The organism is Mycolicibacterium aurum (genome assembly GCF_900637195.1).
Classification (GTDB): Bacteria; Actinomycetota; Actinomycetes; order Mycobacteriales; family Mycobacteriaceae; genus Mycobacterium; species Mycobacterium aurum.
The window spans coordinates 171,509-229,179 of sequence record NZ_LR134356.1 but is presented as its reverse complement, the minus strand read 5'-3'; the positions used below and the strand labels follow the sequence as shown (position 1 = coordinate 229,179).

At 68.9% G+C, this 57,671-nt stretch carries 52 protein-coding genes and 2 pseudogenes (2 of these 54 running past the window's edge); 22 read left to right on the top strand and 32 right to left on the bottom strand.

The features are described 5' to 3' along the window. Nucleotides 1-213, top strand: the final stretch of a protein-coding gene (locus EL337_RS01150; protein WP_048632597.1) for an alpha/beta hydrolase. The gene continues 696 nt to the left of window position 1, outside the view; only the last 213 of its 909 coding nucleotides appear in the window; the start codon falls outside the window, past its left edge; the stop codon is at nt 211-213. Between the two features lies 1 nt (nt 214). On the opposite strand, the gene EL337_RS01145 is transcribed toward EL337_RS01150, so the two are convergent. From EL337_RS01145 to EL337_RS01130, 4 genes are all read right to left on the bottom strand, one after another. Beyond that, nucleotides 215-1,492, bottom strand: a complete 1,278-nt coding sequence (locus EL337_RS01145; RefSeq protein ID WP_048632598.1) for an amidohydrolase family protein — start codon at nt 1,490-1,492, stop codon at nt 215-217. Next, nucleotides 1,486-2,601: a CoA transferase gene (locus EL337_RS01140; protein WP_048632599.1), complete on the bottom strand. Its 1,116-nt coding sequence runs from the start codon at nt 2,599-2,601 to the stop codon at nt 1,486-1,488. Before EL337_RS01140 ends, EL337_RS01145 begins: the two co-directional genes overlap by 7 nt. A gap of 24 nt (nt 2,602-2,625) precedes the next feature. Beyond that, the gene (locus tag EL337_RS01135; protein ID WP_232786804.1) at nt 2,626-3,555 is read right to left on the bottom strand and encodes a hotdog family protein; all 930 of its coding nucleotides are present in this window, start codon (nt 3,553-3,555) and stop codon (nt 2,626-2,628) included. Nucleotides 3,556-3,670: 115 nt separating this feature from the next. After that, entirely contained in the window at nt 3,671-4,525 is an 855-nt protein-coding gene (locus EL337_RS01130) for a helix-turn-helix domain-containing protein (RefSeq protein ID WP_083443078.1), read from the bottom strand. Between the two features lie 86 nt (nt 4,526-4,611). Between EL337_RS01130 and EL337_RS01125 the strand changes: the two genes are divergently transcribed. Continuing rightward, a complete protein-coding gene (locus tag EL337_RS01125; RefSeq protein WP_109860119.1) occupies nt 4,612-5,340 on the top strand; it encodes an SDR family oxidoreductase in 729 nt (242 codons plus the stop codon). 14 nt (nt 5,341-5,354) lie between these two features. On the opposite strand, the gene EL337_RS01120 is transcribed toward EL337_RS01125, so the two are convergent. The 5 genes from EL337_RS01120 to EL337_RS01100 all read right to left on the bottom strand — a co-directional run bounded on the left by EL337_RS01120 (nt 5,355) and on the right by EL337_RS01100 (nt 12,168). Continuing rightward, nucleotides 5,355-6,260 (bottom strand): enoyl-CoA hydratase/isomerase family protein, encoded by a 906-nt coding sequence (locus EL337_RS01120; RefSeq protein WP_232786798.1) that lies wholly within the window; start codon nt 6,258-6,260, stop codon nt 5,355-5,357. Continuing rightward, nucleotides 6,257-7,777, bottom strand: coding sequence for a fatty-acid--CoA ligase FadD4 (fadD4, locus tag EL337_RS01115; protein WP_048632602.1), 1,521 nt, complete (start codon nt 7,775-7,777; stop codon nt 6,257-6,259). Before fadD4 ends, EL337_RS01120 begins: the two co-directional genes overlap by 4 nt. Nucleotides 7,778-7,921: 144 nt before the next feature. Then, nucleotides 7,922-9,751, bottom strand: coding sequence for a phosphoenolpyruvate carboxykinase (GTP) (locus EL337_RS01110; protein WP_048632645.1), 1,830 nt, complete (start codon nt 9,749-9,751; stop codon nt 7,922-7,924). A gap of 219 nt (nt 9,752-9,970) precedes the next feature. Continuing rightward, complete coding sequence (locus EL337_RS01105) at nt 9,971-11,197, bottom strand: hypothetical protein (RefSeq protein WP_232786799.1); 1,227 nt, start codon at nt 11,195-11,197, stop codon at nt 9,971-9,973. Beyond that, a complete protein-coding gene (locus EL337_RS01100) occupies nt 11,194-12,168 on the bottom strand; it encodes a hypothetical protein (protein WP_048632603.1) in 975 nt (324 codons plus the stop codon). Before EL337_RS01100 ends, EL337_RS01105 begins: the two co-directional genes overlap by 4 nt. A 184-nt stretch (nt 12,169-12,352) precedes the next feature. Between EL337_RS01100 and trmB the strand changes: the two genes are divergently transcribed. The 4 genes from trmB to EL337_RS01080 all read left to right on the top strand — a co-directional run bounded on the left by trmB (nt 12,353) and on the right by EL337_RS01080 (nt 18,411). After that, complete coding sequence (trmB, locus tag EL337_RS01095; protein WP_048632647.1) at nt 12,353-13,186, top strand: tRNA (guanosine(46)-N7)-methyltransferase TrmB; 834 nt, start codon at nt 12,353-12,355, stop codon at nt 13,184-13,186. Next, a complete protein-coding gene (locus EL337_RS01090; protein WP_048632604.1) occupies nt 13,183-13,881 on the top strand; it encodes an NYN domain-containing protein in 699 nt (232 codons plus the stop codon). Before trmB ends, EL337_RS01090 begins: the two co-directional genes overlap by 4 nt. Before the next feature lie 77 nt (nt 13,882-13,958). Further along, nucleotides 13,959-16,964 (top strand): trehalose monomycolate exporter MmpL3, encoded by a 3,006-nt coding sequence (locus tag EL337_RS01085; protein WP_126316470.1) that lies wholly within the window; start codon nt 13,959-13,961, stop codon nt 16,962-16,964. Nucleotides 16,965-17,061: 97 nt separating this feature from the next. Beyond that, entirely contained in the window at nt 17,062-18,411 is a 1,350-nt protein-coding gene (locus EL337_RS01080) for an NAD-dependent succinate-semialdehyde dehydrogenase (protein ID WP_048635469.1), read from the top strand. A gap of 3 nt (nt 18,412-18,414) precedes the next feature. On the opposite strand, the gene EL337_RS01075 is transcribed toward EL337_RS01080, so the two are convergent. Further along, a complete protein-coding gene (locus tag EL337_RS01075; RefSeq protein ID WP_048635470.1) occupies nt 18,415-19,569 on the bottom strand; it encodes an AI-2E family transporter in 1,155 nt (384 codons plus the stop codon). A 77-nt stretch (nt 19,570-19,646) separates the two neighbouring features. Between EL337_RS01075 and EL337_RS01070 the strand changes: the two genes are divergently transcribed. From EL337_RS01070 to EL337_RS01060, 3 genes and pseudogenes are all read left to right on the top strand, one after another. After that, entirely contained in the window at nt 19,647-20,831 is a 1,185-nt protein-coding gene (locus tag EL337_RS01070; protein WP_048635471.1) for a lysylphosphatidylglycerol synthase transmembrane domain-containing protein, read from the top strand. 18 nt (nt 20,832-20,849) lie between these two features. After that, a pseudogene (locus EL337_RS01065) lies at nt 20,850-22,093 on the top strand (M23 family metallopeptidase). Continuing rightward, nucleotides 22,080-22,472, top strand: coding sequence for a DUF3054 domain-containing protein (locus tag EL337_RS01060; protein WP_048635472.1), 393 nt, complete (start codon nt 22,080-22,082; stop codon nt 22,470-22,472). Before EL337_RS01065 ends, EL337_RS01060 begins: the two are co-directional and overlap by 14 nt. Here EL337_RS01060 and EL337_RS01055 read toward each other — a convergent pair. The 4 genes from EL337_RS01055 to EL337_RS01040 form a co-directional block, all read right to left on the bottom strand. Further along, nucleotides 22,467-23,807, bottom strand: a complete 1,341-nt coding sequence (locus EL337_RS01055; RefSeq protein WP_197724239.1) for a HAMP domain-containing sensor histidine kinase — start codon at nt 23,805-23,807, stop codon at nt 22,467-22,469. The genes EL337_RS01060 and EL337_RS01055 overlap by 6 nt on opposite strands. A 5-nt stretch (nt 23,808-23,812) precedes the next feature. Next, nucleotides 23,813-24,559: a response regulator transcription factor gene (locus EL337_RS01050; protein WP_048635474.1), complete on the bottom strand. Its 747-nt coding sequence runs from the start codon at nt 24,557-24,559 to the stop codon at nt 23,813-23,815. Between the two features lie 8 nt (nt 24,560-24,567). Beyond that, on the bottom strand, nt 24,568-24,969 hold the full coding sequence (locus EL337_RS01045) for a heme-binding protein (protein WP_048635475.1): 402 nt from the start codon (nt 24,967-24,969) through the stop codon (nt 24,568-24,570). A gap of 151 nt (nt 24,970-25,120) precedes the next feature. After that, nucleotides 25,121-25,666: a hemophore gene (locus tag EL337_RS01040; RefSeq protein WP_083443305.1), complete on the bottom strand. Its 546-nt coding sequence runs from the start codon at nt 25,664-25,666 to the stop codon at nt 25,121-25,123. A gap of 270 nt (nt 25,667-25,936) precedes the next feature. Between EL337_RS01040 and EL337_RS01035 the strand changes: the two genes are divergently transcribed. After that, the gene (locus EL337_RS01035) at nt 25,937-28,861 is read left to right on the top strand and encodes an MMPL family transporter (protein WP_048635476.1); all 2,925 of its coding nucleotides are present in this window, start codon (nt 25,937-25,939) and stop codon (nt 28,859-28,861) included. After that, nucleotides 28,858-29,400 (top strand): transcriptional regulator, encoded by a 543-nt coding sequence (locus EL337_RS01030; RefSeq protein WP_083443306.1) that lies wholly within the window; start codon nt 28,858-28,860, stop codon nt 29,398-29,400. The genes EL337_RS01035 and EL337_RS01030 overlap by 4 nt, the downstream gene beginning before the upstream one ends. Before the next feature lie 85 nt (nt 29,401-29,485). On the opposite strand, the gene EL337_RS01025 is transcribed toward EL337_RS01030, so the two are convergent. After that, entirely contained in the window at nt 29,486-30,175 is a 690-nt protein-coding gene (locus EL337_RS01025) for a hypothetical protein (protein WP_048635477.1), read from the bottom strand. Beyond that, nucleotides 30,172-30,747, bottom strand: coding sequence for an Rv1363c family protein (locus EL337_RS01020; RefSeq protein ID WP_048635478.1), 576 nt, complete (start codon nt 30,745-30,747; stop codon nt 30,172-30,174). The genes EL337_RS01025 and EL337_RS01020 overlap by 4 nt, the downstream gene beginning before the upstream one ends. Nucleotides 30,748-30,787: 40 nt before the next feature. On the opposite strand from EL337_RS01020, the gene EL337_RS01015 reads away from it, so the two are divergent. Beyond that, on the top strand, nt 30,788-32,773 hold the full coding sequence (locus EL337_RS01015) for a M13 family metallopeptidase (protein WP_048635479.1): 1,986 nt from the start codon (nt 30,788-30,790) through the stop codon (nt 32,771-32,773). A gap of 16 nt (nt 32,774-32,789) precedes the next feature. Here the strand turns inward: EL337_RS01015 and EL337_RS01010 are convergent, their stop codons facing one another. The 8 genes and pseudogenes from EL337_RS01010 to EL337_RS00975 form a co-directional block, all read right to left on the bottom strand. Continuing rightward, complete coding sequence (locus EL337_RS01010; protein WP_048635480.1) at nt 32,790-33,641, bottom strand: Vgb family protein; 852 nt, start codon at nt 33,639-33,641, stop codon at nt 32,790-32,792. Nucleotides 33,642-33,666: 25 nt separating this feature from the next. Next, a pseudogene (locus EL337_RS01005) lies at nt 33,667-34,078 on the bottom strand (thiol-disulfide oxidoreductase DCC family protein). A 71-nt stretch (nt 34,079-34,149) separates the two neighbouring features. Continuing rightward, nucleotides 34,150-34,566, bottom strand: a complete 417-nt coding sequence (locus EL337_RS01000) for a hypothetical protein (protein WP_048635481.1) — start codon at nt 34,564-34,566, stop codon at nt 34,150-34,152. Beyond that, entirely contained in the window at nt 34,563-35,774 is a 1,212-nt protein-coding gene (locus tag EL337_RS00995; RefSeq protein WP_048635482.1) for a DUF58 domain-containing protein, read from the bottom strand. Before EL337_RS00995 ends, EL337_RS01000 begins: the two co-directional genes overlap by 4 nt. Nucleotides 35,775-35,780: 6 nt before the next feature. Then, nucleotides 35,781-36,743, bottom strand: coding sequence for an AAA family ATPase (locus tag EL337_RS00990; RefSeq protein WP_048635483.1), 963 nt, complete (start codon nt 36,741-36,743; stop codon nt 35,781-35,783). Continuing rightward, the gene (locus EL337_RS00985) at nt 36,740-37,222 is read right to left on the bottom strand and encodes a hypothetical protein (protein WP_048635484.1); all 483 of its coding nucleotides are present in this window, start codon (nt 37,220-37,222) and stop codon (nt 36,740-36,742) included. Before EL337_RS00985 ends, EL337_RS00990 begins: the two co-directional genes overlap by 4 nt. Beyond that, nucleotides 37,219-38,169 carry a DUF4129 domain-containing protein gene (locus EL337_RS00980; protein WP_048635485.1) on the bottom strand — a complete coding sequence of 317 codons (951 nt, stop codon included), beginning with the start codon at nt 38,167-38,169 and terminating at the stop codon, nt 37,219-37,221. The genes EL337_RS00985 and EL337_RS00980 overlap by 4 nt, the downstream gene beginning before the upstream one ends. Nucleotides 38,170-38,260: 91 nt before the next feature. After that, nucleotides 38,261-39,274 (bottom strand): L,D-transpeptidase, encoded by a 1,014-nt coding sequence (locus tag EL337_RS00975; protein WP_048635486.1) that lies wholly within the window; start codon nt 39,272-39,274, stop codon nt 38,261-38,263. 213 nt (nt 39,275-39,487) lie between these two features. Here EL337_RS00975 and EL337_RS00970 point away from each other — a divergent pair, with 213 nt between their 5' ends. Then, entirely contained in the window at nt 39,488-39,787 is a 300-nt protein-coding gene (locus EL337_RS00970; protein WP_048635487.1) for a thiamine-binding protein, read from the top strand. A gap of 9 nt (nt 39,788-39,796) precedes the next feature. Here the strand turns inward: EL337_RS00970 and EL337_RS00965 are convergent, their stop codons facing one another. Both EL337_RS00965 and EL337_RS00960 read right to left on the bottom strand, forming a co-directional pair. Next, nucleotides 39,797-41,248: a HAMP domain-containing sensor histidine kinase gene (locus tag EL337_RS00965; protein WP_048635488.1), complete on the bottom strand. Its 1,452-nt coding sequence runs from the start codon at nt 41,246-41,248 to the stop codon at nt 39,797-39,799. Continuing rightward, on the bottom strand, nt 41,245-41,940 hold the full coding sequence (locus tag EL337_RS00960) for a response regulator transcription factor (RefSeq protein ID WP_048635489.1): 696 nt from the start codon (nt 41,938-41,940) through the stop codon (nt 41,245-41,247). The genes EL337_RS00965 and EL337_RS00960 overlap by 4 nt, the downstream gene beginning before the upstream one ends. A 129-nt stretch (nt 41,941-42,069) precedes the next feature. On the opposite strand from EL337_RS00960, the gene EL337_RS28880 reads away from it, so the two are divergent. Beyond that, nucleotides 42,070-42,726, top strand: coding sequence for a hypothetical protein (locus EL337_RS28880; RefSeq protein ID WP_197724164.1), 657 nt, complete (start codon nt 42,070-42,072; stop codon nt 42,724-42,726). Between the two features lie 22 nt (nt 42,727-42,748). Here the strand turns inward: EL337_RS28880 and ricR are convergent, their stop codons facing one another. Then, entirely contained in the window at nt 42,749-43,066 is a 318-nt protein-coding gene (ricR, locus tag EL337_RS00950) for a copper-sensing transcriptional repressor RicR (protein WP_048635556.1), read from the bottom strand. Then, nucleotides 43,063-43,686 carry a DUF305 domain-containing protein gene (locus EL337_RS00945; RefSeq protein WP_048635555.1) on the bottom strand — a complete coding sequence of 208 codons (624 nt, stop codon included), beginning with the start codon at nt 43,684-43,686 and terminating at the stop codon, nt 43,063-43,065. The genes ricR and EL337_RS00945 overlap by 4 nt, the downstream gene beginning before the upstream one ends. Nucleotides 43,687-43,763: 77 nt before the next feature. Between EL337_RS00945 and ilvD the strand changes: the two genes are divergently transcribed. Beyond that, entirely contained in the window at nt 43,764-45,464 is a 1,701-nt protein-coding gene (gene ilvD, locus EL337_RS00940; RefSeq protein WP_048635554.1) for a dihydroxy-acid dehydratase, read from the top strand. Nucleotides 45,465-45,469: 5 nt separating this feature from the next. Here ilvD and EL337_RS00935 read toward each other — a convergent pair whose 3' ends face one another. Then, on the bottom strand, nt 45,470-46,762 hold the full coding sequence (locus tag EL337_RS00935) for an HNH endonuclease signature motif containing protein (protein ID WP_126316468.1): 1,293 nt from the start codon (nt 46,760-46,762) through the stop codon (nt 45,470-45,472). Between the two features lie 248 nt (nt 46,763-47,010). Between EL337_RS00935 and EL337_RS00930 the strand changes: the two genes are divergently transcribed. The 4 genes from EL337_RS00930 (at nt 47,011) to EL337_RS00915 (ending at nt 51,695) form a co-directional block, all read left to right on the top strand. Further along, nucleotides 47,011-47,703: a chymotrypsin family serine protease gene (locus EL337_RS00930; RefSeq protein ID WP_048635540.1), complete on the top strand. Its 693-nt coding sequence runs from the start codon at nt 47,011-47,013 to the stop codon at nt 47,701-47,703. Between the two features lie 35 nt (nt 47,704-47,738). Then, on the top strand, nt 47,739-48,146 hold the full coding sequence (locus tag EL337_RS00925; protein ID WP_048635541.1) for a PPOX class F420-dependent oxidoreductase: 408 nt from the start codon (nt 47,739-47,741) through the stop codon (nt 48,144-48,146). A gap of 214 nt (nt 48,147-48,360) precedes the next feature. Beyond that, nucleotides 48,361-48,807 carry an MmpS family transport accessory protein gene (locus tag EL337_RS00920; RefSeq protein ID WP_109860290.1) on the top strand — a complete coding sequence of 149 codons (447 nt, stop codon included), beginning with the start codon at nt 48,361-48,363 and terminating at the stop codon, nt 48,805-48,807. After that, the gene (locus tag EL337_RS00915) at nt 48,804-51,695 is read left to right on the top strand and encodes an MMPL/RND family transporter (protein WP_048635543.1); all 2,892 of its coding nucleotides are present in this window, start codon (nt 48,804-48,806) and stop codon (nt 51,693-51,695) included. The genes EL337_RS00920 and EL337_RS00915 overlap by 4 nt, the downstream gene beginning before the upstream one ends. Nucleotides 51,696-51,725: 30 nt before the next feature. Here EL337_RS00915 and EL337_RS00910 read toward each other — a convergent pair whose 3' ends face one another. After that, entirely contained in the window at nt 51,726-52,199 is a 474-nt protein-coding gene (locus EL337_RS00910) for a hypothetical protein (protein ID WP_048635544.1), read from the bottom strand. Between the two features lie 436 nt (nt 52,200-52,635). Between EL337_RS00910 and EL337_RS28655 the strand changes: the two genes are divergently transcribed. Together EL337_RS28655 and EL337_RS00895 are read left to right on the top strand one after the other, a co-directional pair. Continuing rightward, the gene (locus tag EL337_RS28655) at nt 52,636-54,210 is read left to right on the top strand and encodes a hypothetical protein (RefSeq protein WP_170216903.1); all 1,575 of its coding nucleotides are present in this window, start codon (nt 52,636-52,638) and stop codon (nt 54,208-54,210) included. Between the two features lie 99 nt (nt 54,211-54,309). Then, complete coding sequence (locus EL337_RS00895) at nt 54,310-55,170, top strand: oxygenase MpaB family protein (protein WP_048634941.1); 861 nt, start codon at nt 54,310-54,312, stop codon at nt 55,168-55,170. Nucleotides 55,171-55,250: 80 nt separating this feature from the next. Here the strand turns inward: EL337_RS00895 and EL337_RS00890 are convergent, their stop codons facing one another. After that, on the bottom strand, nt 55,251-55,487 hold the full coding sequence (locus EL337_RS00890; RefSeq protein ID WP_048634858.1) for a hypothetical protein: 237 nt from the start codon (nt 55,485-55,487) through the stop codon (nt 55,251-55,253). 196 nt (nt 55,488-55,683) lie between these two features. Here EL337_RS00890 and EL337_RS00885 point away from each other — a divergent pair, with 196 nt between their 5' ends. Beyond that, a complete protein-coding gene (locus EL337_RS00885; protein ID WP_232786905.1) occupies nt 55,684-56,865 on the top strand; it encodes a YbfB/YjiJ family MFS transporter in 1,182 nt (393 codons plus the stop codon). On the opposite strand, the gene EL337_RS00880 is transcribed toward EL337_RS00885, so the two are convergent. Then, a protein-coding gene (locus EL337_RS00880; RefSeq protein ID WP_048634859.1) for a LysR family transcriptional regulator crosses the window boundary here: on the bottom strand, nt 56,807-57,671 show its 3' portion. Its footprint extends 59 nt past the window's final position; only the last 865 of its 924 coding nucleotides appear in the window; the start codon falls outside the window, past its right edge — the gene reads right to left on this strand; the stop codon is at nt 56,807-56,809. The genes EL337_RS00885 and EL337_RS00880 overlap by 59 nt on opposite strands.

Genomic DNA, 57,671 nt, shown 5'->3' with positions numbered 1-57,671 from the left:
TGGATCGGCGTCGGGACGCTCGACCTCTTCCACGACGAGGACCTCGCCTACGCCGCGCGACTACGCGACGCAGGGGTGCCGTGCGAGGTCATGGTGGTCGAGGGCGCGTTCCACGGGTTCGACGGGATCGCACCCAAAGCCGAGGTGTCGCAATCCTTCTTCACCAGCCAGTGCTCGCTGCTGCGGACGGCGTTCACCACGGCTGCGGCCTAGCTCAGCGCCTCTGGTAGACCACCTCGCCGGCGATGACGGTCGCGGCGACGTGGTCGGCGTCGAGTTCGGCCAGGACCTCGGCCGGCGGCGACGACAACACGCAGAGATCACCGCGTGCGCCGGGTCCGACGTGCTGGACACCTCCAGGACGATCACCCGTGAACAGCGCCAATGCTGTTGCCGCGGCGATCCGTTCGGCGGGTCCGAGTACCGCCCCCGATGCCGTGCGGCGATACACCGCGGCGCGCATCGCGGCCCAGGGATCGGCGTCGCCGAAGGGTGCGTCCGTGGAGAGAGCGACGCGCACTCCGGACTGCAGTAGCGAGGCCACGCGCCAGAGCTCGTGATGTTCGGTGTCCGGAACATCGGTGAGGTACTGGTCACCGCGCTCGGCGACGAAGTTCGGCTGGGTCACCACCGGCAGCGCGCTCTCGGCGAGCACGGCCAGGGTGGCGTCGGGGACCACGGCGGCGTGTTCGATGCGATCGAGGGGGTGGCGCCCGGCGCTGCGAAATGCCGCCAGCGCCACCACGAGTTGCGCGGCGGTGACGCAGTGCAGTGCCACCGGCATCCCCACCGAATGCGTGTGGCCAACCCAGCGAGTCAACGCACCGAGGTCCAGCACGTCGTCGTGCAGGATTCTCTTGCCCGGCGCCAGGCAGCGCACCGTCTGGCGCAGCCTGCGCTGCAGCTCGGTGATGTCGCCCGCCCCGAGATCCGGTGTGGCGTCGGTGACCGCGGTGACTCCGTATCGGCACAGCAGCGCACTGAGTTCGTCGAGGTCGGGCTCGCGTTGCGGCAGCGCCCAACTGGCGTCCGCGCTGCGCAGCACGCCGTCTGGATGCTCCGGCAGGCCGATGCGCACCAAGGCGGCCGAGTTCAGCGTCCACTGCACCCCGCTGCGGTGCTGCACGCGGACCGGCACCGGAGGGGCGACCTCGTCGAGCAGGTGGCGGTCCAGCGGTCCGGCCGCGGCCTCGTGGTAACCCACGGCGCGGATCCACCCGTCGTCGTCGGGGGGTGCACCGGCCAGAAGCCGCGTCAGGTCGGCCCGGTCATGCACGTCATCAGGGCCGACGCGGACCGAGTGCAGCGCCGCCGCGGCAGCCCGCAGATGAATGTGATGGTCGTGCAGTCCGGGGATCACGGTGCCGCCGCCTGCGTCGTATTCCGTCTCTCCCGGGAAATGTCTCAGGCCGTCGGCCATCTCGACGATGCGCCGGCCGACCCGGATGTCGGTCCTGGTGCCGTCGAGAAGGACCGCGCGTCGGATCAGCATGAGCCGACCAGCCGCCGGGCCACCAGATCGTCGACCAGGTCCGTCCCGGAACCAAGCGCTGGAGCGTGCGCTGTCACCACAGGTATTGCTGTGCAGTCTTTTTCGTCGCCCGGGGGCAGATGTGTGTACCCGGCTGCCACCGCGGCCATCGACATCTCGATCAGTTCACCGCCCCCGTCGGCGTGTGATTCCAGGACAACGCCGGTGGCGTGGATCCCCGTCAACGGATCGGCGATGGCGTCACCGCAGAACTCGGGCGCTGCCGCCGTGCCGCCGACCAGCCCACCCGAGACGGCTGCGTCGTCGCCGAAGGCCACCCAGTGCGCCCGCTCTCCGGCGGTGCCGTGTCCGGTGATGCGCACCCAGATCCGGCCGGGCCGCGCCGGGACGTCCCCCGGTCCGAGTCCGCGTCGCGTCAGCGCGGCGGGACGCGACGACTCGATCACCACGTCTGCGGCGGCGAGAAGCCGTCGCAGCCCGTCGGGGCGAGCGAAATCGGCTCGGTAGGACAGCTTCCCGGCGTTCATCCAGTCGAAGAACTCGGCTGGGCCGCCCCGGGTGCCGTCCGGGCGGGCAGCGCTCTCCACCTTGACCACCGTCGCTCCGGCGCGGGAGAGGAGGTGTCCGCACAGCGGCCCCGCCCACATCGACGACAGGTCAGCGACCAGGAGTTCGGACACCGGGGCCGGTGTCGCCCGCGCGCCGAGTGCCCGGATGACCGGACCCGCGGGGGCAGTCTCACCGAGGACGCCCACCGGCAGCCCAAGCAGGCGCGCCCGTTCGGTGAAGGACTGCACACCTGCGTCACGGACACGTTGTTCGACCGCCGCCCAGTAGTCCTCCGGCACGTGGTCGCTTTCGAGAAGGGCCGCCACCGCGTCGACATCGTCGGCCCGCGACAGCGTCACCGCACACCAGCCACCGCCTCCCGCGATCAACCGCGTCGCGCCCCCCGCCGACACCCGGCCGCCCGCCTGGAACCCCACCAGTGCGGCGCGGCCGCCCAGCAGTTCCTCGGCGGACACGGCGACTCCCGACAGGGCGGTCACCGTCTGAGTCGCCGACCGTGCGCGCTCGAGTACGGCGGCGGGGATACGGACGGGTGTCATCAGATCGTTGGGTGACTTGGGGATTCAGAACAGCAGGCCGGTGAAGCGCCAGTCCAGGACCATGCGGTCGTCGTCCTCGTACTCCGAATCTGCGGCCTTGAAGACCGTCGACCGCAGCCCCACCACGCCGCCGCGGCCGTTCGGCATCGGGTCGGCGCTCTCGATGACGAGGTCGCTGTAGAGGGTGTCGTTCTCGTGCACGGGCCCGGTGTGGTCACACGACTGCCAGCCCAGCACCGTCACCAGATTGGGCAGCAGGCGGGTGGTCTGTGCAAGGGCAAGCCCGATGGTGTGCCCGCCGTAGACCAGACGCTTGCCGGCGATCCGCGAGTCATGATGGGTGACAGCAACATTGAGCGACAATCTGGCCAGCTCAGGAGCACTGGTCACCACATCGGCTGTGCTGCGCAGAGAGGCGCCTGCCAGCGCGGCGTCGAAGTGCGGTCCCGGCACCCGGGCGCGGAACGCGTCGGCGTCCCAGTCCGCGGTGGGGTCGGCGACCGCCTGGATGTCGGCACCGATCCCGGACAGGTCGTCGTCGTGACCCGTCTGCACGTGCTCGGCGCTCAGCGGCAGCATTGCGCACCGGTAGAAGTCCAGCACCAGCTTGCCCAGACCGTCGATGGTGGTCATGCGCAAGGCGGCCAGCCCGGTCGGTGCGCGGCCGGGCTTCGCGGAATTCTGTTTGAGGCCAACGACCTCGGTGCGGGTGAACAGGGTGTCGCCGATGGCCGGGTAGCGGTGGAACGTCAGCCCCCGGTAGAACAGGTTTGCCTTCACCCGCTGCGTCACCAGCGTGGACTGGCCGATGGCGACATCGCAGACCAGCGCGGGATGCGCGAGTGGCGTGGTCGCCCCGGTCACGGTCTGGCACAACTCGCCGTCCAGCGGCAGACGCAACCGGTCACCGATGATCGCCTGGTGCGCTGCGGCGACACCGTGCGTGAGGGTCATCGACGGAGCCGAGTCGAAGACCTGCCCGACGACGAGGTCGTCGAAATACGGTCCACCCGGTCTTCGGCTGCTCGACGTCACAGCTTGGGATGCTCGCAGTGCGCTCGCGACTGTGTCAATGCAGGCGCGTCGACCGGGACGCGACGGAATTCTCGTGCTGACGGCCGGTCGCCGCGATGCTGCCCAGCAGTTGCAGCGCATCGGCACTCGGTGTGCCCGGATCGGCGTCGTAGACGATGAGCTCCTGTCCGGGGGCCGACCGCACATCGAAAGTCTGCATGTTCAGCGTGACGGTGCCGACCTCGGGATGCCGGAACGTCTTGCGGGCCAGACATTTCCGTCGCGCTTCCTGACGCTCCCACAGTGTCCGGAACTCGGCGACGGCGAGCAATTCGGCGAGCACGGCCTTCGCGCGCGGATCGTCGGGGGCGGAACCGTACGCCATGCGGAAACCCGCGACGGAATCGGCGGCGACGGCGTGCCAGTCGGCGTAGAAGTCGCGGGCCCGCGGGTCGGTGAACACCAGCAGCATCAGGTTGCCGACCGCGCCGAGCTCTCCGAAGAGCGCGTTCGCCATCGGGTTGGCCGCCAGGATGTCGTAGGCCCGGTTGTAGACCAGCGCCGGGTTGTCCGGCCACGAGTCCATCAGCCGATGCAGACCCGGGTCGACGCGGTCGGACGACGGCCGGACCGGGGCACGGGGGGCAAGGCCGGCCAGCCGGAACAGGTGGATACGACCGTCGTTGTCCAGTCGCAGCGCACCGGCGAGCGACTCGACCACCTGCACCGAGGGCGACCGTTCGCGGCCCTGTTCGAGGCGTCCGTAATAGTCGACGCTGACACCCGCGAGCAGCGCCACCTCTTCCCGGCGCAGCCCCGGCACGCGGCGGACACCGGTGCTGGTCAGGCCCACGTCGGCCGGGCGCAGAGCGGCGCGGCGACTCCGCAGGTACGCACCAAACTCGGCCACGCCTTCCAGATTAAGCCGATCGCACTCTCCAGACAGGGTGTAACGCACCCTGGTTGCAGGCGGGACTGCTGCCGATGCTGGTGGACATGAGCGAATCGAAGATCGTCCTCGTCACGGGAGCCAGCAGCGGGATCGGCGAAGCAGTGGCCGAGCACCTCGCGAACGAGGGACACCATGTGGTCGCCGGGGCGCGACGTGAAGACCGGCTCCAGGAGCTGGCCCGCAGGGTTGAACGCAACGGCGGCAGTATCGAGGTGGCCCGCCTCGACGTGACCGACCGGGCGGATACGGCGGCGTTCGTCGACCGCGCGGTGTCCACGCACGGCAGGGTCGACGTCATCGTGAACAACGCCGGCGTCATGCCGTTGTCGAGACTCGACGCCCTGCTGGTCAAGGAGTGGGACCGGATGATCGACGTGAACGTCCGCGGCCTGCTCAACGGGATCGCCGCCACGCTGCCGCACTTCCAGCGCCAGGGCAGCGGGCACTTCATCACGGTCGCCTCGATCGGCGCCCACGAGGTGGTGCCGACCGGGGCGGTGTACTGCGCCACCAAGTACGCAGCGTGGGCCATCACCGAGGGTCTGCGCATGGAGGTCGACCCGTCCATCCGCGTCACGACGGTGTCACCCGGCGTGGTGACATCCGAGCTCGCCGACACGATCTCCGACCCGACCGCGGCCGCGGCCATGCAGGACTACCGGGCGGCCGCGATCCCGCCGCAGGCGATCGCACGCGGCATCGCGTATGCGATCGCGGAGCCGGCGGACGTCGACGTCAACGAGTTGATCATCCGGCCGGCGCGCCAGCGCTAGGGGTTTCGCCGACGTCACCCGATCTCGTCGACCAGGCCCCACTGCAACGCCGTCGCGGCGTCGACGGAACGCCCCGAGAGCACCAGGTACGCGGCGCGCCAGCGCCCGATGCGACGGGTGATGCTGACGGTTCCGCCGGCCCCGGGGATCAGTCCGAGGGCGAGCTCGGGGAGGCCCAGCACCGCGTCGGGATGGCACCGCACCCACCCGCAGAACGCCGCCATCTCCAGCCCGCTGCCCTGCACCTGGCCGTGCACCTCGGCGCGGCAGGCGGCTCCCAGCCGGGCGGTGATCTCGTCGAGCACCAGCGCCGGGCTGTGCCGGGTCCTGGCCAGGTGGGCCCCGGCCGGGTCGGTGAAGGTGCCGAACTCCGCCAGGTCGCCGCCGCTGCAGAACGACGGGCCGTTGCCGGCCAGCACCACCTCGCTGACCGAGGGATCCAGCCGCGCGACCTCCAGCGCCTCCAGCAGTGCCGCCCTGGCGTCGGTCGAGAACGCGTTGTGCCTCTGCGGACGGTTGAATCGGATCGTCAACGTGTCGTTGTTGCGCTCTGCCACTACGGGATCGGGGAACTCTGGCACCTGCGCCGGGCCGCGGTCGGCCAGCCAGCGCGCGAACTCCGCACCGGATTGCAGCGTCGAATAGGCCAGCGATTCGGTGATGACGCCCGCGAACGTCGAGCCCGCCGGGTCGAGGGCCCGCAACACGTCACCGCAGACGGCCGTTGCCTGCGGCCATCTCAGGCACCGCTCGGTCAGGTCGGCGAGTGCGTCCGGCACCGACGCGACGGTGATCGCGCGGCGGTCGCCGGTGACGTCCTCGGTCAGCGTGAACGTCGCGTCGTCGGCGGGGGCACCGAGCGCGACACGCACGCCTGCGGCAAGGTCGAGCGCAGTACCGTCCGAGAACACGCCGTTCACGAGTACTTGTGTATCAGCTCCTGCTTGTACAGCTTGCCGGTATCGGTGCGCGGAAGCTGCGCCTCGAACGAGATCGACCGCGGGCACTTGTAGTGCGCCAGGCGATCCCGCAGCCACGCGATCAGATCATCGGCGAACTCGGGGGTGGCGTCAGCGGGATCGACGGTCTGCACAACGCCTTTCACGCGCTGACCCATCTCGTCGTCAGGGATACCGAACACCGCTGCGTCCATCACCTTGGGATGGGTGACCAGAAGGTTCTCGGCCTCCTGCGGATAGATGTTCACGCCGCCGGAGATGATCATGTGGTGCCTGCGATCGGTCAGGTACAGATAGCCCTCTTCGTCGACGTACCCGATGTCGCCCACCGTCTTCCAGCCGTGCGTGTGTCGCGACTTGGCGGTCTTGTCCGGATCGTTGAGGTACTCGAAGTCGAATCCGCCCTCGAAGTAGATCTCGCCGGCCTCCCCCGGGGGCAGCTCGGTGCCGTCCTCGCCGACGATGTGCAGCGCTCCCGCCAGCGGGCGTCCCACCGAGCCCGGATGGGCGAGCCATTCATCCGCGGTGATCAGCGTCGACCCGTGTGCCTCGGACGAGGCGTAGTACTCGTCGACGATCGGCCCCCACCAGTCGATCATCTGCTTCTTGATGTCCACCGGGCACGGCGCCGCGGCATGCATCACCCGTTCCAGGCTCGACACGTCGTAGGACAGGCGGACGTCCTCGGGGAGCTTCAGCATGCGGGTGAACATCACCGGCACGAACTGGCCGTGCGTGATCCGGTACTTGGCGATGGCGTCCAGCGCGCCCTCGGGGTCGAACTTCTCCATCACCACGGTGGTGATGCCGCCGGCCTGCGTCTGCATCGACCACACCGACGGAGCCGTGTGATACAGCGGGGCGGGGCTCAGGTAGATGGCGTCGGGGTGCATCCAGAACGACACCAGCGCAGCCATCAACCCGGGCACCTCGGACGGCGGCAGATGCGTCAGCTCGCGTTTGATGCCCTTGGGCCGACCGGTGGTCCCCGACGAGTACTGCAGAAGGTCGCCCTCGATCTCGTCGCCGATCGGCGTATCAGGCTGGTCTGCAACACATTCGGGGTAGCTCTGCCAGCCGTCGAGTTGGCCGTCGGCAATGAGGAGGACGGGGGGAAGGCCCCTGGGCAGCTCGGCGCCGAGCCCGGCCAGTGTGCCCGCCAGCTTGCCCGAGCCGACGATGGCCTTGGCAGCGCTGTTGTCGACGATGTAGGCGGCCTCCGCGGCCGTCAGGTGCGTGTTGATGGGCACGTAGTACAGGCCGGCCCGGCGGGCGGCCCACATCACCGCGTGCATGTGCTCGGTGTTCTCCATCAGGATCGCGACGGCGTCGCCCTCGACCAGGCCGGCGTCCCGGAACAGGTGCGCCAGCCGGTTGGCCCGCGCCTCCAGCTCACCGAACGTCACGACCGTCCCGGACGGATACATGATGATGGCGGGCTTGTCGGGCGTGGCAACAGCGGTGTCGCGGATCTGCATGGGCTGACTCTACAAAACCTGAGTTGACAGGTGTCAAGTGGTGTCTGCGCAGCGCCCGTCAGCAGCGACGAGCGTGCGTAGAACGCACAACGCGAGCGGCGTGTCGGTGTGCAGACACGCTCGCTCGCGGTGTGACGGGACCGGCTAGTTCTCTTCGGCCAGGCGGGTCTTCAGCGCGTCGAACTCGTCCTTGATGCCGGTGGGCAGCTTCTCGCCCACGAAGGAGAACCACTCCTCGATCAGCGGAAGCTCCTTGCGCCACTCCTCGGCGTTGACGGCCAGCGCCTCGTCGACGTCGGCGGCCTTGACGTCCAGCCCGTCGAGGTCGAGATCGGCGGCCGTCGGCACGATGCCGATCGGAGTGCTCTTGCCGTCGGCCTTGTGCTCGATGCGCTCGATGGCCCACTTCAGCACGCGGCTGTTCTCGCCGAATCCCGGCCACAGGAACCGGCCGTCGTCACCGCGGCGGAACCAGTTGACGAAGAACACCTTCGGCAGCTGCGACTCGTCGGCCTGCTTGCCGATGTCGATCCAGTGCTGGAAGTAGTCACCGACGTTGTAGCCGAGGAACGGCAGCATGGCCATCGGGTCGCGCCGCACGGTGCCGACCTTGCCCTCGGCGGCGGCGGTGGTCTCCGAACCCAGCGTGGCGCCGATGAACACGCCGTGCAGCCAGTCGCGGGCCTCGGTGATCAGCGGGACGGTGGTCTTGCGGCGGCCGCCGAACAGGATCGCCGAGATCGGCACACCCTGCGGGTCGTCCCACTCCGGCGCCAGCGTGGGGCACTGCGAGATCGGCGTGCAGTAGCGCGAGTTCGGGTGGGCCGCTTTGGTTTCCGTCTCGCGGAGCACCCAGTCGTTGCCCTTCCAGTCGATCAGGTGATCGGGCTCGCCCTCCAGGCCCTCCCACCACACGTCACCATCGTCGGTCTTGGCGACGTTGGTGAACACGGTGTTGCCGCCGGCGATGGTCTTCATCGCATTCGGGTTGGAGTCCCAGTTGGTGCCGGGCGCGACGCCGAAGAAACCGAATTCGGGGTTGGTCGCGTACAGCCGGCCGTCCTTGCCGAACCGCATCCACGCGATGTCGTCGCCGACGGTCTCGGCACGCCAACCGGGGATGGTGGGCTGCAGCATCGCGAGGTTGGTCTTGCCGCAGGCCGACGGGAACGCCGCGGCGATGTAGTACGCCTTGTTCTCCGGCGAGATCAGCTTGAGGATCAGCATGTGCTCGGCGAGCCAGCCCTCGTCGTGGGCCATCGCCGACGCGATGCGCAGTGAGTAGCACTTCTTGCCCAGCAGGGCGTTGCCGCCGTAACCCGATCCGTAGCTCCAGATCTCGCGGGTCTCGGGGAAGTGGGTGATGTACTTCGTGTCGTTGCACGGCCACGGCACGTCGGCCTGGCCGGGCTCCAGCGGCGCCCCGATGGAGTGCAGCGCCTTGACGAAGAAGCCGTCCTCACCGATCTTCTCCAGTGCCGCCGCGCCCATCCGGGTCATGGTGCGCATCGAGACGACGACGTACTCGGAGTCGGTGAGCTCCACACCGAGCTTCGGGTCCTCGGCATCCAGCGGGCCCATGCAGAACGGCACCACCCACAGGGTGCGGCCGCGCATCGAGCCGCGGTACAGGTCGGTCATGATGCCGCGCATCTCGGCCGGATCCATCCAGTTGTTGGTCGGACCGGCGTCGACCTCGCGCTGGGAACAGATGTAGGTGCGGGACTCGACACGGGCGACGTCGGACGGATCCGAGAGCGCCAGATAGGAGTTCGGCTGCTTCTCGTCGTTCAGCTTCTGGAACGTGCCCACCTCGACGAGATGCTGCGCCAGCCGCTCGTACTCCTCTTCCGAGCCGTCGGCCCACGCCACCCGGTCGGGCTGGGTCAGCTCGGCAACCTCACGGACCCACGCGAGCAGCCCTTCGTGCTTCGTCGGTGCGGAATCGAGTCCCGGGATGGTGGCTGCGGTCATGCTGTGTGTCTCCTGCATCTTCGAAAGCGAAGTGTCTGCCAGGACGCGGGCGCTGAGAATCGAGGGCCCGAAGGCTTCAACCCCCATGGCAGCCGCGGCCGTCACTGTGTATTGAGGTTAACGCCCGTGACATACCCGGGGGAATTCAGGAGTATGTCCATTCACTCACAGGAACGATTCAGATAGCCGTCACCGGGTGGTCTACCGACGGGTAACAAGTCAGCGGGGTCCAATCCGTCCCTGACGTGGGTGTGCGAGCGCGCGGATCTCGGCGTCCAGCGCGGCGATCTGGGCCCCGATCGCTGCGTCCTCGGCGGCTCCGGCGGCGGCGTTCGCGGCCACCGTCGCCGCCTCGACGGTGAGCATCCCGGTCGCCACCCGTTCCTCCGCGGCGGCCCGGACGGCAACGACCATGTCGCCCACCCATGCCTGCAGGACCGCGCGGTCGTGCAGCAGCGCACGAGCCCGCACCACCCACCCCGTGGTCGCCAACCCGACGACGGCGCCGACGGCCAGTGCCGCCACCGAGAGCCCCGGCGCCACACCGGCCAGCACGCGGGTCACCACCAGCGCCACCCCCAACCCGAAGCCGGCCCCCAGCACCGTCATCAGCTGGGTCTCCAGCCGCCGCGAATTCAGCGGCGGATCCGCGGCACCGATCGGGGGCACCGCGACGACCTCGGCCGCCTCCGCGGTGTGTGCGGCGAGGTCCGCCTCCACGGCGGCCGACACCTCGGCGCAGCGCCTGCGCACCTGCTCGGGGAAGGACGCGATCTCGGGCCTGCGCGCCGCGGCCGCAGCGTCGAGAAGCTCCGTGCGCAGCGAGGCGCACCGCCGACGGGCCGCGTGCGTCAGCGCCAGCCTGGCCTGCTGGACCGTCGCTCGTGACGACGCCGCGCGCTCCGGGGCGGCGAGGCGCCGCCGGAGCACCAGGCGTTCCCGCCCGGCGCGGAGCCGACAGATGTGAGATTCTGCGGCACGCAACCTGTTTCGCTCGTCGAGCGTCGGATCGCGAAGCTGCGCGTCCAGCAGGTCGACCAGCTCGTCGACGTGCGGCTCACCCAACCGCGGGGCGGGCGCCGCACCTACCCACGGCACACGCCGCAGCCGCGCACCATGTCCGCCCAGCAGCTCACGGTCGGCGGCCAGCACCCGGTGCCAGTCGCGATGGTCGTCGATCTTGGACACCACCGCGATCACCGCGTCGGTTGTCTCGGCCACCAGATCTGCGGAGGCACAATCAGATTCGGTCATCGGCGCGACGGCGGACACAACGAACACCGCAGCGTCGGGCCCTTCGACGGCAGTGTCGGCGGACTCGGCGAAGCGGTGCGACGGCATCCGGCGGCGAAGTTCGGTGACCATCGCGGTGACCCCCGCGCGCGGTGGCCCGGTCACGAGCACGACCCGTCCGGCGTCCGGCGTCGCGCCGCAGGTCCCGGTCACCGCACTCGTCCCAGCAGGCGAAGCGAGCCCCGCGAGATGTCGGCGGCGCAACGCCGATGCAGTGCGTTCAGCGGCCCGTCCGCGAAGCCGCGCCACTGCACGGCCCGGTGCACGTGGGCCTGCGCGTCGTCGGCGGCGTCCACGCGCAGCCCCGAGGCCTCCCACAGGTCGACCGCCGCCGCCATCACCGCGACAACGACCTCGTCGCAGGCCAGGAACTCCGCCACCGTCTCGTCTCGCGTCTCGACGGACAGTCGGTGCAGCGTGTCCACCGCCGCGCACACCCTGCGGTACCTGGCCTCCGGCGCCGCGCGGTTGAGGCGTTCCACCACCCGTTCCGTCTGGCTCAGCTCGCGAAGGGTCCGGGCGACGGCCGCGGGGTCGGCACCGGAGCAGATGCCGAGGACGGCGTGGGCCACCCCGAAGCGATCGAGCAGGGCGAGCATCCGGTGCCGCACCGGCGCGGGCAGCGGGTGGTCCGTGCCGACGAACGCGTCCACCGACGTCATGTCAGCGGGGTTGTCGGCCAACGTGCGCAACGCGGCCACCATCTCGTCGTCGAGCTGCACCGTGGCCAGATGGGCGATCATCGGCACGACAGGATGCGCGACGTTCGCGGCGATCCCGGCCGCGATGCGCGCAGCCGACGCCAACGCTCCCCCGGGCACGCGGCCGGAGAGGTCGGCCTTGTTGAGCACGACCACCGTGGGCACGTCCGCGCTCAACCACTGCCGGTCTTCGGGTGTGGCGACTTCGGCGACGACCACCACCTGCAGGTCGGCTCGGGTCGCGTCGACGTCGACGTCCATCCCGGACGCGGCCAGCGCCCGGGCCACCGCGTGCCTGCCCACGCCGCGCCTGCCCCGCACCGCCACCGACAGCGGTGCCCGCATCCGGGCGTCCACGGCGGCGAGGAGCGGGTTCGGTGTGTGGGCGGCGAAGCGCTCAAGGACGTCGGCGAAGGTCGACATGATGGTGTACCCCCCGGGGTGCCGGGCGGTGTCGAGATCGGCGCCCTGACCAGAATCGTGACACCGGTCGCAGGGGGCGGCGGACACCAATTTTGACCGCGCCCCGTCGCGGGTACCTGCCTGTACCAGGAGAAGGCAACTGTTGGGTATCAATCTGCACCACGATGCGGGGAGCACGCGCTTGATAGGCGACGATGGACGGATGCATTCACCGGACTCCGACGTGGCCACCACCGTGGCGCCGGAGTCCGATGACACCCGAGATGACACCCCGCACCCCCACTTCGGTCGCCGCGTCACGAGCTTTCGTGCCCGCCGCTCGACGATCTCCGACGGCCAGCAGGCCACCTGGGACCGCTTGTGGCCTGAGCTGGGTAAACAGGTCCGCACCGGCGACGATCCCGCGGGTCTGCTCGACACCGACGCGTGGTTCGGCAGGCACGCACCTGTCGTGCTGGAGATCGGGTGCGGCACCGGCACGTCCACGCTGGCGATGGCGCAGGCCGAACCGGACATCGACGTCGTCGCCGTCGAGGTCTACCGGCGCGGGCTCGCGCAGCTGCTGAGCGCGATCGACCGGGCCTCCGAGACCAGCCCGGCCACCAACATCCGGCTGCTCCGCGGCGACGGCGTCGACGTCCTCACCCACATGTTCGGGCCCGGCGCACTGACCGGGGTGCGGGTGTTCTTCCCCGATCCATGGCCGAAGGCCCGGCACCACAAGCGCCGCCTGCTGCAGACCGAGACCATGGCCCTGATCGCCGACCGCCTCCGCCCGGGTGGCGTGCTGCACGTGGCAACCGATCACCAGGAATACGCCGGGCACATCGCGGAGGTCGGCGACGCCGAGCCCCGCCTGCGTCGGGTCCGTGTCGACGGGGACGACACAGACACCGCAGACGCCGCAAACACCCCGGTGCGCCCGCCGATCTCCACTGCCCGGCCGGTGACGAAGTACGAGAAGAAGGCCCTCGCGGGCACGGACGTCGCCGAATTGCTGTGGGAGAAGGCGCCATGAGCCTGACCGGCGTGGACCCCGAGATCGTCACCCCGTCCGCCCTCGGCGCCGACACCTCGCCCGGTGCTCGCGTACTTCTGGTGTGGGATGCGCCCAACCTGGACATGGGCCTGGGGTCGATCCTCGGCGGCCGCCCGACGGCCGCCCACCGGCCACGGTTCGACGCGCTGGGCCGGTGGCTGCTCACCCGTACCGCTGACCTGTCGGCCGAATACGCCGGCCGTGGGCAGTCGGTGGCGCTGGAACCCGAGGCCACGGTGTTCACCAACATCGCCCCCGGCAGCGCCGACGTCGTCCGCCCCTGGGTGGAAGCGTTGCGTAACGTGGGCTTCGCGGTGTTCGCCAAACCCAAGGTGGACGACGACAGTGACGTCGACAGCGACATGCTCGCCCACATCGCCTTCCGGCAAAGCCAGGGGCTGGCCGGTCTCATCGTGGCCTCGGCCGACGGCCAGGCGTTCAAACTGCCATTGGAGGACATCGCCAGAGACGGCGTCGAGGTCCAGGTACTCGGATTTCGCGAACATGCCAGTTGGGCGTTAGCGTCGGATACCTTGGAGTTCGTTGACCTGGAGGACATCCCTGGTGTCTTCCGGGAGCCACTACCGCGGATCGGACTCGATTCGCTACCCGAGCAGGGCGCGTGGCTGCAGCCGTTCCGGCCGCTGTCGTCGCTGCTGACCTCGCGAGTATAGAAAATTAAAGGCCTGGGGTCCGGTGCGCGCGGATGGCAGGGATAGTCAGAGTTGTTGGTGACCGATAGGAGCTGAACGTGTTCGCCTGGTGGGGTCGAACGGTGTACCAGTACCGATACATAGTTATCGGTGTCATGGTCGCACTGTGCCTGGGCGGCGGCGTCTACGGCATCAGCCTGGGACAGCACGTCACGCAGAGCGGGTTTTACGACGAGGGCAGTCAGTCGGTCCATGCATCGCTGGTCTCCGACGAGGTGTACGGACGCGACCGGACCAGTCACGTGGTGGCGATCCTCACGCCGCCCGACGGTGAGAAAGTCACCGATCCGGCCTGGATGGAGAAGGTCACCGGCGAACTGAACGACGTCGTGGCCGACCACCCCGATCAGATCGTCAGCTGGGTCGGCTGGCTCCGCGCCCCGGACAGCACGGCCGAGACCGTGCAGCAGATGAAGACCGAAGACGATTCCAAGACCTTCATCAGCATCCCGCTCAAGGGCGACAACGACGACGAGATCCTGAAGAACTACCAGGCCGTCGAACCGGACCTGCGGCAGATCAACGACGGCGACATCCAGCTGGCCGGGCTGCAACCGCTGGCCAGCGAGCTCACCGGCACCATCGGTGAGGACCAGAAGCGGGCCGAGGTGGCCGCCATCCCGCTGGTCGCGGTGGTGCTGTTCTTCGTCTTCGGCGGTGTCATCGCCGCCGCCCTGCCCGCGATCATCGGCGGTCTGACGATCGCTGGCGCGCTGGGCATCATGCGGATATTCGCCGAGTTCATGCCGGTGCACTTCTTCGCCCAGCCGGTAGTCACGCTGATGGGTCTCGGTATCGCCATCGACTACGGCTTGTTCATGGTGAGCCGGTTCCGGGAGGAGATCGCCGAGGGCTACGACACCGAGGCGGCTGTTCGCCGCACGGTGATGACGTCGGGCCGGACGGTCATGTTCTCCGCCGTCATCCTGGTCGCGTCGTCGGCGCCGCTGCTGTTGTTCCCGCAGGGCTTCCTGAAGTCGATCACCTACGCGATCATCGCCTCGGTCATGCTCGCCGCGATCCTGTCGGTCACCGTGCTGCCCGCGGCGTTCGCGATCCTCGGCCGCAACGTCGACGCGCTCGGCGTGCGGACGCTGCTGCGGGTCCCGTTCCTGCGGAACTGGAAGCCGATGCGGCTGTGGCTGGAATGGCTGGCCGAGAAGACGCAGAAGACCAAGACCCGCGCCGAGGTGGAGAAGGGTTTCTGGGGCCGGCTGGTCAACGTCGTGATGAAGCGGCCGATCGCCTTCGCCGCACCCATCCTCATCGTGATGATCCTGCTGGTCATCCCGCTCGGGCAGCTCGCGCTCGGCGGCATCAGCGAGAAGTACCTGCCACCGGACAACTCCGTGCGCGTCGCGCAGGAGGACTTCGACCGCAGCTTCCCTGGCTTCCGCACCGAACCGCTGACGATGGTGATCGAGCGCGAGGACGGGCAGCCGGTCACCGACCAGCAGTTGGCCGAGGTCCGCGCGAAGGCGTTGACCATCAGCGGGTTCACCGATCCCGACAACGACCCGTCGAAGATGTGGCAGGAACGTTCGGTGCAGGAAGGTGGGTCGGAAGACCCGTCGGTCCGCACCCTCCAGAACGGTCTGGTCAATCGCAACGACGCCGCCCAGAAGATCGAGGAGCTGCGATCCGTCCAGCCGCCCCGGGGGCTGGAGATCTCCGTCGGCGGCACCCCGGCGCTGGAACAGGACAGCATCCACAGCCTCTTCGACAGGCTGCCCCTGATGGTGCTGGTCCTGATCATCACCACGACGGTGCTGATGTTCCTGGCGTTCGGCTCCATCGTGCTGCCGATCAAGGCGGCACTGATGAGCGCGCTGACCCTGGGCTCGACGCTGGGCATCCTGACGTGGATGTTCGTCGACGGGCACGGATCCGGGCTGATGAACTACACCCCACAGCCGCTGATGGCTCCGATGATCGGGTTGATCATCGCGGTGATCTGGGGTCTGTCGACCGACTACGAGGTGTTCCTGGTCTCCCGCATGGTGGAGGCCCGGGAACGCGGCATGTCGACCACCGAGGCCATCCGCATCGGTACCGCGACGACGGGTCGTCTGATCACCGGCGCCGCGCTCGTCCTTGCCGTCGTCGCGGGTGCGTTCGTGTTCTCCGACCTGGTGATGATGAAGTACCTGGCATTCGGTCTGCTCATCGCCCTGCTGCTGGACGCGACGATCATCCGGATGTTCCTGGTGCCCGCGATCATGAAGCTGCTCGGAGACGACTGCTGGTGGGCTCCGCGCTGGATGAAACGGATCCAGGAGAAGCTGGGTCTCGGCGAGACCGAGCTGCCCGACGAACGCAAGCGTCCGCTGGTGCGGGAGAACCCCGCCCCGGCCGAGGCCCTGGTCGGCGCCGGCGGACCGCCGGTGATGGCAGCGGCGCGCACGCTCCCGCCGCACGACCCCACTCATCCGGCCCCCGGCCGCCCGCCGGGCGTGGGTGCGCCTCCGCGCACCGGTGCGCCGTCGGCGGCGGGGACCACCCGCCTCCCCAGCGCGCCGGCGCGGCCACCCGTGGCCCCGCCTCCCCCGCCGCCCGCCGGCCCGCCCGCGTCGGCCGACGAGCCGCAGACCACCAAGCTGTCGATCGCGAAGAACGCGGTGCGCAACGCTGTCAGCAGCGCAACTGCCGCGGCCCAGCGCGGAGCGCGGCCTGCCGATACCACGGCCGACAAGAACACGCCCCCGCCGCCGCGCGAGGAACGCGAGATCGAGTCGTGGCTGGGTGACCTGCGCGGAACGGGCCCGTCCGGTGCCGGTCCGGCCGAGCCGCCACGTCCGTCTGCCGAGCCGACTCACGCGATGCCCGACACCGGCGCAGAGGCCGGCGACGCAACGACGGCCATCCCGGCTCCGCGGGACAGTGACGATTCGTCGGCACCGACCCGCGCGATCCCGGCGGCGAAGCAGTCCGATGCCGACACCGCGACGGAGAAGCTCAACACCCGGCCCGACGACGAGACGCCGCGACGTGGCGGACACGGGCTCAGCGCTCAGGATCTGCTGCGGCGCGAGGGCAGGCTCTGACGGATCGGGTCGCGCCGGGAAATCGGTATCGACGAAGCCGCGCTCGAGGGCATCGCCTTCGATAGGTTCGTCTTGGACACGACGAGGAGCTGACAACATGAGCAAGTCCATGTACGCGGTGGTGGATCCGGCGACCGGTGATGTGGTGCAGGAGTACCTGACGGCGACCGACGAGCAGATCGAGGCGGCGCTGGCCTCGGCGGCCAAGGCGTTCAAGGAGTGGTCGAAGACCACGACGGTGGCGCAGCGGGCCGAGCTGATCCGCAAGGTCGCCGCGCTGCACGAGGAGCGCAAGGACGAACTCGCGAAGATCATTCAGCGCGAGATGGGCAAGCCGTTGGATCAGTCCGTCGGCGAGGTCGAGTTCAGTGCCGCGATCTACGAGTTCTACGCCGACAATGCCGAGAAGTTCCTCGCCGACGAGCCGATCGACCTGCTCGACGGCGAAGGTAGCGCGCTCATCCGCCGCAGCCCCGTCGGGGTGTTGCTCGGCATCATGCCGTGGAACTACCCGTACTACCAGGTGGCCCGGTTCGCCGGACCGAACCTGGTGCTGGGCAACACCATCGTGCTCAAACACGCGCCGCAGTGCCCGGAATCGGCAGCTGCCCTGCAGCAGATCTTCCTCGACGCCGGCTACCCCGAGGGTGCCTACGTCAACGTGTACGCCACCAACGAGCAGATCGCCGACGCCATCGCCGACCCTCGCGTGCAGGGGGTGTCGCTGACCGGCTCCGAGCGGGCGGGCGCAGCCGTCGCCGAGATCGCCGGGCGCAACTTGAAGAAGGTTGTGCTGGAGCTCGGCGGATCGGATCCGTTCATCCTGTTGTCCTCCGATGACCTGGATGCGACTGTCGGAGCGGCGGTCGACGGGCGCTTCGAGAACACGGGCCAGGCGTGCAACGCCGCCAAGCGCTTCATCGTCGCCGACAGTGTGTACGACGAGTTCCTGGAGAAGTTCACCGCGAAGGTCAAGGAGAAGGCCGAGGGCCTGGCTCCGCTGTCGTCGGTCGCTGCGGCCGAGCGGCTGGCCGAGCAGGTCGACAGGGCCGTGGCCGACGGTGCGACGCTGGTGTCCGAGGGCGAGCGCAACGGTGCGTTCTTCCCGCCCGGTGTGCTGACCAACGTCTCACCCGATTCGGCCTCCTACAAGGAGGAGCTCTTCGGCCCGGTGGCCACCGTCTACAAGGTGAGCTCCGAGGAGGAGGCCGTCGAACTCGCCAACGACACCCCGTTCGGCCTGGGGTCTTACGTGTTCACCACCGACCCCCAGCAGGCCAAGCGGGTCGCCGACAAGATCGAGGCGGGCATGGTGTTCGTGAACGCCGTGGGTGCCGAGGGGGCCGAGCTGCCGTTCGGCGGCGTCAAGCGCTCCGGTTTCGGTCGCGAACTCGGACGCTTCGGCATCGACGAGTTCGTGAACAAGAAGCTCATCCGCATCGTCTGACGCTCAACCGCCCTTGGGTTCGATGTCGTCGGGTTCGGCGTGCACCACACCCTCGTCCTCGGCGTCCATCGCCGCCTCCTCGGCGGCGGGGTCGTCGGCATTGAGCACCCGGATGGCGCTGTTGAGGAAGGCGAGCGCGGGGACGGCCAGCAGCGCCCCGACGATGCCGGCCAGCACGGCGCCGCCGGCGATCGCCAGCACGATCGCCAACGGATGGATCGCGACCGCGCGGCCCATGACCAGTGGCTGCAGCACGTGTCCCTCGAGCTGTTGCACCGCGACGATCAGGGCCAGCGTGATCAGCGCATAGATCCATCCCTTGGCGATCAGCGCCACGATGACGGCCAGCATTCCGGTCAGCACGGCGCCGATCAGCGGGACGAAGGCCCCCATGAACACCAGGGACGCCAGCGGCAGCGCCAGCGGTATCCCCATGATCGCGAGTCCCACACCGATGCCGATGGCGTCGACGGCCGCCACCAGGAACGTCGCGCGGACGTAGCCGATCAGCGAGCGGAAACCCGCCCGCCCGGCGTCGCGAACCCGGCCCCGCACGTGCGAGGGAAAGATCTGGGTGACGAACGAGAAGATGTTGCGTCCGCCCTGCAGCAGGAAGATCAGCGTGAACAGCACCAGCAGCGCACCGGTGACGATCTCGGTCACCGTGCCCGCGGTGGACAGCGCCCCGCTGGTCAGCTTCTCCTGATTGCTGCGCAACGCCTCGATCGCGGCATCCCGGAACTGGTTGATCTGCTGCGAACTGACGTGCAGCGGGCCTTCGGTCAGCCACGTCCCGACGCCCTCGATGCTGGTGGTCACCTGGCCGACGAGGGCAGGGGCGCCGTCGATGAACTGGGTCACCACGAAGGCGAGCAGCCCGCCGAACAGCGCGATCCCCGACAGCAGCACCAGTGCCACCGCGCCGCCGCGCGGTGCGCCACGCCGGTGCAGGAAGTCGACCACCGGCAGCAACAGCGCAGCGAGGATCGTCGCCAGCGCAACCGGGACGACGAGGATCTCCAGCTGCAGGATGATCCACAGCACCACGACGATCACGGTGAAGATCAGCAGAAGGCGCCATGACCAGGCCGCCGCCTTCCGGACCAGCGGCGTTACCGACTCATCGGCGTATGGGTCCAGAGATGGGCGGGCTGACATTCCGGTAGCGTAACGGCCTCCCCCGCCCGCGCCTCGGATCTGCGGTTTCCGCTGGTTCACGGCTTACCCTGTAGGGCGTGTCACACGACGCGCCTGCGAGCGACACTCAGGCCGGACCCGCCGGCCAGGAGCGCCCCACCCGCGGCAAGTACTGGTGGCTGCGCTGGGCGCTGATCGCTCTCGCCGTCATCGTGCTGGCCGTGGAGTTCGTGCTGGTGCGCGATCAGCTCGCGAAGGCGTGGAAGAGCCTGTACTCGGCGAACTGGTGGTGGGTGCTGGCAGCGATCGTCGCCGCGATGGCATCGATGCACAGCTTCGCCCAGATCCAGCGCACCCTGCTGCGCTCCGCCGGAGTGACTGTGCGGCAATGGCGTTCGGAGGCGGCCTTCTACGCCGGGAACGCGCTGTCGACGACCATGCCGGGCGGCCCGGTGCTGTCGGCGACCTTCATCTACCGCCAGCAGCGGATGTGGGGCGCTTCTCCCGTCGTGGCGTCCTGGCAGCTGGTCATGTCGGGCGTGCTGCAGATCATCGGTCTGGCGCTGTTGGGCCTCGCCGGAGCGTTCCTGCTCGGGGCGAGCAAGAACCCCCTCTCGCTGATCTTCTCCCTCGGCGGCTTCGTGGCCATCGTGCTGCTGGCGCAGGCGGTGGCCACCAGGCCAGAGCTGATCGAGGGCATCGGTGTGCGGGTGCTGTCGTGGGTGAACTCGGTGCGCGGCAAGCCCACCGACACCGGCCTGGCGAGGTGGCGCGAGACCCTGCGCCAGCTGGAATCGGTGCAGCTGGGTCGTCGCGACCTCGGGGAGGCATTCAGCTGGTCGCTGTTCAACTGGGTCGCCGATGTCGGATGTCTGCTGTTCGCCTGCTACGCGACCGGCGGTCACCCGTCGCTGGCCGGCGTCACCGTGGCGTACGCGGCCGCGCGCGCCGTCGGGTCCATCCCGCTGATGCCCGGCGGGCTGCTGGTCGTGGAAGCGGTGCTGGTACCCGGTCTGGTGTCGAGTGGGATGTCGCTGGCGTCGGCGATCTCGGCGATGTTGATCTACCGCCTCGTCAGCTGGATCTTCATCTCCGCGATCGGCTGGGTGGTGTTCTTCTTCATGTTCCGCACCGAGAAGGACATCGATCCCGACTCCGCGCCCACCGCGCCCAACTCGAGTCCGTCCGACGAGCAGGCACCGGCGCAGTTCAGTCCCGATCCCGAAGCCTTCCACCCGCCGGACGAGAACCCCGTCACCCAGCCGGACAAGCCGGACCCGTGATAAAAGGCGCCTAGCGACATGACGTCTCGTGCGCTCACCGTGGCCGCCCCGCTGGCCGCGGTCCTTGTTCTCACGGCCTGCTCCTCGCCGGGTCCGGACACCGTTCCGGCCGCGACATCCTCGGCCGCTCCGCCGCCCGCCGCGGCACCCGCATCACCTTCACCTCCCGGGCAGACAGTGGCCACCCCGGTGCTGGGACGCGTGCTCGCGGCGCGGTCCCGGTGCCCGCGTCCGACGGCAAGGTCCACCTCGCCTACGAACTCCAGCTGACGAACACCCTCGACCAGGACGTCACGCTCACCTCCGTCGACGTCCGCGCCGGCGGTGAAACCCTGCTCAGCCTGCCCGCCGACCGGCTGGCGTACTGGACTCGGATCATCGGTTCATCCACGCCGACAACAACACTGGGCCCGGCACAGAGCGCCTACGTCTGGCTCGATGTGGCGCTCGCCCCCGACCAGGCAGTACCCGAGCAACTCAGCCACACCGTCGGGATCACCGTGCCGCGGCCCATCCTCCCCCTGTTTCCCGGCACCATGACCGAGGACATCGCGCCCGTGACCGTCCAGACCCGTGAGCCGGTGGTGATCTCTCCGCCGCTACCGGGACCCAACTGGCTCAACGGCGACAGCTGCTGCGACATGACTGCACACCGGATGGCGCTCAACCCCATCAACGGGGAGGTCTGGGCGGCGGAACGCTTCGCCATCGACTATGTCCAATTAGGCCCTGACGGAAGGGTTTTCACGGGTGAGAAGTCCGATGTCGGCAGCTACCCCTACTTCGGCACCGACATCCTCGCCGTCGGCGACGGTCCGGTCGTCTCGGTCCTGGACGGCCTGCCCGAGCAGGTTCCCGGCACGGCGCCCACCGGCCTCACCCTGGAGCAGTACGGCGGCAATCACGTCGTCCAGGACCTCGGTGGCGGCAACTACGCCTTCTACGCCCACATGCAGACCGGTTCGGTCAAGGTCAAACCAGGCGACCGACTCAGCACCGGCCAGGTGATCGGAGCGCTGGGCAACAGCGGCAACACCGATGCACCGCACCTACACTTCCACGTCATGAGCACTCCGGACCCGCTCCGCTCAGACGGTCTCCCGTTCGTGTTCTCGTCCTACCGGCTGGACTCGCGGGTCACGGGCGACCTCGACGGCCTGCTCAACGGTGAGCCGGCCGCCCTCGTACCCGGATTCGCGCCGCGCGACGAAAAGGACACCAGCCCTCTTGTTGACGATGTGATGACCTATGCCGACCGCTGACGCGACTCCCCCGGCCGCCGTCGCCAAGGCCCTGGCCGCGGACGTGGTGTGCATCCTGGTCTTTTGCGCGATCGGGCGGCGCAGTCACGCCGAGGGGCTGACGCTCGCCGGCATCGCAGAGACAGCATGGCCGTTCCTCACCGGGGCCGGTACGGGCTGGCTGCTGGCCAGGGGCTGGCGCAGTCCGGTGTCGCTCGCGCCCACCGGGCTCGTGGTGTGGGCATGCACGGTCGTGGTCGCCATGCTGATCCGCAAAGCCACCGCGCAGGGCACCGCAACCAGCTTCATCGTGGTGGCCTCGATCGTCACCGCGGTGCTACTGCTCGGTTGGCGAGGTGCGGCCACGCTGGTCACGCGGCGTGCAACCCGGCGATCATGAGTCCGAATCATGTTGTGTCGCAGGTGATGACGACACAGTCAGGGTGGCCCGCAGGCCACCGAGCGGACTGTCGGTGAGCGCGATCGCTCCACCGTGCAACGTCGCCTGCTGAGCCACCAGCGCCAGCCCGAGGCCTGAGCCGCCCGGGACGGCATTGCTGCCGCGGGAGAAGCGGCCGAGCACCGTCTGGTGTTCCTCGACGGGCAGCCCCCGTCCGTTGTCGTCGACGACGATGGTCACCCCGATGTCGGTGCGGTGCGCGGCGAGCACGATGCGGGTGGCGCCGCCATGGGTGACCGCATTGCGCACCAGGTTGTCCACCGCCAGCCGCAGCCCGCTGGGCCAGCCCATCACGGTGCCGAGGTCGTCGGCCACTTCGATGTCGATCTGCACGTCGCGCCGCACGCGCATGTTCTCGCGCGCCACCCGGTCGAGCATGTCGGTCACGTCGATCACGTCGCGGTCCTCGGCCTGCGCCAACTCACCCGAGGCGAGCTGGCCGAGCGCGGTGATGATGCCCTCCACGCGGCGCTGCGCGCGCGACAGATCGGCAACCACTTCCTCGCGTTCCTCCTCGGGCAGGTTGTGGATACGCAGGGTGTCGAGATCGGCGCGCATCGCCGTGAGTGGTGTGCGCAGCTCATGGGCGGCGTTGGCGGCGAAGTCCTGAGCAGCCTGCAGCGAGTTGGTGGTGGCACGCTGCGCCGCGGTCAGGCGGTCCAGCATCGCGCCCATCGCCTCGGACAGATCCTCGGCCTCACGCACCCCGTGCACCACCGGAATCTGCTCGGTTCCCTGACCCAGCTGTTTGGTGTGCTCGGTCAGCTTGCGCAGCGGTCGGATCGCCGGCCCGGCCAGCAACCAGCCCAGGACGCCGGCGAGCAGGACCGTGCCGACCCCGACGCCGATATAGAGCGGAATCCTGGCGGCGCTCAACAGGATGCTGTCGGCTCGGATGCCGATCGACATCAGCACTCCGCGGTCCTCTTCGACCGGAATCGTCCGTACGCGGTACTCGACTCCGTTGACCGTGACGGTGTTGGTCCCCGGCGGCAGAGCCGGGAGCTGGAAGCCGCGCTGGAACACCACCTGGCCGGACGACCGGGACCGTCCCGTCTGCAGGACGCCACGCCGCGGATCGGTGAGCTCGTCGGGGAACATGCTGGCGTCGACTATCGCGTCCAGACGCCGATCGAGTTGTGCCTCATCGTTGTTGGCCAAGACCACCGACGTGAGGATGGTGAACGCCGCGACGACGGCCGCGGCGGCAGCGGCGGCCGCGATCGCCACGCGCGTGCGCAGCGAGGCCGACCTGAGAAACCTGGGCAGCTTCAGACGTGTCACGGCTCTTCGCGCAGCACGTACCCGATGCCGCGCACCGTGTGGATCACGCGAGGCAGGCCGTCGCGCTCCAGCTTCCGGCGCAGGTAGGAGACGAACACGTCGGCGACGTTGGTGTCGACGTCGAAGTCGTAGCCCCACACCAGTTCCAGCAGGCGCTGCCTGCTGAGCACCACACCGGCGTTCTCGGCGAGGGCGGCCAGCAGGTCGAACTCCCGCTTGGTCAGCTCGACACGTTCACCGGCGACGAACACCAGCCGCCGCGCGGTGTCGATGGTCAACGACCCGACGTTCATCGTGTCCGATGTCGGATCGGAATGGTGGGCGCGGCGCAGCAGCGCATGCAGGCGGGCGACCAACTCGCCGAGATCGAAAGGCTTGGTCAGGTAGTCGTCGGCGCCCGCTTCGAGCCCGGCGATCCGGTCGTTGACGGTGTCGCGCGCGGACAGCACGCAGATCGGTATGTCGTTTCCGAGCGCGCGCAGGGCGGTCACCACCGCCACGCCGTCGAGCTCGGGCATCTGGACGTCGAGCACCAGCGCATCGTGCGATTCGCTGGACAGCAGCCGCAACGCCTCTTTACCCGTCGCCGCGACCCGGACGTCGAACCCCGAATGGCGCAGACCCCGCGCCACCGACGTCCTGACATCCGGGTCGTCGTCGACCATCAATACCGTCCGACCCGCACCGTCCTGGATGGACAGCTCCCCCTCACGAGCGGGAGGAGCATCCACCCTGTCTCGCATCGGTGTGATTAGAAGTTCGGTCCGTCGGGGTCATCGGGCGTGAAGCCGCAGCGATGCTTGATGTCGTTGAGCGGAGCCCGGATCCCGGTCAGTTCGGCCTGCACCTGCGGGTGGTTGGCGAAGTACTCGGCGATCTCGGCTTCGAGCTGAGCGCGCGGCGCACCGTGCAGACCGGTGAAGAACGCGTTCACGTCGGGGTGGGTGAAGAGGTAGGCCGACGACGCGGCCGAGACGCCGGAGGCGACGCCCGAGAAGTCGGCCGACGTGCAGTTCGGCGGCGGAGGAGGGGCGGGCTGCGCCGAGGCGGCGGGCAGGGCACCGAGCACGCCGAACAGCGCAGCTCCGGTCACCGCGCCCGCGCCCAGCGCGCCCGCTACCGCGCGGCGGACGATGGGGGCCGAGAACACCATGAAGGCTCCTTCTTCAGAGGTAGACAGACCGCGCCTTGCGGCGGCCGGTCAGGACCATCCTAGAAAGCTAAGCAGACCGACCGCCCACTTTCTTGCCTAGCGATTAACCAATCGTGAGAAAGTCCGCAGACGGTGACGGTGGAGGCCGCGCTCAGCGAGTGCCCGCGGCGCCCGGCGCAGGCAGCGGGCCTGCGGTCCCGGTGGCGACGGCGGCGTTCTGGGACGTCGGTACCACCTGGCTCTGCTGCGCGGCCTGCATCAGTCCGAACAGCTGGGGCAGCGTCACGGGCAGCTTGCACGTGGCCGACAGGGCGACCAGCGGCTGCTGCAGTCGCTGCAGGTCGCCGGCGACCACCGGGTTGGCGTCGAAATAGGTCTTGAGCGCAGCGACGGACTGCGGGCCGCCCTGCTGTTGCGAGATCGCGGTGATGGCCTGGTTCGCCCGCGGGTTGGCTTCCAGATAGTTACCGGTATGGGTGGCCACCATCGCCACCGTCTTGGCCACCTGGCTGGCCGCGCACGGATCGGGGGCAGCGGTCGCCGACGGCGCCGCGTGCCCCGACAGTCCGAGCACGGCGAGGAAACCGGCGCCGGCGAGAACGAGGGCCCGCGCCGCTACCGCACGGACTTTGCCCTGGCGCGTCCCATGTGCGCCGGGCCGGGAATTGGACGAGGTCGATCCCCACAGCGAATTCATGACGAACTCCTAACAGTTCGCTAACGACGCACGCGCTTCGCAAACTCGCTGCGATCATTAGCAAAGGATCCCCGACCCGGTACTTACCAATCCACATACTGCCATCGCCCCGTCCGGCCTGGCCACTCCAGCGCTCGGGATAAGCGGCCATTAGAGCTGCATGAGGCATTTCTAACAGCGCTGCCGGGGACGGCCGACAAACAGATAGCTGCTGTACGCTTCCGCTACGAATAGCCGGGGAGAAAGTGGGGAGTTCCCATCCAGCAGTTCATGTTGCGCGTGAGCAGCAACCTGCGCAGGTTCCGCTGGGCGGTTTTCGCAGTCTGGCTGTTACTTCTGGTGCCGGCGGTATATCTGGCGCTCAATCAATCGAACCACCTCACCGGCGGTGGATTCGAAGTCAAGGGATCGCAGTCCCTGTACGTGCAGCATCAGCTCGAAGACCAATTCCCCGACCAGGGCGCCTCTCCGTTGGCGCTGGTGGCCGCGCCCCGTCCTGACGCGTCGTTCGAGGACATGAACGCGGCCGTCGCGTATCTGGAGAGCCTCGCGGCCGAGGTGCCGAGTGTCACCGTCGTCCCCACCCCCGGTCAGCCGCCGCCGCAGCCCGACCGCCCGTACGTCATCACCTTGCAGCTGGACTTCGAGAACACCGGCGCCGTCGACATCGCCAAGCAGTTGCGCGAGAAGGTCGGGGTCGATGGCGAAGAACCGGGCGAGATGGAGAACGGCAAGGTCCGTCTCTACGTCATCGGTCAGGGCGCGCTGGGCGCCGCGGCGACCGAGGCCACCAAGCACGACATCGCCCAGGCCGAGAAGTGGAACTTCCCCATCGTCCTGCTCATCCTGCTGGCGGTGTTCGGCTCGCTGGCTGCGGCCGCGATGCCGCTGCTGCTGGGCATCTGCACGGTCGTCGTGACCATGGGTCTGGTGTTCCTGCTGTCGATGTACACCACGATGTCGGTGTTCGTGACGTCGACGGTGTCGATGTTCGGCATCGCGGTGGCGATCGACTACTCCCTGTTCATCCTGATGCGGTTCCGGGAGGAGCTGCGCGCCGGCCGAGAACCCGAGGACGCCGCCGACGCCGCGATGGCCACGTCCGGCCTGGCGGTGGTGCTGTCGGGTCTGACGGTGATCGCATCGGTGACGGGCATCTACCTGATCAACACCCCGGTGCTGCAGTCGATGGCGACCGGCGCCATCCTGGCGGTCGCGGTGGCGGTGCTCACCTCCACGACACTGACGCCGGCGGTGCTGGCGACGTTCGGCCGCAGGGCCGCCAAGCGGTCGTCGTACCTGCACTGGGGTCGCGGCGTTGAGGCCACGCAGTCCAAGTTCTGGAGCCGCTGGACGGGCTGGGTCATGCGCAGGCCGTGGCTGTCGGCGCTGGCGGCCGCCGCGGTGCTGCTGACCTTCGCCGCGCCGGCGTTCTCGATGCTGCTGGGCAACAGCATGCAGCGCCAGTTCGAGCCGACGCACGAGATCCGGGGCGGGGTCAACGCCGCCGCCGAGGCCCTCGGCCCGGGCTCCCTCGGCCCGATCCGGGTTCTCGTCACATTCCCCGACGGCAACGCCGCATCCGCGCCCGCGAAAGAGCCGCTACTGGAATCGCTGCGGCAGACGATGTCGCAGGCCCCGAACACGGTGTCGGTGTCGCCGCCGGTGTTCGGTACCGATTACCGCAGTGCGCTGCTGTCGGCGGTGCTCTCGGTGGACCCGGAGGACATGGGTGCCCGCGACACCATCGACTGGATGCGGGAGCAGCTGCCACCCGTCGCCGGTGAGATGGCCCGCGTGGACGTCGGCGGCCCGACCGCGCTGATCAAGGACTTCGACGACCGCGTCGCGCACACCCAGCCGCTGGTGTTCCTGTTCGTGGCGCTGATCGCGTTCGTGATGCTGCTGATCTCGATCCGGTCGGTGTTCCTGGCGTTCAAGGGCGTCCTGATGACGGTGCTCTCCGTGGCGGCCGCCTATGGCTCTCTGGTGGTGGTGTTCCAGTGGGGCTGGCTGTCCGATCTGGGCTTCAAGCAGATCGAATCGCTGGACAGCACCATCCCTCCGCTGGTCCTGGCGCTGACCTTCGGGTTGTCGATGGACTACGAGATCTTCCTGCTGACCCGGATTCGGGAGCGCTTCCTGCAGACCGGCAACACCCGCGACGCGGTGGCCTACGGTGTCTCGACCAGCGCACGCACCATCACCAGCGCCGCGCTGATCATGATCGCGGTGTTCATCGGGTTCGCGTTCGCCGGCATGCCGCTGGTGGCCCAGCTCGGGGTGGCGTGCGCCGTCGCGATCGCGGTGGACGCCACGATCGTGCGGCTGGTCCTGGTGCCCGCGCTGATGGCGATGTTCGACGAGTGGAACTGGTGGCTGCCCAGCTGGCTCGACCGCATCCTGCCGTCCGTGGACTTCGAGAAGCCGCTGCCGATGGCCGACATCGGCGACCTGGTGATCATCCCGGACGACATCTCGGCGCTGGCTCCGTCCGGGTCAGACCTGCGCACCGTGGTCAAATCGGCGGCTAAGCTGAAAACGCTTGCACCACAACTGATCACGGTTGCCGACCCACTGGCGTTCAGCGGCTGCCAACCCTGCTTGAAGATGACGGGCAATCGTGCGGGCCGGGACGAGCGGATCACCGTCGCCGTCAGCAACCGGGCCCACGGCAAGACCGTGGCGGTCAAACTGCCCAAACACCCCGTGACGATGTGGCGCGGACGGCTCGATGTGGCGCTCGACGCGCTGGCGGTGGCGCGGATGGCGGCCGAGACGGCCGGCACCGACCAGACGCCGATCGAGCGGATCAGCCCGATGGAGACCACCAACGTGCTGTTGCCCACCGGAGACCGGCTGCAGATCCCCACCGGAGCCGAGACCCTGCGGCTCAAGAGCTTCCTGATCATGGCGCGCAACAGCACGCGCGACTACACCGAGTTCGCCGAGTTGGTCGACTCGATGGACAGCAACACCGCGGCTGAAGTGCTGGCGAGCATGGACCGGTACTACTCTGGTCCACCGGCACGTACGCACTGGATGGCGACCCAGCTGGTGCGCCGACTGGCCGAACCTGCCCCGTCCGACGGGCCCGACATCGCGGCGGCCGGGGCCGACGGTGAGACTCAATGGGCCGGCGTACGACAACGCTGTCTGTCGGTGGCGGTGGCCATGCTGGAGGAGACGAGGTGACCCCGAACTTGTCCGACACCCACGATGTTCGGGGGAACAGCCGCGACACCGATCGTGGCGACGCATCGCAGGCGTCGTCACGCAACCGCGCCGTGGCCCCTCCGCTGGACAGCAGGCCGGTCGAATTCTGGCCGACCGCCGCCATCCGGGCAGCCTTGGAGAACGACGACCTGGCGGTCTGGCAGCGCATCGTCGTGGCCATCAAGCGCGATCCGTTCGGCAGGACCGCGCGCCAGGTCGAAGAGGTCCTCGAGACGGCCCGGCCCTACGGGGTGTCGCGGGCGATGTCGGAGGTGCTGATCCGCACCCGCGAGCATCTGGTGGCCAACGAGTGCGCCGAGGTGGCACGCCATGTGCATCTGCTGCTGGAGCGGTCGGGGCTGGGCGAGCAGGAGTTCGCCTCCCGCATCGGGGTTCCCGCCGAGGATTTCGCCGCCTATCTGCGCGGCACCACGAGCCCGGCGGCCTCGCTGATGATCAGGATGGGCCGGCTGTCCGACCGGTTCGCCAAGATGCGCTCGCAGCGCCACAACGACTGAGCACGCGGCCCACTTTCCGCGAAATATCATTCCGGGTCGTGGACCGGCCCGGATTCACAGCCCTGGCTTCACTTTCGCGACGGCACTAGCGGGAGTGGATGGGCGCGACGTCCTCGACCAACCAGCGCCCGTCGGTCTTGGACAGCGCGACGCGCAGCGCCAGTACCGCGGTATCGGGCCGCTGCCCGGGCGAGGACTGGGTGCCGCGCAGGATCACGGCCACGCTCGCCGCGTCGGGGCCGATCGCCTCAAGGCCCGCGGACACCGTGCTGGCCTGCGCCGAGACATTCCTGCTTCCCAGATCCTTTGCCACGGCCGCGAATTCGCTGGTGAATCGCTCTGCGCTGGCGGGTGACATCATGCTGGTGGCGCGATCGATGGATCCCGTCGGGTTCTGCGGCGTGAACGTCGCCGACGCTTCGGCGACGCTGCTGGCGATGCCCGTTACCTCCGCGCTGTCGGCGCGCAGCGCGCGGTCGGGCTGCGTCCACTGCGTGTAGCCGACCACCGCCGCGGCCACCATCGCGGCGGCCGCTGTGCCGACCACAGCCAGCCGCAGTCCGGGGCCGTCGTCGTCGGTGCCGACGGTCACCGCGTCGCGGCGGGCCAGCGCGAAGTTGACGATCACGCCCTCGACCACCAGCACGCAGAGCACCGAGCACGCCGCCACCCACCACAGCGGCCATCCGAGCGCGACGCCGACGTACACCAGCGCCGCCACCGCACCGATCGGCGCCAGCAGGTCGAAAGCCAGTATCCGCAGCCGGTTCCTCATCGGATCGGCTCCAGGCGGGAGACCAGCAGCTTGCCGTCGACGTCGCTGACGTCGAGCCGCAGCGTCCAGCGCACCGTCTGCGGCGTCTCGGTGCCCGCGTTCTCACTCAGCGAGGTCGCGACCACCAACACGGTGTCGGTCCGCGACGCGAAGCCCGACAGATCCGACGTCGGCGCCGCCGGGGCGTCGGGGTCGTCGTGGTGGATCGTCTCGATGGCCACCGAATCGATCTGTCCCTGCGTGCTGGACTGCAGCGTCTGCACCAGCTTGCGATAGGGCTCCACGCTGCTCTCGAAGTCGGCGTTCAACTGCCCCACCGTGCCCTCGTGCAGGGTGGCAAGGTCGGCCTCGACGGTGTCTTTGTTCATGTTGATCAGTACGCCCGTCCAGTCGGCGGCGGCCTGCAGCACCTGGGTGCGGTATCGCAGTTCGTCGGTCTCGCTGCGGTGGCCGGCCCAGATCACCCCCGCCAGGACGACCGCGGCGACGGCCACCACACCGAGGACTGCCGAGACGATGCCGTAGGTGCTGAAGACGCCGCCATGCCGGGGTTCGTGCTCGTCGTCGGGCATGCGCGTGAGGGTACCTGGACGTTTCTGGCACCCTGGTGGGGTGACGCTAGAAGCTACTGCGAACCTCAAGTCCGGAATCGACCTGCGCTACGTCGACGCACAGGCCCGTCCCCAGGACGACCTGTTCGGTCACGTCAACGGCCGCTGGCTCAGCGAGTACCAGATCCCCGCCGATCGGGCCACCGACGGCGCGTTCCGCACGCTGTACGACCGCGCCGAGGAGCAGATCCGCGACCTGATCACCCAGGCCGCTGAGTCCAATGCGCCGGCGGGCACCGACGAGCAGCGCATCGGCGACCTCTACGCCAGTTTCATGGACGAGCAGACCGTGCGCGAGCGGGGTCTGACACCGCTGCTCGACGAGCTGGCGACCATCGACGCCGCGGACACCCGTGACGCACTGGCCGCGGTCATGGGTTCGCTGCAGCGCACCGGCATCGGCGGCGGCGTCGGCGTCTACGTCGATACCGACTCCAAGAACTCCGAGCGCTACCTGCTGCACCTGAGCCAGTCCGGGATCGGGCTGCCCGACGAGTCCTACTTCCGCGACGAGCAGCATGCCGAGATCCTGGCCGCCTACCCCGCGCACATCGCCGCGATGTTCGCACGCGTCTTTGGCGGTGATCAGTCCGACGCCGCCGCCGCCGTGGTCGCACTGGAGACCAAGATCGCGGCCGCGCACTGGGATGTGGTGAAGCGCCGCGACGCCGACCTGACCTACAACCTGCGTACGTTCGCCGACGTGGTCGACGAGGCACCGGGCTTCGACTGGACGGGGTGGATTTCCGCCCTCGGCGCCAGCGCGGAGCAGGCGGCCGAGGTGGTGGTTCGGCAGCCGGACTTCCTGACCGCGTTGGCCGCCCTGTGGGCTGATGAGAGCCTCGACGACTGGAAGAACTGGTTGCGCTGGCGGGTCATCCACGCGCGCACGTTTCTGCTCACCGACGAGCTGATCGCCGAGGACTTCTCGTTCTACGGCCGCAAGCTCTCGGGCACCGAGGAGATCCGGGAGCGCTGGAAGCGCGGCGTGTCGGTGACCGAGAGCCTGCTGGGCGAGGCGCTGGGCCGGCTGTATGTGGATAGGCACTTCCCGCCGCAGGCCAAGGAGCGGATGGACGAGCTGGTCGCGAATCTGCGCGAGGCCTATCGGGTCAGCATCAACACGCTGGACTGGATGACGCCGCAGACCCGCGAGAAGGCGCTGGTCAAGCTCGACAAGTTCACGCCGAAGATCGGCTATCCGAACAAGTGGCGCGACTACTCGTCGCTGGTGATCGCGCGCGACGACCTGTACGGCAACTACCGCAACGGCTATGCGCTCGAAAACGACCGTGAGCTGGCGAAGCTGGGTGGCCCGGTGGACCGCGACGAGTGGTTCATGACGCCTCAGACCGTCAACGCCTATTACAACCCCGGCATGAACGAGATCGTGTTCCCGGCCGCGATCCTGCAGCCGCCGTTCTTCGACGCCGACGCCGACGACGCCGCCAACTACGGCGGTATCGGCGCGGTCATCGGGCACGAGATCGGGCACGGCTTCGACGACCAGGGCGCCAAGTACGACGGCGACGGCAACCTGGTGGACTGGTGGACCGACGACGATCGTGCCGAATTCGGGCTCCGCACAAAGGCGTTGATCGAGCAGTACGAGGAGTTCGTGCCGCGCGGTCTGGAACCCTCACATCACGTCAACGGCGCCTTCACCGTCGGCGAGAACATCGGCGATCTCGGCGGGCTCTCCATCGCCCTGCTCGCGTATCGCCTGTCCCTCGGTGACGACGAGGCCCCGGTGCTCGACGGGCTGACCGGCGAGCAGCGGGTCTTCTACGGCTGGGCGCAGGTGTGGCGCACGAAATCGCGTGAAGCCGAAGCGATCCGACGCCTCGCAGTGGATCCGCATTCGCCGGCGGAGTTCCGCTGCAACGGCGTGATACGCAACATGGACGCGTTCTACACTGCGTTCGAGGTCAGCCAGGACGACGAGCTCTACCTGGAACCCGAACGCCGCGTTCATATCTGGAACTGATCCGCTGCCGCTGCGCTCAGCCGGTGGGTAGGCGCCAGACGTAGCCCGCTTCGAGGGCGACCCACAGCGCGCCGTCGGCCGCCACCGTGAGGCCGTGCGGCTCGCTGCCCGCGGGAAGGTCGATCATCGTGACCTCGCCGTCGGCGCTGACGCGTGCGATCTGGTCGGTTTCCCACAGGCTGACCCAGACGCCGTCGGCCCGGTCGGCCACCACCGCGTGGGGCTTGCCCGGCAGTTCGAGTTCCTGAATCGCCTCGTTCATCGGGATGCGGCCGAGCTTGCCTGCCCGAATTTCGGTGAACCACACCGCATCATCGTGTGTCGCCGTGATGCCGACGGGCCCCGCCGTCGGGGTCGGGGTCTGCCGGATGCTCATGTCGCCTGCCATGTCCACGCGCCCGATGGCGCTGCTCTCGTTGAGGGTGAACCACATCGCGTCGTCGGGGCCCGCGGTGATCATCGCCGGGCCACCGCGGGGAACAGCCACCACGTCCACGTCATCGCCGGCTCCGATCCGACTCACGGTGCCGGACGTCATCGTGGTGAACCACAGTGCGTCGTCGGGACCTACGCAGAGTCCGAAAGGTGCGCTACCGTGCGGCAATTCGATCTCACGCTGCGCACCGTCCACCGCGATGCGGCCGATCCGATCATCACCGTTGCGGGTGAACCACATGGCGCCGTCCGGGGCTGCCACGATGATGGATGGCTTGCTCAGGGGGTGCACCGGATGGATGTCGAGTTCGCCGCTCGGCGCGATGCGCGCGATCTCCCCGCTGTGGACCAGTGTCACCCACATGGCACCGTCCGGTCCTTGGGCAATCGCGTACGGGCCGCCGGCAACCGGGATGTCGAGGGCTCGGCTCACGCCACGACGGTACTCGACGGCGCGCTCAGAACAAGAAGCGAGCCCGCACCTCCGGCGCCGGGATGGGGCAGGTGTCGTGGGTGCCGAAGATGCGGTATCGGACACGGGCGAGACCGTCGTACAGCCGGTCCCGCGCCGGCGTCGGGATCGCCCCCGCGGCCAGCAGGGCGCGCCACGGCCCCCCGAGGTACTTCGCCACCCGCAGCGCCGCAGCCGATCACGGTGACGCGTTCGGCGGGACCGCCGGGATCGTCGACGAAGACCACCGAGTCCACGTCGGCCAGGTGGGGATGCCGGGTGATCACCGCCTTGCCGAACTCGCTGTCGAGCGCCGCGAACCTCAGATCACCGTCGCGGTCGAGTCGCAGGATCGTCTGCACGGCACCGTTACAGAACCCGCAGATGCCGTCGTACAAGAGAACCGGCGTCGCTGCCATGGCACACCTCCTCCCCTGGAGTTCCCGCCCCCGCGGCAAAGATGCCGACTGTGAGGTATCAGACGTCCGGCTCAGCGCGACCTTAGAAATGGTCTGAGCGACAGCAGATAGCCGGCCAGCAGCGCCAGGGGAGCGACCAGCGGCAGCCACGGCACGTGCACCGGTACGGCGACCACCAGGGCGGCGGCTCCGCCGAACCCGACGGCGAACAGCATCGTCGGCACCGTCGGATCGGTGTGCCGCAGCACCAGATACGCGGCCGCAGCCAACCCAGCCAGCACGGTGTACATCGGGGCGGCGTCGGCGAGCACGATTGTCGTCATCGCCAGCAGCACTGCCGCCGTGGCCGCCTGCCGCACCCACACCGACAGCACGACCGCACCGAGTGCGGTGCCCGCGGCCACCAGCGCCACCCCGTCGGCGGCATAGGCTGCGGCCCCCACCATGAAGACGCCGAAGGCCGAGGGCAGCAGCAGCCGCGCGGTCATCGACGGGTCCGATGCACCGGGACCAGCGCCATCGCCTGGTCCAGCGTCGCGGTCGCCGGCCACCCGACGATGTCGACACCGACGGTGGCCATGTCGCGGTACATGAACGACCGCTGCATCGCCCACATGCGGTGCACCAGTGGGTCGTGGTCGCCGACGAGTGGGCTGCCGTCGAGAACGTCCACGACCACGACGGCATGGCCCCGCTTACGCAGATCGAGCATCGCGAGGGCGAATTGGGTGTCGAGCATGGTGGAGAAGGCGATGACGATGGCGCCGACCGGCACGGCGGAGCGCGGCGCCAGAGTGCCCGTCGCGGTGTCGAAGGTGTCGGCCGCGCCGAGCATGGTGTCGAGAATGCGGTAGAACTGCCGCTGCCCGATGTCGGCGGCCAGCCAACGGGTGCCCGTGGCGCCGAGCGCGACCAGACCGGCCCTGTCCCCGTAGCGCAGAGCGCTCTGCACCACCTGGGCGGCGCCGCGGGCCGTCCGTTCGGTCGCCGCGGTGGCGGGCCCCGGTGGCTGCGGGTAGGTGTCGACGATCACCACGACGTCGGCGGCCCGGTCGGTGAGCCGTTCGGTGACGTGCAGAGTGCCGCGACGGGCGCTGACGGGCCAGTTGACCGTGCGCAGCTGGTCGCCGGGAACATAGGGTCTGATGTCGGCGAACTCGACGCCGGGGCCGGTGTAGCGAGTGCGGTGGGTGCCCAGCCGATCCAGCAGGTCGGTACGCGGAATCGCCGTGGATTGTGGTGGGGCGAGTGGGAATACGCAGATCTCGGCAGCGTCGACCGTGCCGGTGCCCTCGATGAGCCCACCGCGCCCGGCGACGCGGACGGTGGCGCGGACCGGGTAGCGGCCCCACCGCGCCGCCGTCAGCAGAAGTGACCCGCCGCCGCCGGTGAGCTCCATGCCCGGCACCACCGAGCAGTCCACCCCGACGTCGCTGCCGTCGTCGGCGCATGCCGTCACCACCACCGGCACCTGCTCGTCTTCGAAGCACCGCTGGAAGGGCGGGCTCGCAGTCACGTCGACCGTCGGTGCCCCCGGCTGCCAGCCGACCGAACACAGCACCCCGAGCAGAGGTGCCGCGAAGGCGACCAGCTCCCACCGTCCGGTCAACACTGCGGCGGCGATGGCCGCCGCGATGCACGTGGCGATCGAACCCGCCAAAGGTGAGGCGCGCCAGCGCAATTCCGCCGCGGGCACCCCGGCTCACCGCACCCGGGGCACCGGGGTGCGCCGCAGTAGTTCGTCGACCACGTCGGCGCCCTGCACCCGGCGCACCCACATCTCGGGCCGCAGGCTGATCCGATGCGCCATCGCGGGCACGGCCAGCGCCTTGACGTCCTCGGGGATCACGTAGTCGCGGCCGAGCAGCAGCGCGCGGGCGCGGGCCAGCTGGACCAGGTCGAGCTCGGCGCGCGGGCTGGCTCCGACGGCCACCTGCGGATGCTGTCTGCTGGCAGCGGCCAGCGACACCACGTAGTGCAAGACGTCATCGTGCACAGTCACCTGCTCCACCGACTCCTGCATCGCCAGCAGGTCGTGCGCGTCGACGATCTGCTGCACGGTCGCAGGCGCCGAGCCGCGGTCGAGGCGACGCCGCAGCATCGTCGTCTCCTCCGGCTCGGAGAGGTACTTCAGCTCGAGCCGGATCGCGAACCGGTCCAGCTGGGCCTCGGGAAGCGGATAGGTGCCCTCGTATTCGATGGGGTTGTCCGTCGCCAGCACCAGGAAAGGGTCCGGCAGCCGGTGGGTGGCGCCGTCGATGCTGACCTGCCGCTCGGCCATCGCCTCCAGCAACGCTGCCTGCGTCTTCGGCGGCGTCCGGTTGATCTCGTCACCGAGGAGCAGGTTGGTGAAGATGGGTCCGCGGCGGAATTCGAAACGGCCCGACTGCATGTCGTAGATGGTCGACCCCAGAAGATCGGCGGGCAGCAGGTCCGGGGTGAACTGGACGCGGGTGAACTCCAGGCCCAGCGCGGCGGCGAAAGACTTGGCTGTCAACGTCTTTCCCAGCCCGGGCAGGTCTTCGATCAGCACATGACCCCGGGCCAGGACGGTGATCAGGATCAGGCTCAGTGCGGCGCGTTTACCGACCACCGCCCGGCCGATCTCGTCGAGTACGGATTCACAGCGCGCGGTGGTCACCGCCGGGTTCGACGTGGGCGTCACAACCGCTCCAGACGCTGCAGGATCTCGTCGAGCGTGCCGCGCCCCGGACCCGGCTCGTGGCTGCCGGTGCGCGAGATGTTCTCCGGATCCACCCACTGCCACAGCGCATCACCGAACAGCATGCGCCCGGTGGACTGAAACACGTTTGGATCCTTGGCTTTACGATGCCCCGCCGCCATCTCGAACTGCCGGGCCAGCATAGGGCGCAGACGGCGGTCCCAGTCCGAGCGCGACGACTCCGACCACGCGATCAATGTCTCGGTGCGTGACGACCAGCGGCGCAGTGACGCGGCGGCGTCGTCGTCCACGGCTTCCTCGGCGACGGTGACCCGGCGGGCCAGGTGCGTCCGGACGGCGATCAGTACGCAGGCCAGCGCGGCTCCGGTGACCGCGACAACGAGTTCCCGTTCCAGTCGGGTGATCGCGAACGCCTGCACCGCGACCACCAGGACCACCCCCCAGACAACGACTTTCGTCATGTCGAGGCCTGCAGCTCGCGTTGCACGGACTGCAGCGCACCCATCGCATCGGCGCGATGCCCTTCGTGCATCACGTGCGGGCTGAATCGCGCCTCCTCGAACAGATCGACCAGCACGGTGGCGCTGGCGGCCGGCAGCGCCCGATGCTCGATCGCGCGCGCCAGCACCTCGGACGGGGTGTCGGAATCCTGCGGGACGGTACCCGGAGATTTCTCCAGCTCCCGCTCCATCGCCAGATAGCAGGCGATGATCGCCGCGCGCGGATCCCGGCTGAGGTCTCCCATCTCGGCGAGCCCGAGTTCCGCCGCCCGCGCCAGGTCGGGGCCGGATACCTGCGCGGGGAGCGCCTGGTCGTCGAACGCGGCGGACGGCGGATCCGATGTGCGCCTGCGGCCCACGATCGTCGCGACCACCGACAGCGCGATCAGCGCGATCGTCATGGCAGCGAGGACGCCGAACACGGTGCCGCCGCTGTCTGCCGGCTCCTGGGGTGGCGGGGTGCCGGCACCGGCCGGGTCCGCGATGTCTTGCGGAGGTTCGGGGGCGGGCGGCTCACCCACGTCCACAGCGGGCATCCAGCGCATCAGGAGGGCGAGCAGCAGAGCCCACGCCAGCAGGACGGCGGCGGCGATCAGCAACGGTCGCCACCGCCGACGGCCGGCATCGCGTCCCCGTTCCCGCCGATAGTCGTGCTGGCCGCTGCGGACCTGCCGACGCCGCCCCTGGCTGAAAACCGAGATCGCGATGACGATGATCGACACGGCGAGCATGACCCCGACGGCGACCAGGCTGCCTGTTCCGCCGGTGGCCGGTTCGTCAGGCTCGCTGCGGGGATCGGCACCGGGCAGATGCCCCCGCAGCGCCACCGTGGACAGCAGGATCAACGCGATCACCGCAATCGTGCGCGCAACCGCCTTGTCGCCACCGGGCTCGCCGTTGTCGGGCATGGGCACCGCCTGCAGTCCAGCGCCGACGGCCGGGCCGCCGCCGGCCTGTCCTCATCGTGGCACGACGTGCGCGCCACGCGGGGCTATCCGGTCAGAACATCTGCCAATCGGAAGCGCCGTCGGGCTGGGTGTACGTCCCGCCGTCGGTGTTCTTGATGACGACGGCGTCGCCGCTGCCGAAGTTCTGCCGGAACCACGCCGCGTCCTCGGCGCTGAGGTTGATGCAGCCGTGGCTGACGTTGCTCTCGCCCTGCGAGCCCTCCGACCACGGCGCTCCGTGCACGAAGACTCCGCTGTTGTCGATGCGGACGGCGTCCTTGACCTTGAGCTTGTAGCCCTCACCGGACGGGTCGTCCACCGGCACGCCGTACGTCGACGAATCCATGACGATGGTGTCGAATTTCTCCAGCACGTAGTACGTGCCGTTCTTCGTTTCGTACCCCGACTTGCCCATCGACACCGGGAACGTCTTCTCCAGCACGCCGTCGCGCATGATTTCCATCTGCTTGGTGGAGTCGTCGACAGTCGCGACCAGTTGCTCGGGAACGGTGAAGCTCGACTTGGTGCCCGCGGCGTCGATGTTGACGACGGTGCCGGCCGGCCAGAAGTCCTGGGGCCGCCAGCGCAGTTGGGTGTCGCTGGTCCAGTAGAACCTGCCGGGTACCGGTGGCACGGACGAGATGTGCACGGCGTCCTCGGCCATCTGGCGGTTCGCGATCGGCCGCTGGAAGTTGATGTAGATCGGCTTCGCGGCGCCCGCGATGGAGCCGTTGGTCGGGTTGAACGACGGCGGCACGAACGGCGGCTGCCCGACGAACGGCGTCGGGTTCTGCCCGGCCGGGGTGCCTTCGGGGATCGCCATCGGCTGGCCGGGGACGACCGCGAAGGGGTCGTCGGCGGTCGGTCCCGCCGGCGCGGCCGGTGCAGGCGGCGCGAACGGGTTCGGGAAGACGAACGGATTCGCCGGGGGCGGAGCCGGAGCCGGGACCGGTGCCGGCGCCGGAAGGGGCTGAGCCAGCGCCGCCGGTGCGGCCAGCGTCAGTCCCGCAGCCACGCCCATCGTCATCAACAGGGCGATCAGCCTGCTCCTGTTTCGCTGCCGCATGCGTCTACCTCCAAGTTCAGCGACTCAACCCAGTGTGGCACAGCGCCGGGATCGTCTCTGCCGGCGTGAGTGTTCGCCAGACCCCGGCGGCCGCTGCACCGAGGGTCTTGACCTGCATTGATGATCGCCGGTCGCCGTACAGACGTTACCCGGACGGGGTGCCACCGGTCACCGTCCGGCCGCGAATCCCCAGGTCCGCGCCACACTGGAACCATGATCGTGGCATTCAGCATCAGTCCCTCCGGCGGCGACGAGACCGGAGGAGTCGGTGACGCCGTCGCCGACGCCGTCCGGATCGTGCGGGCGTCGGGGTTGCCCAACGAGACCAACGCGATGTTCACCAACATCGAGGGCGAATGGGACGAGGTGATGGCCGTGGTGAAGCAGGCCGTCGACGCCGTGGCTGCCGTCTCCCCGCGCGTCAGCCTGGTACTCAAGGCCGACATCCGACCCGGCTTCACAGGCCAGCTGAAGGCGAAGGTGCAGCGCGTCGACGACGCACTCGCGGACTGAACCGCCGCGTCAGGGCCCGAGAGGCAGCACCAGCGTGAACCGGGCGCCCGGCGTGTGGGCTTCGCAGGTGAGGTCGCCCCCGTGGGCACGTGCGAGGGCGCGCGCGATGGGCAGCCCGAGCCCTGCCCCGCCCCCGTCCCGGGTGCGCGCATCGTCGAGTCGCACCAGCCGCGCGAAGATTCGTTCGCGCTGATCGTCGGGCACGCCGGCACCGGTATCAGTGACGGTCAGCACCGCGGTGTCCCCGCGGCGCCGGACGTCCAGCTCGATCACACCCGCGTCGGGGGTGTGCCGGCGCGCGTTGTCGCCCAGGTTCGCCAGGATCTGTTGTACGCGCACCGGGTCGACCCGCAGCGGCACGTGGCTGTCGCCAGTGACCACCGCGGTCAGTGTCGGCGACAGCACCGCGATGCGCCGACGTTCGGCCTCGGCCAGTTCGACGAGGTCGCAGTCCTGCCGTTCCAGCCGCACACCGGCGTCGATGCGGCTGAGGTCCAGCATGTCGGCGACCAGGCGGCCCGCCCGGCGTGCCTCACCGAGAACCAGCTCGGCGCGACGGCGTTGCGCCGCCGCGCCGGGGTCGTCGAGGTCCTGCATCGCCGCGGCCGAGATCTGCTGGGCGCCTGCATGGATGCCGGCGATCGGGGTGCGCAGTTCGTGGGCCGCGTCGGCGAGGAACTGCCGGGTGGCGGCCTCGGCATGCTCTGCCTGCGCGGCGGCGGCGCGGGCGCGTTGCTCGGACGTCTCCAACGCATCCAGCATTCCGTCGAAAGCGACTGCGGCCCTGCCGAGTTCGGTTCTGGGGCGGTCCGGGTGGACCCGTCTGCCCCGGTTTCCCGACGTGATGGACTCGGCCACCGCCGCGAGTCTGTCCAGCGGCGCCATCGCCGCACGCATCAACAGCGTCAAACCTGCTGCCGCGACCAGGAGGACGGCAACAGCGGACACCACGATGATGATCCGGAGCTGCCGCAGCAGGGCCGTCGTGGCGGTGGTGTCGGCGACGAGGATCAACCGGTCACCGGTGGGCAGCCTGTGGTCGATCGTCGTGGCGGTGGCGTCCGGAGGTGGTGGCGGCGTGGGCGGCCGCCCCGGCGGGCCCCCGTCGGGCCCCCGAGGCGGTCTGCCGTCCGGCCGCGGTGGCGGTGGTGGGCCAGGGGGGCCGGGGCCAGGACCGGGGACCACCGCCGGATCACCGTAGGCGGTTCCGTCGGACGTGATGACCCGGGCGCGGATTCCGCCGCCCCCGACCTCGGTCACGAGCTGAGCCGCCGGCACCCCTTGTTCGGCGAGAGAGTCGGCGCGGGCTGCGGTCGCCATCAGTCGGTCGTTGAGATCGCGCCTGGCCTGCGCACCGACCACGGTGTCGACGGTGATGCCCAGGAGGGCGAGTAGGACGATCAGCAGGCCGAGGACGACGACCACCACCCGCCGTCGCAGCGACGGTGTCGCGGTCGTCACGGACTGGCTTGCAGCCGGTAGCCGATACCGCGCACGGTGTGCACGACGCGTGGCCCGTGCGCTTCCAGCTTGCGGCGCAGACTGGAGATGTGGACGTGCACCAGGTTGTCGTCGTAGGCGGTGTAGCCCCAGACCGCGTTGAGGATCTGTGCGGCGCTGACGATCCGGCCGCGCTGGTCGATGAGGAACTCCAGCATCTTGAGTTCGGTTGCGGTGAGCGACAGCGGGTGCCCCGCACGGACCGCGATCGCGGCCGTCCTGTCGACCAGCAGGTCACCGACTTCGACGGTGGCCGTGACGGTTCCGCGCCGCCTGAGCACGGCACCCACCCGTGACATCAGTTCCGACATCTCGAAGGGTTTGACGACGTAGTCGTCGGCTCCGCCGTCGAGGCCGCGCAGGCGGTCCGGCAGTCCGTCACGGGCGGTGAGCATGACGATGCCGACGTCGCCCCACGCGCGCACCACGTCGATCAACGCGAAACCGTCCCGGCCCGGGATCATCACGTCCAAGATGACGGCGTCGGGACGGTGGCCGTCCAGCAGGGCTTCCAGACCTTCACCGTCGGGATAGGCCGAGGTCGCGAAGCCGGCGTCCCCGAGCGCTTCGACCACCATCTCGCGGATGGCCTCCGAGTCCTCGATCACCAGCACATGGGGTGGCCGGCGTTCGGTCCTGGCGGTCGACGGCACCCGTCCATTGTGTCGGTAGCCACCTGAACAGAATCTGAAGATCGCCGAATCACCCGCCCGGCTTCAGGTTGGCTTCAGTACGGGCTCATAGCGTCAGCACAGTCAGAGCATCAAGACTGAGGAGTTCCCGTGACGAATGACGAACGCAGCCAACCAGATTCGGCTGACGCGGAAGCACCCACCGGGGTGACAGAACCGCTGGCGCACGCCGACACGCCTGCCGACGCAGCGGCAGCCGACGAACGGCCCTCACGCTGGCAGGCGCTGCGGGAGCCCGCCCGACGCCACCCCGTCGGCGCCACGGTGGGCGCCGCGGCGGCGGGACTGCTGATCGGGTTCGTCGGCGGTCAGGTGGTCGACGCGCACCCGATGCTGTCACTGACCGTCGGCAGCACACCCACCCCGGGCGGAGTCGCGCAGGCACCGGTGCCGCCGCCGCCCGGTGGTGACCGCGGACCGGGCAGTCTGCCGTGGGGGCCTCCTTCCCCCGGCGGACCAGGCGGACCCGGGGGACCCTGGGGTCCGGGCGGTCCCGGCCCGGCGGGCCCTCCCCCGCCGCCCGGTCACGACCACGACCAGGGGCCCGGTCCCGGCGGCCCCGGATCGGCGGGTCCACCCCCGCGACCGGGCGACCGTGGGCCGGACGGCGGACCTGCGGGCCCGCCTGCGGGCGCTCCTGCCCCTCCGGGCGTGGACGATGCGCCCGCGCCTCCTCCCGGACCGGGGCGCGGCGAGGCGGCACCAACCGCGCCGTCGGCGCCGCTGCCTGCGGAGCGGGGCGCCTGATGCGCCGGCGCGCACGCCGCGGCTAGGACCGGACCAGGCGGGCGATGGCTGCCGATGCCTCGGCGAGCTTGGCGTCGGCCTCGGTGCCGCCCGCGGCGACCGCGTGGGACACGCAGTGGCCCAGGTGCTCGTCGAGGAGTCCCAGGGCGACCGACTGCAGTGCGCTGTTGACGGCGCTGATCTGGGTGAGGACGTCGATGCAGTACTTGTCGTCCTCGATCATCTTGGCGATGCCGCGCACCTGGCCCTCGATGCGGCGCAGCCGTTTGGCGTAGTTCTCCTTCTGCGCCGAGTAGCCGCGGGCGGCGTCTTCGGCTGTGTCCGCCTCGTTCTCACTCATGGCATGCCCTCCAGCATCCGCGTCATCTGGCCGATCTGCGCTTCCTGCTCGGCCTCGATCGTCTTGGCGATCGCGATGGCGTCCACGTTCTTCCCGTCGGACACCTCGGACTTCGCCATCGCGACCGTGCCCTGGTGGTGGCCGATCATCGACTGCAGCCACAGTGTGTCGAACTCGGGGCCGCGCAGCGACTCGAGTTCGGCGATGGTGGCGTCATCGACCTTCCCCGGGTTCGACGGTGCGGAGGCGCCGCCGTCGGCCCCGCCCGGGTCGGCCTGGATGTCGGGGTTCTCGTTCCACTGCACCAGGAGCACGTTGAGGATGTTGACCTCGGGCTGCTGTGTGGCGACGATCTGGTTGGCCAGCGTGATGAGCTCGGGGTTGACGGACCGCTGCAGTGCCATGGTTGACATCTCGATGGCCTGCTGGTGGTGCGGAACCATGGCGGACGCGAACGTGACGTCGGCGGCGTTGTAACCGGCGGGCTCGCCGGTGATGACGGGGGTGCCGGACGCCTCGGCCGCGGTCTGGTCGTCGCCCGGCGAATCGCCACTGCCGCAGCCCACCAGCACGCAGAGTGCGGCCAGCGCGGCGAGCAGGCGTATCGAGATCGACGTCATGCGCCCAGCGTACTTGTACCCCTCGGGGGTATGGATAACGGTTTGGCCGGGAGAAACGCCAGGCGCATAATCACCTCATGCCCTCAGATCCCATCGACATCAAGCCCCGCAGCCGCGACGTCACCGACGGCCTGGAGAAGACGGCCGCCCGCGGGATGTTGCGTGCCGTCGGCATGGGCGACGACGACTGGGTCAAGCCCCAGATCGGTGTCGGCTCGTCGTGGAACGAGATCACGCCGTGCAACATGTCTCTGCAGCGGCTGGCGCAGGCGGTCAAGACCGGTGTGCACTCGGGAGGCGGCTATCCGCTGGAGTTCGGCACCATCTCCGTCTCCGACGGCATCTCGATGGGCCACGAGGGCATGCACTTCTCGCTCGTCTCCCGCGAGGTGATCGCCGACAGCGTGGAAACCGTGGTGCAGGCCGAGCGACTGGACGGCACGGTGCTGCTGGCCGGGTGTGACAAGTCGATTCCCGGCATGCTAATGGCGGCCGCTCGACTCGACCTGGCCTCGGTGTTCCTCTACAACGGCTCGATCATGCCGGGGGTTGCCAAGCTCACGGACGGCTCCGAGAAGGAAGTCACGATCATCGACGCCTTCGAGGCGGTCGGAGCCTGCGCCCGCGGGTTGATGTCCCGCGCGGACGTCGACATCATCGAACGCGCCATCTGCCCCGGAGAGGGAGCATGTGGCGGCATGTACACCGCCAACACCATGGCATCGGCCGCCGAGGCATTGGGAATGTCGTTGCCGGGCAGTGCATCCCCGGTGGCCATCGACAAGCGGCGCGACGAATACGCCCGTAAGTCCGGTGAGGCGGTGGTCGAGATGCTGCGCCGCGGAATCACGGCGCGCGACATCCTCACCAAAGAGGCCTTCGAGAACGCCATCGCCGTCGTCATGGCCTTCGGCGGATCCACCAACGCAGTGCTGCACCTGCTGGCCATCGCGTGGGAGGCCAATGTCAAGCTGTCGCTGGAGGACTTCACCCGGGTCGGACAGAAGGTGCCCCACCTGGCCGACGTGAAGCCCTTCGGCCGCCACGTGATGAAGCACGTCGACGAGATCGGCGGCGTGCCCGTGGTGATGAAGGCATTGCTGGATGCCGGTCTGCTGCACGGGGATTGTCTGACTGTCACCGGACAGACCATGGCCGAGAACCTGGCCCACATCGAGCCGCCGGACCCTGACGGCAAGGTGCTGCGTGCGATGAACAACCCGATTCACCCGACCGGCGGCATCACGATCCTGCACGGCTCGCTGGCCCCCGAGGGCGCCGTGGTCAAGTCGGCCGGCTTCGACTCGGACGTGTTCGAAGGCACGGCAAGGGTTTTCGAGCGCGAGCGGGCTGCGCTGGACGCCTTGGAGGACGGCACGATCACACACGGCGACGTCGTGGTCATCCGCTACGAAGGGCCCAAGGGCGGGCCCGGGATGCGCGAGATGCTGGCGATCACCGGCGCCATCAAGGGCGCGGGTCTGGGCAAGGACGTGCTGCTGATGACCGACGGCCGGTTCTCCGGAGGCACCACCGGGCTGTGCGTCGGGCACATCGCACCGGAGGCGGTTGACGGCGGGCCGATCGCGTTCGTGCGTGACGGTGACAAGATCCGACTCGACGTGGCCAACGGAACACTGGATCTGCTGGTCGGCAAGGACGAGTTCGAGGCGCGCAAGGTCGGTTTCGAGCCACTGCCTCCGGTGTACAAGACCGGCGTGCTGGCGAAGTACACCAAGCTGGTCGGCTCGGCCGCCACCGGAGCCGTCTGCGGCTGACTCGACTAGTTGGTCGTGGGTGGTGGCGCCTTGAAGGGGTGGTACCACTTCCATTGGGCGCGTTCGCCGGTGGGTCCGCGGTAGGGCGGGACGCGTGGTGGTTGTGTGGTGGGTGGTCGGGCCAGGGAGGCGCCGCTGAGTGGGCGGCCTCGGGCGTCGGCGACCACCAGGGTATGCGCGGGGCCGGTGAGCGTAATGATCCCGCGGTGATGCGCCCGGTGGTGGAACGGACACACCAGCACGAGGTTGTCGAGTGCGGTGGGACCGCCGTCTTCCCAATGGATCAGGTGGTGGGCGTGCAGGCCGCGGGTGGCCCCGCAGCCGGGGACCACACACGCACGGTCGCGGTGCTCCAACGCTCGCCGTAGCCGCCGGTTGACGGTGCGGGTGGCCCGCCCCGCCCCGATGACCTGGCCGTGGCGTTGGAACCACACCTCGCAGGTGGCATCGCAGCTCAGGTAGCGGCGCTGCTCATCGGTGAGCACCGGACCCAGATGCAGCGCCCCGACCTTCGTCTCCACATCGACATGCACCACCACGGTGGTGTGCTGGCCGTGCGGGCGGCGGGTGGCCTCGGCGTCCCAGCTGGATTCGACCAGCCGGGTGAACGCCTCCATCGTGCTCGGAAACGGCGGTACCTGGGCATCGTCGCGGCTCTCGATCCGGTGGTCGTCTTTCCACTCGGCGATCAACGCATCACGGTGCGCCGACAACGCGGCATCGAACGCGGCAGCCTCGGAATTCGCCAGCCGGATCCGCCACGTCGTGAACCCCGCCTCGCTGATCTTCGTGATGGACCCGTCGGACGCACCGGGATCCACTGCGACATCCCCGACCTCGTCGTCGTCCTCTTCGTCGTCCTCTTCGGGGGTGGGGTCGGGTTCGGGGGGCAGTTCCTGGGCGACCGCGGTGCGTAGCTGGGTGACCGTCGCATACCGCGCCAACCCCACATAATGGTCATCGGAGCCGTCACCGGCGCGCTCAGCGATCACCCCCACCTGATCCAGCGACAACCAGCCCTGCCGCAGGCCGGTGGTGCAGCGCGGGAACTGCTCGGCCCGATCAGCGACCGCGACGATGGTCTCGGCGTTGCGCGGGGAGATCCCCAGTTTCCACGCCACCAGCGAGGCGATCGATTTCGCCCCCGTCATCCCCCACAACCGGGCACCATCGAGCTCGGACACGATATCGACGATGCGCCCATCGATCGCATTACGCTGACCCGCCAACTCCGACAACTCCTCGAACAACACCTCAAGACGCTCCTTAGGCCCCAAAGATGTTGCCGCCAAAGACATAACACCATCACACCAGAAGCCACCGACAAATTTCGGACCGCGCCGAGACGGTCGGCGGCCCCTGTCCAGAACACCGGTTCCCGATCCCTCGATCGTCCCCGTCCCGGGGCACGGGTTGTGACATTTCCGGTGAAATCGCGGCAAAGCTGGTCATGCGTGCCCGAAACTGGGGCCGTGCGAAAACCCCGGACCTCCCCGTTCTTCGACGGAGCGGTTCCGACGAGCAACTTCGGGTACGAAGGACCTTGATGCGAATCCCATTCACGATCGCCGGCGTCTGCGCCGCTGCGCTCACCGCGTTGTCCACCGTCCAGGTGCCGGTCGCCTCGGCCTTCGGCGAGTACCCCGTAGCCAGTCCAGGGGCCTACCTGGTGAGTACCAGCATGGCGGCCAACGGACAGCCCTACCAGTGCACGGCCGGTTTCACCGTCCGCGGACCCGACGGTGCGCCCGCAATGCTCACCGCAGGCCACTGCGACCGGGATCCGGTCAACGACACCGTTCTGCAGCGCACCCCGTCGGGTGACCGGGTGATCGGGCGCTACGTGCGGTGGGAAGTGATACCGGGTGTGCGTGACGTCGGACTCGTGGACCTGGCCGGCAGCTCGGTCCCCCTGGTGAGCCAGGTGGACGCGATGCACGTCTCCCGTGTGATGACCGCCGACGACCTTCGCCGCGAGCAGCCGCAACTCTGCAAGTCGGGTGCCCGCACGGGAGTGTCCTGCGGCTCCATCACCGCGGTCACCGATACGCAGGTGTCCTTCCGCGCGTGGGACGATCTCGGCGACTCCGGAGCCCCGGTGTACGCCAGGCAGGCCGACGGCACCGTCGCAGCAGTGGGCATCCTCTTCGCGCACAGCGACGACATCTTCGGGCGGATCGTGCACGCCACATTGGTGGACCCGGTCATGGCGCAGTGGGGGCTCCAAACCTGGAGCTGACGTCGCTCCGCACACGCTCGACGAGAGGACCGTCCGTGCCCCAACCGCTTCCCGCCGATCTGCTCGATCTGCTGCGCAGACCCAGCCCGTGCTTCGTCGCGACGCTGATGCCGGACGGCTCTCCTCAACTCACCGAAACCTGGGTGCACACCGACGGTGAGCACATCGTCATCAACATCGTCGACGGCATGCAGAAGGCGAGAAACCTCGCGCGCGACCCACGAGTCGCGGTGAACGTGGTCGATCCCGAGGACATGCGGAGGTTCTACGCGGTCCGGGGGCGGGTCATCGCCATCACCTCCGAAGGCGGCCGGGAGAGCATCGACGAGATCTCGCACAAGTACCTCGGGATTCCGTACCCCAATTTCAGCGGAAACCCCGACGAGACACGACTTGTCGTGACCATCGGCGCCGAAAGGGTGACCCCGCCCGCCGCGGGCTGATACCCGACAGCTGATCAAGTCGCCAGGAGTCCGAGCTCGGAAGTTCCTGTGAATAGTGAAGCGCCGCAACGCATCGGCGCGGACTCGCCGGCCGCCGCGCCCTCGCCCCGGTGTTGTGCACTCCCGTCCGGTGTCGTACCGTCAACCAAGTTGATTAGCTTTCCTATGGGAAGTTCCTGGTGTGCGCGCTGTCGCCGCAGTGAAAGGGTCACGGATGCAGCGGGTCTCGATCGGTCGAGGACTCCGCCGACGCTGGATGCTCGTGGTGGCGGTGGCTGTGCTCGCAGTGGCCGGCTTCGCTGTGTACCGATTGCACGGCATCTTCGCCTCTGAGGATGTCGTGTCCACGCCCAGCGGCTCCGAGAACGACATCGTCCCGTTCAACCCCAAGCACGTCGTCCTCGAGGTGTTCGGCCCGCCCGGCACGGTGGCCACCATCACCTACCTCGACGTCGACGCCCAACCGCAGCGCGCCGACGGCGTCGCGCTGCCCTGGGCCTACGACGCCACCACCACCCAGCCCGCGGTCTTCGTCAACGTGTCCGCCCAAGGAGACAGCGATTCGATCGGATGCCGGATCACGATCGACGACGTGGTCAAGGACGAGAGATCGGTGAACACCCTGAACGCCTTCACCTACTGCCTGGACAAATCCGGATGAGCACCCAGCGCGTGCCCGACTTCATTCGGCGATACTCAGTGCTCATCGCGCTGTTCTGGCTGGCACTGGCCGTGCTGACCAACGTCTTTGTGCCGCAGCTGGAGACGGTCGCCGAGGCGCACAACGTATCCCTGAGCCCGCAGGACTCGCCGTCGTTGCAGGCCAGTAAGCGGATCGGCAAGGTGTTCGACGAGTTCGACTCCGACAGTTCGGCGATGATCGTCCTGGAGGGCGACCAGCCGCTGGGCGCAGACGCGCACCACTACTACGACGGCCTGGTCCAGAAACTCGCCCAGGACACCACGCACGTTCAGCACATCCAGGATTTCTGGGGCGATCCGCTGACGGCGGCCGGCTCGCAGAGTGCCGACGGCAAGGCGGCGCTGGTGCAGCTGTACCTGGCGGGCAACCAGGGCGAGTCGCTGGCCAACGAGTCGGTGGATTCGGTGCGTGACATCGTCGAGCACAACCCGCCGCCGCCGGGTCTGCGGGCCTACGTCACCGGCGCCGCGCCCCTGGTCACAGACCAGTTCGAGGTCGGCCGCCACGGCACCCTGAAAACCACCCTGATCACCCTGGGGGTGATCGCGGTCATGCTGCTGTGGCTCTACCGGCGGCTGACCACGGTGTTCCTGGTGCTGTTCACGGTGATGATCGAGCTGACCGCGTCGCGAGGCGTCGTGGCGGTCCTCGCGAACGCCGGGATCATCGAGTTGTCCACGTACTCAACCAATCTGCTGACCCTGCTGGTGATCGCCGCCGGGACCGACTATGCGATCTTCATCCTGGGTCGCTTCCACGAGGCCCGGTACGCGGGCCAGGACCGGGTGACGGCGTTCACCACGATGTACCACGGCACCGCGCACATCATCCTGGGGTCGGGCCTGACGATCGCCGGCGCAGTGCTGTGTCTGTCCTTCACCCGGCTTCCGTACTTCCAGAGTCTCGGCGTTCCGGCCGGGATCGGGGTCCTCGTCGCGGTCGTCGCCGCCTTGACCCTGGCACCGGCGTTGCTGATCATCGGACGCCATTTCGGGTTGTTCGAGCCCAGTCGGCCCTTGCGCACCCGGGGCTGGCGCCGGATCGGCACGGCCATCGTCCGCTGGCCCGGGCCCATCCTGATCGCGACGATCGCCATCGCACTGATCGGTCTGCTCGCCCTGCCGCGCTACACGACCAGCTACGACGCCCGGCCCTACCTGCCGGCGAGCGCCCCGGCCAATGTCGGTTACGCCGCTGCCGAACAACACTTCTCACAGGCGCGGTTGAATCCCGAGCTGATGATGATCGAAGCAGACCATGATCTGCGCAATCCCACCGACATGATCCTGCTCGAGCGCGTCGCCAAGGCGGTGTTCCACACCGACGGCATCGCACAGGTGCAGTCCATCACCCGGCCACTCGGCACCCCGTTGGACCACACCTCCATTCCGTTCCAGATCAGCGCGAGCAGCGCGTCCCAGGTCAACAACCTGCCGTTCCAGCAGGCCCGCGGGGCGGATCTGCTCAAGCAGGTGGATGTGATCAACAATTCGATCGAGGTTCTGCGCCAGCAGTATTCGCTCCAGCAACAGTCAAGTGCGGTCACCGACGAGCAGACCCGAGCGTTCCAGAACACCGTCGCCACCGCGCAGGACCTGCGCGACAAGATCGCCAACTTCGACGACTTCTTCCGTCCGCTGCGCAACTACTTCTACTGGGAGCCGCACTGTTTCGACATCCCGATCTGCGCAGCGCTTCGGTCACTGTTCGACGCGCTCGACGGCATCAACGACCTGACAGACCAGTTGGCCGACGTCGCGGGCAGCATCGCGAAACTGGATGCGTTGCAGCCGAAGCTGCTTGCGTTGATTCCGCCGCAGATCGACAGCCAGGAGACCAACCGCGACCTGACGCTGACCAACTACGCCACCACGTCGGGCCTCAACGACCAGGCCGAGGCGGCCCTGCAGAATTCGACCGCGCTGGGCCAGGCGTACGACGCGTCCAAGACCGACGACTCGTTCTACCTACCGCCAGAGGCCTTCACCAACCCGGAGTTCCAACGCGGGCTCAAACTGTTCCTGTCACCGGACGGGAAGGCCGCCCGCCTCATCATCACTCACGACGGTGATCCCGCGACGCCCGAGGGCATTTCACATATCGACGTCATCCGGCACTCGGCCAAGGAAGCCGTCAAGGGCACACCCCTGGCCGGCTCCAACATCTACATCGCAGGCACGGCTGCGACCTACAAGGACATCCAGGACGGCGCCAAGTACGACCTGATGATCGCCGGCATCGCGGCGTTGTGCCTCATCCTGCTGGTGATGATGTTCATCACCCGCAGCATCATCGCCGCGTTCGTCATCGTCGGCACGGTGGCGCTGTCCCTTGGCGCGTCGTTCGGGCTGTCCGTGCTGATCTGGCAGGACATCTTCGGTATTCAGCTGTACTGGATCGTGTTGGCGCTGGCCGTCATCCTGCTGTTGGCGGTGGGCTCGGACTACAACCTGCTGTTGATCTCGCGGTTCAAAGAGGAGATCGGCGCCGGGTTGAACACCGGAATCATCAGGGCGATGGCCGGTTCGGGGGCGGTGGTCACGGCGGCCGGTCTGGTGTTCGCCGCGACGATGGCGTCATTCCTGTTCGCGGACTTGCGGATCCTCGGGCAGATCGGGACCACGATCGCGCTGGGCCTGCTGTTCGACACGCTGATCGTCCGGTCGTTCATGACGCCGGCCATCGCAGCGCTGATCGGCCGCTGGTTCTGGTGGCCGCTGCGGATGCGTCCCCGTCCGGCGAGCCAGATGCTGCAGCCCTACGGGTCACGCCAGTCGGTTCGGCAGCTCCTCCTCTGGGAGGACGGCGATCCGATTGCCGGAACACCGGGCCGCTCGAAGTCCTGAGAAGCAGGGCGGCACCAGCTTTCGCCGGGACTAGACCCTGGTGGCCGCGACCAGGTCGTCGGCCGGCTCGGCGACCGCTGCCTGCTGCAGTTTCCCTTTCAGCGCCGCGACCCGACGCAACTGTGCGGCCATGTTCATCGAGGTGAGCATCGGGATGCCACCGATGAACGTGCGGAACGACGGATGGCCACCGGACAGGTGGAGCACGAACAGACAGCCGACCACATAGAAGAATCCGATGGTGAACAGCGCAGCGGGTATCGCGTAGGCGAGCGGAGACCGGGCGTCAGCGATCAGTTCGGCGGCGTAGTCCGCCTCGTCCCGGGACAGCGGTTCTCGCTTGCGCAGCTTGGCCAGCACGGCTTTGTGCGCGCCTACTGTGTCACCCAGGGAATGGGACGTTCGCCGCTCCAGTCGCCCTATGTACACGAAAACACATGTGGCAAAAACGATTTCCATCACGGCGGCGAAGATCGTCAGGTCGCCCCACGGACCGAGAGTCATCGCGCAGCTCCTCGATTTTCGGGTGTACGCACCCCCTGAAGATTACCTGAACTAAGTACTTCTGCCGGACCTCACAGCAACGCCACAGGGATGGATGCCGACCGAGCCCCGACGCCAGGGGCGCCGCAGCAATCCCCCGGCTTGCCCATCGGTTCCGGCAAATCACGGCACGGCAGTCGACGCGGCGTCCGGCACGGCATGATAATTTGCCTGAGCGCAAATTCATTATTAACTAATTTGTCGAATATGCGGTCCTACCTGCTTTGTTGCGGCAGGAGGCACGGACACGTCGATGAATATCCATTTGCTTAGGCAGATTGTGACAAATCCTTGACCCAGCCTGTGGCAAACCTCTACATTGCAGCTGTCGGCTCACAGCTGACGCACATCCACCCGCCCGCGGCGGGCCTGTCACACCTCGGCAAGGGGGCCGTTCATGTCCAACACACCATCCAGCAGACGCACCGCGGGGACATCCGCCGGTCAGTATCTGGCCGCCGGAATCGGTAGCGCTGCGCTCGTGGGCGTCGGCCTTCTGACGGCGGCTGTGCACGCCGACATGGACACCGCCACGTCCTCACCCGCAGTGCAGTTGGCCTCGACGGAGTCCGAGCTGCCCGACTGGTGGTGGATGCACCAAGAGTTCGACAGCGGCAACTCGGCGGCCAACCCCAACGCCGCGTTCTCCACGAACGCTCTCCTGACCGCAAGTGCCAACGGCTTCAACCTGTTCCGGCCCATCGGCCCCGGGGGCTGGCTGATCGGCAACGGCATCGACGCGCAGGCCGGATGCGAAGGCAGCGCCTGCAATGGCGGCAATGCGGGGTTGCTGTTCGGCAACGGCGGCAAGGGCTTCGCCGGCGGCAACGGCGGAGCGGGCGCGCTGTATTTCGGCAACGGCGGCGACGGCGGCGCAGGCGTGGCCGGCGGCAACGGCGGCCGCGGCGGAGCGGGCGGCCTGTTCTTCGGTAACGGCGGCAATGGCGGGGTGGGTGGAACCGGCGCGGACGGCACGGAGCCCGGCCAGGCCGGACAAGCCGGCGGCAAGGGCGGCGCCGGCGGAAGCGGCGGATTCTTCTTCGGCTCCGGCGGGTCGGGTGGCCAGGGCGGCAAGGGCGGCGACGGTTACAGCGACCCGCTGTCCAATCTCGCGCCCGGAGAAGGCGGCGACGGCGGCGACGGCGGCACCGCGGGAAGCGGCGGGCTCTTTGCCCCGGGCGGGACAGACGGTAACGGCGGAGCAGGCGGCAACGGCGGCGACGGCATCACCGGTGACGGCAGCGTCGGCGGAAACGGGGCAGATGGCGGCAAGGGCGGCGACGGCGTCATCGGCGGCACCGGCGGTGACGGCGGCCTGGGTGGCCTCGGCGACGAAGGCTTCGGCGGCGGCGAGGGCGGCTCCGGAGGCACCGGCGGCTCGGGCGAGATCGGCGGCGTGGGCGGCACCGGCGGCGCAGGCGGCTCGGGCTCGGCCGGCTTCGACGGCGGCCTCGGCGGCTCCGGTGGGGACGGCGGCGAGGGCTCCACCACCGGCGGCGCGGGCGGCAAGGGCGGCCTCGGTGGCTTCGGCGGCCAGGATCTCGACGACAACGCCGACGGCGGCAACGGTGGCCAGGGCGGCGAGGGCGGCGCAGGTGGCGTCGGTCCCGAGGGCGGCGCAGGCGGATCGGGCGGTGACGGCGGTATCGGCGGCGGCGGTGGCGAGAACGGCACCGGCGGTGACGGCGGCACGGGCGGACCCGGCGGCCTGGGCGGTAGTGGCAGCCTCGATGAGGGCGGCGACGGCGGTGACGGCGGTGACGGCGGCACGGGCGGTGACTCCCTGGAAGGGGGCACGGGCGGCTCGGGCGGCTTCGGCGGCGGTGGCGGCTCGGGCGGCTTCGGCGGCAGCGGCGACGGGGGCGACCCCGGCACTGCGGGCAGCGCCGGTAGCGGCAATGACGGTACCCAGGGCGGCGGCGGCGGTGCGGGTGGCACCGGCGGCGCCGGAGGTGCGGCCGCGTCGGACTGAGCGGCTCCGGACGATGCCGGCGCACATCCTGCCTACGGGCAGGGTGTGCGCCGGTCTCGTTGACGCGTCGTCTTAGACAGCGCAGTCACAATGGAGGACATGGCGTTGTATGACCTCGGCGAGGCACGAACCAAGATGGGCAGCGCGTTGTTCGGCATGGTGGCCGGACCTGACGGTTCCGCCAATCGAGCGCGGATCCATGAGACGCCCGGCCCCCGTTGGTTCGGCGAGGACCGTCCGATCCGGCGCGTCCACGCCGACGCCTCGATGTTCGTCGGTGGGCTCCGTGCGCTGCTGCTGCAATCGCTGCATCCGTTGGCGATGGCCGGCGTGGCCGAGCACTCCGACTACCGCGGCGATCCGTGGGGACGGCTGGCCCGCACCAGTACGTTTCTCGCGGTCACCACGTTCGGGCCCGCCGACGACGCCCAGAGCGCCGTGGACCGGGTGCGGGGTATCCATCGATACATTCGCGGCACCGCACCCGACGGGCGCGACTACCAGGCGAGCGACCCGCACCTGTTGGAGTGGGTACACATCGCCGAGGTGGACAGCTTCCTGCGCGCTCACCAGCTCTACGGCGCCACACCGCTGGATCAGCGCGAATGTGACGACTACGTGGCTGATACCGCCCGCGTCGCCAGTGCACTCGGTGTACTCGAACCACCAAGGACAACAGCACAATTGGCGGAACGGATCGCCGACTACCGGCCTGAGCTGCAGGGCACTGCCGCCGCCCGTGACGCCGCGCGATTTCTGCTGTTGACTCCCCCGCTGCCGTTGCTGGCCAGGGCGCCGTACTCGGCGCTGGCCGCCACCGCGGTGGCGATGCTGCCGTGGTGGGCCCGGCTACCACTGCGGTTGCCCTATCTTCCACCTGTCGAAGCCACCGTGGTGCGATCGACGGGCCGCGTCCTGGTCAGCGGCATCCGCTGGGTGATGGGGTCGGACCGGTCATGACACCGGGTGTGAACCGAGCATGCACGAGTGACTCGACAACACCGCAACGGCAACGTCGTCGATGATGCCACCGCTGTCGATCAGTTGTGCACCGACGTGTCGACCTTCGGCACCTTCACTGTCGGATAGAGCTGGTTGAGCCACGGGTTGTTGCTGTCGCTGCCGTAGCCGTACCCGTAGTGACCGCTGTATCCACCGTGTCCGCTGTGGCCGCCGAATCCGATCCCCTGGTCATCTGCATGCGCCGGTCCGGCAAAGCCGATCACCGCCGCAGACAACGCTCCCGCGATCACTCCTACCGCTGTGGTCTTCGTCATCGATCCCGCCTCTTTCCTCTTCCGAACCTCGTCGGCGGGCAGAACTCCCGCAACACTGCGTGAAACAGTCGGTCCGGCGGATTGATTCCATCGCCGCGACGCGGCCGTCGGGCGGCCTAGCTCCGAGGCAGCGCCTCACAGCTGGGAGAAAACGGGTCGTGGCGCCGCCCCGCCGCCCGCAGCCACCATAGCGGGCATGACCTGGCACCATTCGCACGTCCACATCGCCCGCGGCGCAGCAGCTTTGGCCGCGGCGATGGGTATCGGCAGGTTCGTCTACACGCCCATCCTGCCGATGATGACATCTCAGGCCGGATTGACCCCGGCAGCTGCAGGCGGTCTGGCCACCGCGAACTACGTCGGTTACCTCGCGGGCGCGCTGGCAGGAGTCGCAGCGCCGCGTCTGATCCGGACGGCCACCACGTGGCGGCTGGCGCTGATCGCCGTGGTCGCCGGCCTGGGGTTGATGGCCTTGACGCACGACGTGATCGGGTGGCTGGCGATCCGCACGGCGGCCGGCTTCGCGAGCGCCGTGCTGTTCGTGATCGCCGTCGACTGGATGCTCGACCATTCCCGGGGCCGCTCAGCCCAGCTACCGGGCTGGGGCTTCGGCGGTGTCGGCCTCGGCATAGCTCTGTCCGGTGCCATGGTGCTGGCCCTGCCCACCGCCGGCTGGCGTGCGGCCTGGTGGGCATCGGCGGCGCTGGCCGCCGCGGTGGTGGCAGTCGCCTGGCGGATGCGGGGCACGGGGCCCACGCCCGTGGCCACGGCCGGCGCACCAGCGGGTCCGCGACGCTGGTTCGTGGTGCTGTTGGCCTGCTACACCCTCGAAGGTGTCGGATACATCATCGCGGGCACATTCCTCGTCGCGGCCATCGGCCAGACGTCACCGGGCTGGCTGGGAAACGGTGCCTGGTTGCTGGTCGGCCTGACTGCCGCACCGTCTGCGGCGCTGTGGGCGATGGCGAGCGCGCGATGGTCACGCCCGGCGCTGCTCGCGGTGGCCCTGCTGGTGCAGGCCGGAGGCATCGCGCTGCCTGCACTCGTCACCGGCACCGCGCCTGCGCTCATCGGCGCGGCCTTCTTCGGCGGGACTTTTATCGGGGTCAGCACCATGGCGTTGGCGGCAGGCAGGGCGCTGGCATTTCCGGGTGCCGTCGCGGTGCTGACCGCCGGATACTCGGTCGGTCAGATCGTCGGTCCCATCTTGGTGACGCCCCTGGTGCGGCACGGGTTTCACTACGCACTGCTGGTCTCCGCCGGCGTGGTCGCCGTCTCGGCGGTGGCTGCCGTGTGGCTGCGTCTCGGATGCCGGGAACTCAGTCCGCCGCGCCGCGATGCGGATCGTCGGGCGGCAGCCACAGCCCCGGTCCGGTGAGGACCGACCGATCGACGCCGACTGTGAGCGCGTCGACAACGTTGTGCACCAACGGGTTCGGATCTTCCTGTCGCCACACCAGCGACCACGTCCACATCGGGGTCGGTGCCTGCACTGCCCGCCGGGTCATATCCGGCGGCGTCACGTCGTTCTGGCCCTTGGGATTGTTCAACACCGGGCGTCGCAGGCGACGCACGTGGTCCAGGAAGGTCGAACCGGTCACTCCGCCGTCCTCGACGCGAACCACGTGAGCCCCTGATGCGTCGGCGAACTGCTCGGCGAACCGATTCCATGACGACCAACTCGATTCGTCCGCGTCCACCAACACCGTCAGGTCGCGCGCGTGGACAGGCGATGATTCCGGTCCGGCACTCACCGCATAGAGCCGGTCGACACCGATCAACGTCGCTTCCAACGACAGGGCACGAAGATCGGCCTCGCCGACCCAACAGATCGCCAGATCAAGTCCGCCGTCGGCCACCCGGGCCGCCTGCGCGTGCGAGGGCATGACCCACGTGTCCACCCGCACCTGCGCCACGCCCGCGGCACGCTCGGCCCAGTCCGTCGGGCACCACTGCACATACCCGACGCGCACCGGCACGGACGACGAAAGCCCGAGGGCCTGGCGTCGAAACTCGTCAGCCTGTCCGATGAGGGCACGCGCCTGCGGGAGCAGCGCCGAGCCGGCGGCAGTCAGAGCCACCGAGCGCCGGTCGCGGTCGAACAGCCGCACCTTGAGGTCGCGCTCAAGCGCCTTGATCTGTTGCGAGAGCGAGGGTCCCGCAATGCGCAGCCGCTCGGCTGCG

Bases quoted from the DNA above. Each gene is read 5' to 3' on its own strand.
- EL337_RS01145 (WP_048632598.1), bottom strand. From the start codon at position 1,492: ATGCTGATCCGACGCGCGGTCCTTCTCGACGGCACCAGGACCGACATC.
- EL337_RS01140 (WP_048632599.1), bottom strand. From the start codon at position 2,601: ATGACACCCGTCCGTATCCCCGCCGCCGTACTCGAGCGCGCACGGTCG.
- EL337_RS01135 (WP_232786804.1), bottom strand. From the start codon at position 3,555: ATGACCCTCACGCACGGTGTCGCCGCAGCGCACCAGGCGATCATCGGT.
- EL337_RS01125 (WP_109860119.1), top strand. From the start codon at position 4,612: ATGAGCGAATCGAAGATCGTCCTCGTCACGGGAGCCAGCAGCGGGATC.
- fadD4 (WP_048632602.1), bottom strand. From the start codon at position 7,777: ATGCAGATCCGCGACACCGCTGTTGCCACGCCCGACAAGCCCGCCATC.
- EL337_RS01110 (WP_048632645.1), bottom strand. From the start codon at position 9,751: ATGACCGCAGCCACCATCCCGGGACTCGATTCCGCACCGACGAAGCAC.
- EL337_RS01100 (WP_048632603.1), bottom strand. From the start codon at position 12,168: ATGTCGACCTTCGCCGACGTCCTTGAGCGCTTCGCCGCCCACACACCG.
- EL337_RS01090 (WP_048632604.1), top strand. From the start codon at position 13,183: ATGAGCCTGACCGGCGTGGACCCCGAGATCGTCACCCCGTCCGCCCTC.
- EL337_RS01080 (WP_048635469.1), top strand. From the start codon at position 17,062: ATGAGCAAGTCCATGTACGCGGTGGTGGATCCGGCGACCGGTGATGTG.
- EL337_RS01075 (WP_048635470.1), bottom strand. From the start codon at position 19,569: ATGTCAGCCCGCCCATCTCTGGACCCATACGCCGATGAGTCGGTAACG.
- EL337_RS01060 (WP_048635472.1), top strand. From the start codon at position 22,080: ATGCCGACCGCTGACGCGACTCCCCCGGCCGCCGTCGCCAAGGCCCTG.
- EL337_RS01050 (WP_048635474.1), bottom strand. From the start codon at position 24,559: ATGCGAGACAGGGTGGATGCTCCTCCCGCTCGTGAGGGGGAGCTGTCC.
- EL337_RS01045 (WP_048635475.1), bottom strand. From the start codon at position 24,969: ATGGTGTTCTCGGCCCCCATCGTCCGCCGCGCGGTAGCGGGCGCGCTG.
- EL337_RS01040 (WP_083443305.1), bottom strand. From the start codon at position 25,666: ATGAATTCGCTGTGGGGATCGACCTCGTCCAATTCCCGGCCCGGCGCA.
- EL337_RS01035 (WP_048635476.1), top strand. From the start codon at position 25,937: ATGTTGCGCGTGAGCAGCAACCTGCGCAGGTTCCGCTGGGCGGTTTTC.
- EL337_RS01025 (WP_048635477.1), bottom strand. From the start codon at position 30,175: ATGAGGAACCGGCTGCGGATACTGGCTTTCGACCTGCTGGCGCCGATC.
- EL337_RS01020 (WP_048635478.1), bottom strand. From the start codon at position 30,747: ATGCCCGACGACGAGCACGAACCCCGGCATGGCGGCGTCTTCAGCACC.
- EL337_RS01000 (WP_048635481.1), bottom strand. From the start codon at position 34,566: ATGACCGCGCGGCTGCTGCTGCCCTCGGCCTTCGGCGTCTTCATGGTG.
- EL337_RS00985 (WP_048635484.1), bottom strand. From the start codon at position 37,222: ATGACGAAAGTCGTTGTCTGGGGGGTGGTCCTGGTGGTCGCGGTGCAG.
- EL337_RS00980 (WP_048635485.1), bottom strand. From the start codon at position 38,169: ATGCCCGACAACGGCGAGCCCGGTGGCGACAAGGCGGTTGCGCGCACG.
- EL337_RS00975 (WP_048635486.1), bottom strand. From the start codon at position 39,274: ATGCGGCAGCGAAACAGGAGCAGGCTGATCGCCCTGTTGATGACGATG.
- EL337_RS00970 (WP_048635487.1), top strand. From the start codon at position 39,488: ATGATCGTGGCATTCAGCATCAGTCCCTCCGGCGGCGACGAGACCGGA.
- ricR (WP_048635556.1), bottom strand. From the start codon at position 43,066: ATGAGTGAGAACGAGGCGGACACAGCCGAAGACGCCGCCCGCGGCTAC.
- EL337_RS00945 (WP_048635555.1), bottom strand. From the start codon at position 43,686: ATGACGTCGATCTCGATACGCCTGCTCGCCGCGCTGGCCGCACTCTGC.
- ilvD (WP_048635554.1), top strand. From the start codon at position 43,764: ATGCCCTCAGATCCCATCGACATCAAGCCCCGCAGCCGCGACGTCACC.
- EL337_RS00935 (WP_126316468.1), bottom strand. From the start codon at position 46,762: ATGTCTTTGGCGGCAACATCTTTGGGGCCTAAGGAGCGTCTTGAGGTG.
- EL337_RS00930 (WP_048635540.1), top strand. From the start codon at position 47,011: ATGCGAATCCCATTCACGATCGCCGGCGTCTGCGCCGCTGCGCTCACC.
- EL337_RS00920 (WP_109860290.1), top strand. From the start codon at position 48,361: ATGCAGCGGGTCTCGATCGGTCGAGGACTCCGCCGACGCTGGATGCTC.
- EL337_RS00915 (WP_048635543.1), top strand. From the start codon at position 48,804: ATGAGCACCCAGCGCGTGCCCGACTTCATTCGGCGATACTCAGTGCTC.
- EL337_RS00910 (WP_048635544.1), bottom strand. From the start codon at position 52,199: ATGACTCTCGGTCCGTGGGGCGACCTGACGATCTTCGCCGCCGTGATG.
- EL337_RS28655 (WP_170216903.1), top strand. From the start codon at position 52,636: ATGTCCAACACACCATCCAGCAGACGCACCGCGGGGACATCCGCCGGT.
- EL337_RS00895 (WP_048634941.1), top strand. From the start codon at position 54,310: ATGGCGTTGTATGACCTCGGCGAGGCACGAACCAAGATGGGCAGCGCG.
- EL337_RS00890 (WP_048634858.1), bottom strand. From the start codon at position 55,487: ATGACGAAGACCACAGCGGTAGGAGTGATCGCGGGAGCGTTGTCTGCG.
- EL337_RS00885 (WP_232786905.1), top strand. From the start codon at position 55,684: ATGACCTGGCACCATTCGCACGTCCACATCGCCCGCGGCGCAGCAGCT.